We start from the raw sequence: 56212 nt of genomic DNA on the forward strand, positions 1-56212 counted from the left end.
GTGCGGGAGCTGGAGTTCGAGCGGTTGGCGCTGCCGGTGCCGGATTGGCAGCTCTATCTGAATGTGCCGACCGGCCTTGCCGCGGAAAGGGCGGCGCGCCGGGAAGCTCAGGATGTGACGCGAACCCGCGACGCCTACGAGCGCGACGGTGGCCTGCAGGGCCGGACCGCAGCGGTGTACACCGCGCTCGCGGCCGAAAACTGGGTCGGCCGTTGGGCTTTGGTCGCTCCGGACGTCGACCCGGGGGAGTTGGCCGGCCGGCTGCTGGGGTGATTCGGCCGCCGCCCCTACCAGTAAGTTGTCAGGTTGGAGGCAAAACACCCATCGGAGATCACAGCTTTATCGCGATGTGGTGACACCATGGACGCCATGAGGCAACGCATTCTGGTCGTCGACGACGACCCATCTCTGGCCGAGATGCTCACCATCGTGCTGCGGGGCGAAGGCTTCGACACCGCCGTCATCGGTGACGGCAGCCAGGCGCTGACCGCGGTCCGCGAGCTGCGCCCGGATCTGGTGCTGTTGGACCTCATGCTGCCCGGAATGAACGGCATCGACGTGTGCCGTGTGCTGCGCGCCGACTCGGGCGTGCCGATCGTCATGCTGACCGCCAAGACCGACACGGTCGACGTGGTGCTGGGCCTGGAGTCCGGCGCCGACGACTACGTGATGAAGCCCTTCAAGCCGAAGGAGCTGGTGGCGCGGGTGCGCGCGCGGTTGCGCCGCAACGACGACGAGCCGGCGGAGATGCTGTCCATCGCCGACGTCGACATCGACGTGCCGGCCCACAAGGTGACCCGGCAGGGTGAGCAGATTTCGCTGACTCCGCTGGAGTTCGACCTGCTCGTGGCCCTCGCCCGGAAGCCGCGCCAGGTCTTCACTCGTGACGTGCTGCTCGAACAGGTGTGGGGCTACCGCCATCCGGCAGACACCCGCCTGGTGAACGTCCACGTGCAGCGACTGCGGGCCAAGGTCGAGAAGGACCCGGAGAACCCGCAGGTGGTGCTCACCGTTCGAGGAGTGGGATACAAGGCCGGACCGCCGTGATCGGACGGCTCGTCAAGCCCGAGCCTGAGACCGTAGGGCGCCGGTGATCTGGGGATCCCGACGGCGTATCCGTGGCGGTTTCGGCTCGGGCGCTTTCGTGCGCGGGCTGGGTGCTGTCGGCCGGGTGGTCGGCTATGCCTGGCGTCGCTCACTGCAACTGCGTGTGGTGTCCCTGACGCTGGGGTTGTCCCTTGCCGTCATCCTCGTGCTGGGTTTCGTGCTGACCAGCCAGATCACCGACCGCATTCTCGAAGCCAAGGTCCGGGCCGGCACCGAAGAGGTCGAGCATGCCCGCACGACGGTGAGCGGCATCGTCGGCGGCGAAGAGACGCGCTCGCTCAACAGCAGCCTGCAGCTGGCACGCAACACCCTCATCGACCGCAAGGTCGACTCGGGCTCGCGGCTGGCCGGGGCGTTCGACGCGGTGCTGGTGGTGCCGGGTGACGGCCCGCGCGCGGCCACGTCGGCAGGGCCGGTGGGGGAGATTCCGAACTCCTTGCGCGACTTCGTCAAAGCCGGCCAGGTCAGCTACCAGTACGCGACCGTGCACACCGACGGGTTCTCCGGTCCCGCACTGATCGTCGGCAGCCCGACGTCGTCGCAGGTCACCAATCTCGAGCTGTACCTGATCTTTCCGCTGAGCAACGAAGAGAGCACCATCGCGCTGGTGCGCGGCACCATGGCCACCGGTGGCATCGTGCTGCTGGGCCTGCTCGCGGCCATCGCCCTGCTGGTGGCCCGGCAGATCGTGCTGCCGGTGCGGTCGGCGTCGCGCATCGCCGAGCGGTTCGCCGAGGGGCACCTCACCGAGCGCATGCCCGTGCGCGGTGAGGACGACATGGCGCGCCTGGCGGTGTCGTTCAACGACATGGCCGAGAGCCTGCACAAGCAGATCACCCAGCTCGAAGAGTTCGGAAACCTGCAGCGCCGCTTCACCTCTGACGTCAGCCACGAGCTGCGGACGCCGCTGACGACGGTCCGCATGGCGGCTGATCTGATCTACGACCACAGCGAGGAGCTCGACCCGGCGCTGCGGCGTTCGACCGAGTTGATGGTCAACGAGCTCGACCGCTTCGAGACGCTTCTGGCCGATCTGCTGGAAATCTCCCGGCACGACGCCGGTGTGGCCGAGCTGTCGGTGGAGTCGGTCGACCTGCGTGACACCGTGCAGAGCGCGCTCGACAACGTCGGCCACCTCGCCGACGACGCGAACATCAAACTCGCCGTGCATCTTCCGGACGAAGCCGTCATCGCCGAGGTGGATCCGCGCCGCGTCGAACGCATCCTGCGCAACCTCATCGCCAACGCGATCGACCACGCGGAGAAGAAGCCCGTTCAGATCAAGATGGCCGCCGATGTGGATACCGTGGCAGTGACGGTCCGCGATTTCGGCGTGGGTCTGCGACCGGGCGAGGAGAAAATGGTGTTCAGCCGGTTCTGGCGGTCCGACCCCTCGCGGGTGCGGCGCTCCGGCGGCACCGGCCTCGGCCTGGCCATCAGCATCGAGGACGCGCGCCTGCACCAGGGCCGGCTGGAGGCCTGGGGCGAACCCGGCCACGGCGCCTGCTTCCGTCTCACGCTGCCGCTGGTGCGCGGCCACAAGGTGACCACCAGCCCCCTGCCACTCAAACCCACTGGACCCAAATCGGTTACGGCTCTCTCGTCCGGGGAACTGCCCGCGGGGGACGCATCGTGAGAGGGGCACTGGCGCTCTGCGCGGTGCTGATGCTGGTCCTGACGGGGTGCGCCGGCGTACCCAGTTCGTCGGCACCACAGGCCGTGGGCACCGTCGACCGGCCGGCCCCGCGCAACCTGCCGACGCCGTCGCCCGGTATGGACCCGGATCTGCTGCTGCGCGAATTCCTCAAAGCCACCGCCGATCCCGCGAACCGGCACCTGGCGGCGCGCCAGTTCCTCACCGAATCGGCATCCCGGTCGTGGGACGACGCCGGTAGCGCCCTGCTGATCGACCGCGTCGTGTTCGTGGAAACCCGTGGCACGGACAAGGTTTCGGTGACCATGCACGCCGATATCCTGGGTTCGCTGTCGGACGTCGGGGTGTTCGAGACGGGGGAGGGTGCGCTGCCCGACCCGGGACCCATCGACCTGGTGAAGACGCCGCGGGGCTGGCGCATCGACAAGCTGCCCAACGGCGTGTTCCTGGACTGGCAGCAGTTCCAGTCCACCTACAAGCGGGACACGCTGTACTTCGTCGACCCCACCGGCAAGACCGTCGTGCCCGACCCGCGCTACGTCGCGGTGTCCGACCCGGACCAACTCGCCACCGAACTCGTCACCAAGCTGCTGTCCGGGCCGCGACCCGAGATGGCAAGCAGCGTACGGAATCTGATGGCCGCACCGCTGCGGCTGCGCGGCCCGGTGACCCGGGCCGACGGCGGCAAGACCGGTGTCGGACGCGGTTATGGTGGCGCCCGCATCGACCTCGAGAGCCTGTCGACCACCGACCCGCACAGCCGGCAACTGCTTGCGGCACAGATCATCTGGACGCTGTTCCGGGCCGGGGTGAATGGCCCGTACGTGATCAACGCCGACGGCGCCGCCCTCGACGACCGCTTCGCCGAAGGCTGGAACACCTCCGACGTCGCGGCCACCGATCCGGGTGCCGACCCCGGCGCCGCGGCCGGCTTGCATGCCCTGGCCGGGGGATCGCTGGTGTCGCTGGAGGGTGACAACGCGCCGCGGGTTGCCGGCGCGTTCGGCCAACTGCCGGGCCAGACCTCGGCGGCGTTGTCGCGCAGTGGGCAGGAAGTCGCCTCGGTGGTGACACTGCGGCCGGGCGCCCCGGACATGGCGCAGTCCCTGTGGGTGGGTCCGGTCAACGGCGACGCCGCACAGGCGCTCGACGCGCACACCCTGTCACGCCCCAGTTGGTCGCTCGACGACGCCATCTGGATCGTGGTCGACGGCACCAACGTCGTGCGCGCCATCCAGGAGGCGGCGTCGGGCCAACCCGCCCGCATCCCCGTCGACTCGTCGGCGGTGGCCACCAAGTTCCCCGGGCCGATCAGTGGACTGCAGCTGTCGCGCGACGCCACCCGCGCCGCGATGGTGATCAACGGTCAGGTGATCCTGGCGAGCGTCGAGCAGCGTGAGGGCGGCCAGCTCGCGCTCACCTATCCACGCCGGCTCGGTTTCGGCCTGGGCAACACCGCGCAGTCGCTGTCCTGGCGCACTGGCGACGACATCGTGGTGACTCGTACCGACGGCGCGCACCCCGTGTCGTACGTCAACCTCGACGGCGTGAACTCCGACGGACCCACCCGGAACCTGGTCGTCCCGGTGTCCACCGTGGCGGCGAACACCTCGACGGTGTACCTCGCCGACCAACGCGGCGTTCTCCAGCTGTCGGGTTCGGCAGCGGACAACAACCTCATGTGGACCGATGTCCGGCCGCTGATGGTCGCGGGCGCACTGCCCGTGCTCCCTGGCTGAAAAGTCGCTTTGAACCTTCTGTGACTCGGCTCCGTTGTTCCGGTTGAGTCGGCCAATCGTTAACTGAAATTGGCCCGATATCTCACCGAATCTGATGAGCGCGTGTCCGCGCGGGTGGATCATTGTTGCCATCGGGTTCACAGCCGACGAGGAGTGAACATGAAGGTAGCGGGTCCGCTCGTTACCCTGGGCGCGGTCGCCGCCCTGGGCATCGGGATCTATGCCGTGAATGTGTCCAAGGAGTCGCAACCAGCGGCACCGGTGACATCGACCAGCCAGGCCGCGCCGCCCACGAGTCAAGCCGCACCGACCACCCCGACCACCCCAGCTGCGGTGCCCTTCCCGGCCGCCGCCGACTACCAGGGCAAGGTCGAGACCAAGGTCGGCGTCATCACGCTGGACATCTCGGTCAAGGGCGCGGCCGCCCGTGCCTACGCGTGCGACGGCAAGGCCGTCGAAACCTGGCTGAGCGGGCCGGCCGAAGCGGGTGTCGTCAACCTGACGAGCAAGGACAAGACCAGCCATCTCGAGGGCCGCCATGACGGCAAGAGCGTGGCGGGCACCTTGACGATCGGCGAAAAGAGTTGGCCTTTCACCGCTTTCGCGGTGCAGCCACCGGCCGGCCTGTACGTGAGCCAGAACAACGGCGTGCGAAACAGCTGGATCGTCGGTGCGGACAAGGCGGTGACGGGTGTGCAGCGTTCGGCCGACGGTGCGACGGCACCGGCCCCCGCTCTGACCCCGGATGCCAAGCGCGTGGAGGGAGACAGTGATGGCATCTGACCCAGCGGGGGACGCGCCGACGCAGCGCGCCCAAATCCCTTCGCGCGGAGCCGGATTCGTCGTCGCGCTGTTGATCGGGGCCGTCGTGGCGGTCGGGCTGGGCGTGTTCGGATCGGTCCATGAACCGAAGTTCTTCTCGGTCAACTTCGCCGGCTTCTCGAGTGGGCTGTACGCGAAGGCGTGGCTGGCCACGCTGGCCGCGGCTCTCGGCCTGTTCCAGGTGTTCTCGGCCCTGGTGATGTACGGCAGGCTGCCGGTGAAGGCACCGACGTGGATAGGTGCCGCACATGTGTGGTCGGGCCGGCTGGCCGTGCTGGCGACCGTCCCGGTCGCGGTGCACTGCCTGTATGCCGTGGGTTTCCAGACGACCGATGTCCGGGTGCTCACGCATTCGCTGCTGGGTTGCTTCTTCTACGGCGCGTTCGTCGCGAAGATGCTGTTGCTGACGCGCAAAGGTGTTCCGGGCTGGGCGATCCCAGTGCTCGGCGGTGCGGTGTTCACCAGCCTGGTGTACCTCTGGCTGACCTCGGCGCTGTGGCTTTTCGTCGGAGAGGGGTTGAAGTTCTGATGGCTGCTGACAAGCTGGGTCGCCGCGAGGTGCTGGCTGGTACGGGAATCGCCTTGGGCGCCACGGTGATAGCGGGCTGCCAGACCTACGGCAAGCCGCCCGCCGCCGCCAGCCAGACTCCGGCCACGACGCCCGGCGGTGGGACGACGCCGACCGCTGACAGCGGGTTGGTCAAGACCTCGGCGGTGCCGGTGGGCTCGGGCGTGATTGTCGGCGAGGTGGTGGTGACGCAGCCGACGGCCGGCGAGTTCAAGGGCATGTCGGCCATCTGCACTCATCAGGGGTGCACCGTCAGCGAGGTCGTCGACGGAACCATCAAGTGCCCCTGCCATGGCAGCAAGTTCAACCTCGATGGGACGGTGGCGCAGGGGCCGGCCAAGAAGCCGCTCGAGGCCAAGGCCGTCAAGGTCCAGGGGGACTCGATCGTCCTGGGCTGACTTGGCTCAGTCGAAGATGTCGGTGCCGGTGTCGTGCGCTGGTGGTGGGTTCACGATGGGGTGGCGGCTGCGGAATTCGGCGGACAGTTGGCTGTCGATGTGGGTGGTTGGTGCGGTGGCGGGTGCGGTGATGATGTGTTTGTCGTCGGCGATGTAGTAGATCGTCGGTACGTCGGTGGTGGGGTTGAGGCGCCATCCGTCGCGTAGTCGTTGGGGTGTGATTCCGGTGGTGGGGTAGTTGGGGTCGTGGGCGGCGAGGTAGGCGGTGATGGTGGTGATGGCGTCGTTGGCGGGGAGGTAGGGGCTGTCTTGCGGCGAGGGGAAGTAGAAGATTTCGTCGGCTTTCGGTACCGCGTAGCGGCCTCTGGTGGGGTTGTGGACCGGTAGGAGGTAATCGCCATCCACGCGATAGGGCACGATCGCCATAGTGAGTCGGGCTGCTTCGATGATGTCGATCTGCGCAGATATTTCCCCCATACCGAGGACCTCTGCATTGGGGAATTGAGCCCACTCGTTCATGGTGGGATGAGGTGGCTCTGGACGCACGAGTTTTTCGCGGCGCCCGCCGCCGATGCTCAGGTAAAACCGTGTACCGATAATCGTCCCGACCGAGAACGGGTCGCCTTTGTACCAGCAGGTGGTGATTGCGCGGTAGAAGGCGGTGATATCAGCGACGGGGACGGTTTTGTAGGCGATTGCCGGCGGTCCGGCATTGCGGTCATCTTTCGGTTCGAATCCATCGGGTATCGATTCTCCGGGATCTACCGATAAGCGGACTTGTTGGCGGTACTGGTCGCAGTGGAACGCGCGGCCCTGATAAATGCAGTAGTAACCGCATGGTAGTAGTTGCGTGCCGTCGAGGGCGAGTAGCGGTTGTGGCGGTTGGGTCGGGTTGCCGAAGAGTTCGTCGATGACGGCGCTGACTTGTTCGGGGCTGACGGTGGGTGGGGTGAAGTTGCGTTGGTGTAGGTAGTTGAGGAATTCGGCGCCGGGGGAGAGCCCGTAGTTGCGGACGTAGTAACTGACTTCGTCGTCCCAGCGCCAGACGCCGTCGGTGCGCTTGGTCAATGGCACCTGGGCGGCCGGCGGGTTCAACCAGGGGTCGATGGCCCGTGCGGTGGTGCGTGCCACGACCGCACCGGCGTCGAGATAGTCGGCGACCCGTGCGGCGTCCTCGCGTGAGAGCCGGGGGAGCGAAGCGTCGGGCGAAACTCCCTCTGGGGCAGCGGGATCGGGCCGAGAGACCGATAAGGCTTTTGTCACCTAGATGTCTCCTTCGGTCGGTCCGTTGGCGGATGATTCACGGCGTTGGCGGCTTTGTCTGATGAATTGTGATTCGGTTGCGCGGCTGCCGAGTATGAGGTGCTTCGGTAGGTACGGCGTTTCGACGGTAATTGCCATGCCCATGTCGTGGGCAATACACGCCATCGCCAGTGGACCCCACGCGATGAACCCCTCGACGTCTCGGCGTCTGTCGGCGGTTTTTGACCAGAACTTCTTGTGGTCTTCGATTGCCCGAGCCAGCCGGGTGTTGAATTCTTCGGCGTTGCCCTGGGTGACGCAATACAGTAATTCGATCGGGGGATACAACAGCAGCAACAGTAGTTCTGGTTTGGCAATTTTCACGCGTTCCGGGTCTGCGCCCTCCATTGCGGTGATGATCGCCCGAACAACGTCGTCGTCGCGGCGGAAGAACTTCTGGAATGCGGTCACCCAGTCGTAGATGTACTCGTCGTACGCCGCACCGGCGGCTCGCAGCGTCTCGACGGGAGTTGCGCAGAGGGATGTTATGCGGTCGTCTCGGCGGCAGGCGATCGCGAAGTACATTGCAGCGAGCCATTTTCCGGCTGTCGCGCTGGAGTTCGGACCGGTGCCGGTGGTGGCGACCTTGTCATCGAAGCCGAGCGTGAACTCGATGTCGCGGTCCTTGTTGTTTGCGTTGAGGAACATCGCTGAGCCGGCTTGCATCGCCATCCACGTCGCATCCCAGATGCGTAGGAGTGCTGCGTCCGGATCTTCGACCGATGAATAATCCGCGATCCAGCTGGAGTAGGTAAAGAGCCGCTCCGTCAATTGAGGTTTCGCTTCGATCAGACCTCGGGTGAAATCGATGTCTTCAAACAGTTCCTGGATTCTTTGTTCAATGTCATCCAGATCGATCTGGTGCCGATTAATCACTAGCATCGCAATTTCACTCGCCCCGTTCTAGTCCAACGCGAATCGGTCCATGCGGAATCCGCCGTACTCGGCGCCACCTGGGGTGATATCCACCCGTGCTCTTACCAAATAGTAATCGAGCGCATCGGTCTGCAATGCTGCGTCCAGGCGACGCGCCAATTGTCGTCCTTCCGGCCCATGGTTCCTCATTGCATCGATGACACTCGCGGCATACTGGCGATGTCCTTGCTGGTAGCTGACCCCGTCGAAGCCTAGGCGGGTGCCAAGGTGTCCGCTGGGTCCTTTGGCCTCCACGACGACCACGCGTGTCTCGCCGCTCTCGCGGTCCCGAACTTCGTAGACGTGGTCGAAAGTGGCTGGGCCCCGTTGCCCTTCCTGCAGTGGTGTCACGTCGAACTGGCTGCCAGGGAATCTGTTCTCCATGGCATGGGTGGCCGCGTGCTCGCCCAACGCCTCACCGGCGGCGGTCTGCTCAGTGAATGCGGCCTGACGTTCACTGATCGTCTCGGGGGACGCCTCGACACCGCTGATTCGCTCTGCCTGGTACGCGGCATCCGCTGCGACAACGTGTTCGCGGGCAGCTTCGCGGCGGTCGATCAATCCTTGAGCGTCATGGCGTTCTTGTGGAGTGGCTTCATGAAGAAGCGTCTCGCCGTCTGCCAAGATTGCGCGCTCGTAGCCGTCTGGCACCGCTACCGGAGCGCCGCCTTCGTCGCGGCGGATCAGCGGTACCTGGTCTCCGTCGAAGTCGAGTTGGTTCTCGTTTCTGCGCCGGTATTCCGGCTCGGTGGATGCGCTGTCGTCACGCAGCGAATCGCGAGTGCGCACCTCGTCGTAATACTTCTCCCGATACCGGGAATCGTCGACCTTTTCCTGGAGGCTGGCTGGTGGGTGCCGCCCCTCCAGGCCATCAATCGGATCGTCGGAGATCTCGCGCCCGGCGCGGCTCTGTGGGTCTGAGCCGTCGGGACTTTCGTCGGCGTGATGACCGTCCGCCTCGACGTGCTGCGGTTCTGGCGAGTCGAGTACCTGCCGTGTGGTGCCGTCGGGCTCGAATTGGTGCCAACTGCCATCGGGTGGGATTCGCGGCACGCGTTCGCCGTCGGGGCCGCGATCGAAACCGGTGACCACTGGTGGGCGCCCGTCGGGATAACTCCATACCGGCCGGTCCGGTGCCGTGACGCGCACACCGAGCTCACGGGCCAGGTCAGCGGCGAACGAGTGATTTCCCATGCCGGTGTCGCAGGACATCAGTCGGATGGGCGTCTGCCCATCCCATCCGCTGTTACGTATCGCATCGGCGAAATCGTGTGGCGAGAGTCGATGCTGATTACCGGCGCTGTCGTACACCGACACGCTGTGGTGATCGCCGTGTACGTCGACGGTGAACTCACCGGGGAATCTCGGAACATCGCCGGCCGCCGAGCGCATGTGTGAATCCGCCGGGTCGAAGAATGCGGCGCCCGCGGGGGTCTCGAAAGCGGAGTGTCGGAACGCATCTGGGGCCCCCGTGCTGGAATGTCGATCAGGAGGTGGCCCAGTGTCGCCCAGTTCGGGACTGCGGTGCGTCGCATCGGGCGGTTCTGGGTGTGGCCCGTGCTGCGTGGAATCCGGGAAGACCCAGTCGCCGCCCTTGTGCTGTGGCCAACCATCGACGACGTGATCACCGGGTTCCTTGGTAGATACCCAGTTTTTGCCGGATTCGTCGAGCGCCGCGACCGGATGGCGCGATCCGTCTGGGTCGATGCGGACGAGCGTCGCTCCGGGCTCCCACTTGCCGCGTGTGAGTTGGTATTCGGGGTTGAGGCCATGTTCTGCGCCGGTATACCCGGTGCCAGTGTGCGGTGGCATTCCGCTACTCAAGTCGCGGGTGAGTTCGTCGGATATGCCGAGATGGGCGGTGACGTGACCATTTGGAACTGAGAACTCACCCGCTCGGGTGCGGCCTTCAATGACGTAAGCATGATCGGTGGTAGTGAATACCTCATAGGGCGACCATTCCCCATAGTCCAGACGCAGGCCGTGTAGCAGGTCAGACGGGGTTCGTAGCCCATCGGCATCTGACCGCACGGAGACGCACCCGCCAACGTCATTGGCGTGGTAGTTGGGGTTCGTGCTGTAAGGCGCACCGGGGTTCCGGACCTGATTCAAGATCGAGTCCACCACGCTGTCGCCGACGACCTTCTGAATGGCGTCGTTGGGGCCAGGGTGCGGATGGGCCATCCGTGCCTCGTACATCACCTGCAATTGCTCACGACTGAAGTGCTCGGCCAGGTGTTCGCGACCCACTACCGCGGCCGTGCGTTGCCAGTCGATGAACTCGTTCAGGGTCACACCGTGCCGATCGAGCACTGGTGTCACCGCATCGACCGGGTCCGGCCGTGGCGCGTCGGATCGGTCGCCGGCGTGGCTCGGTGTTCCGCTCGGAGCGTGATCCTCAGTGTGTGGACCGCTTGGCGTGGGTTGCGGGTGCTCAGCGGTGGGCCGCGGGTTCTGCGCGCCCTGATCGGTGCGCGGGCTTGAATCGTGATGAGGCTCTGACGGAGCCGGCGGTCGCTGAGGTTGCTCGGTGCTGGGCTGTTTGTGCTCGGGGGCGTGTGGTTCTCCCTGCGCGGCAGAGGGTTTCACCGGCGGGCTGGGATTGGTGTCGCGTGCTGGACCGGCGGCGGCGGTTCGTTCTGGTGGCCGCTGCGGCGGCGAGTTTTTCGCTGGGGTATCGCGTGGAGTGGGGGACCCCGCGGGTCGCTCCGCGTTGGGGGTGGAAGTGTGACTGCTGGTCGGGCTCGAGCTGTGGCCACCGGGGGAATGGTGGCCCATGGGTCCGATGGGGCCGCCCATGTTCATCGCGTTGGCCAGTGAGTTGGTCGAGGCGTTGGTGCCCGTATCGCGGTGGACGGGAGCGTCAGTAAGGTGCGACGGCGCGGTGTGATCGGTGCGGTGCGCACCATCGGTGGTGGGCGAGTCGTGGGTGCGGGAATGATCTGTGGGGGAATGATTTTCGCCGCTAGCGGGATGCTCACCGCCGCCCGAGTGGCGTTCCGCACCGGAGGTGTGATCGCTGGGGCGGCTATCGGCGTCGCTGCGGTGTCCGGTGTCGTTTGGCGTGTGGCCGCCGGTGTCGTGGGAGCCGGCCGTGTCGTGGCCGCCCCGCTGATCGTGGGCCGGCGAATTGTTGCTCTGGTCGTGTGCGCTTGTGTCCGTGGAGGTTTGCGGGGAATGCTGCGATTGCGACGGCCCCGACGACGCATCCGATGGGGTGTGGCCGGCGGCGGGTGGTTCACTCGATCGCGGACCGTCAAAGCTGGGGCCGTGGGAGCCTTGGCCGTTGGTGCCAGGGCCACTGTTCGACTGCGGACCGTCTCCGGAATGTGATGGCCCACCAGATGATTGGGGACCTTCGTTGCGGGACGGCCCCGCATCGGCGGTCCCCGATGTGTGTTCCTGCGGGCCCGAATGCTGGCCGGGTCCGTCCCCGCCGGGCCGTACCGGGGTGTGATCGGGACCGGGTGGGTCTGGTGGCCCACCCAGCCCACGCGGTGTACCCGCAGGTGAGTCACCGATCGAGGGTGGCCGCGGGGCGTCTCCGATCTCAGGCATCGCCCCGGCGTCAAAGCGCGGGGCCTGGGTGCGGCTGCCGAGATCGCTAAGGCCTTCCAGGCCAGGGGAGTCCCCCGCGTCGACCGAGCCGCGGCCGCGGGATCCGAACTTGGCGAGGTCGGACAGCTTCCGTTCCCCGCTGGCCAGATCTTTGGCGAGCTTTGCGCCCTTGGCCACCGACCCGGTCTTGCTGAGAGCGCCGCCGGGAACGAACAACGATCCGATGTTGAAGCCCGCTTCACCCAACGCCCGCCCGGGGTGGTCGCCCGACCATTTGTCCCACGCGACAAACTGTTTCCCCATGGCGATGAGCACGTCGTCGGTCTTGGACGGATCTTTGGCGATCATCGTGGCGACTTCGTACATCCCTTTCCAGGTGTCGAAATCGGCCAGCGACACAAGCCCTGAGACGGTCCCGACCAGCCCTGATATCAGGCCGACCTGCACATCGGTGTAGAACTTGATCCCTTCGGCCAACGCGCCGCCGATGTCCTCGCCGAACGCAGCGATCAACACCGGGCGGATCAGTTTCTGGAACTCTTCGACTTTTTCACCGAGCAGTGTGAGCGCTTCACCCAGCAGTCCGGTGATCGCTTTGACGATGGTTTGAAAGTTGTGCCACAACGCCTTGATGTCGTTGGCGACCTCCCGCACGAGTTTCATGCCGTCACCGGTGAGGATGTCTTTCGCGGCGTCGTACAGACCGCTCAGGGACATCCGATTCAGAATTCTGCGGATCGCGTTCTGGGTTTCCTGGACCTCGTTGGCGTAATCCTCGACCGCCTTGGCGACGTTGTCGGAAATTTCCGTCAAGGCGGTGATGTTGGTGCCGAGTTTGTTGAGCGCCTCCGTCATCTTTCCGGACTCGTCTAAGTGCTGGGCGCCGACCACTGTCTTCGGTGCAGCCAGCATGGACTCGAAGACTTTGAACCCGTTGGCGAAGTTGCGCCACTGCGCAGCAGTGACTTTCATCAATCCGGCATGACCGTTGGGCCACATATTCAGCGGCAGGAACATCGTGATCAGGTTCCATTTGGGCGGCGGTGGAACCAGCAAGTTCTGCGGCACTCGCGCGGCCTGCCCCGGGTGGGATTCCTGCGGCGCAGGGCCCAGCCCTCCAGAAGGCCCCGGCCCGCCGATCGTGGATGCCTCATCAGCATTGCGGTAGTTGTAGCCCGATGCCATCAGCCGGTAGCCGACACTCTTGAACGCGTTCGCCGCGGTGGCCAACGTGTTGGTGAACTCCTGGCTTTGCCGCCCGTACTGCACGCCCATGTTGAACCCAGCGAGGTCGAAACCCGAGGCCAAACCCTCGGCGACCATGGGCTTTACCGCTTCCGACAGCGCACCCAACTGCTCGCCCGCTGCTAGCACAATCTGACCCGCGGCGATCAGCGCATCGGGCTCAACCTCAATGCGGCCGGGCACCGCATCCCCCGTCGACCGCGACTAATCCCACATCTCTCCGTTTCGGGAGGCGGCGTCGGTGTAGTTCTTCTTCGCCCCGGCCAGAACGCCCTTCAACTTCGTCAGCTGCTCGTTCATCAGGCGAGCGCCGTCCTCCCACTGCTGCTGAAACTGGGCCTGGGCGTCCGAGGCCTCGCCATGCCAGGTCGCGTGCAACACCGCCATCGCCTGGTCGACGTCCTCCAAGACTTCTTGGACGGTTTTCCCGAACTGCTCCAGATGGGTGATCGCGCCCTCCATGGCCGCGAAATCGACGACAAGCACGCTCACACTTCCCGGCCGTCAGCGGGTCGCGTCTGCGGCCGGACTGGATGTGACTCACCGGGCGTTGTGACATCGGGCGGGCCGTCGACGACGGGAGCTTTCAATCCAGGCTGCTCATCCGAAGGCCCTGCAGCGCCCTCGGATTCGCCGTCGCGATCGTGCTCGGCCTTGTCCTTCTCGTCCTTGTCCCTGTCGTTTTCGTCTTCACCGGCCTTGCCTTCGTCGGCAGCATCCTTGCCGGCGGACTCCGCGCCACCTTGCTGGCCCTGCGCCGCGGCTTGGGTCGCGGCCTGCACGATCCCGGTGGCCAACTGAGCGGCCTGGCCGGCGGCCCCGGACAACCCGCCGGCCGCCTGACCGACCTGTCCCAGCGCGCCAACCATCTGCTGGGCCAGACTCGCCAACTGCTCGGCTCCACCAGCGCCGCCAGACGAACTACCAGACGCGGCGGCACCTGCACCCGAACCGGAACCAGCACTGGGGCCCGAACCACTGCCGGAACCACCGCCGCCGGCAGCACCACCGCCGCCTCCCATCGCCGATCGCAACGCTCCCGCGCTGTCGGAGTCGGTCTTGGCGTATTCCTTGCCGGCCAGCGACAGCATGTCGCCCATCGACTGCAACCCGCGCACGACCTGGCCCGCGCCGTTGTGCCAGCCGTCCCATGCCGTCCCGAAAGCTGTTGCCGCGCCACCTTTCCAGCCCGACCCCAACAACTGGGTGGTTTCCAGATCCACGCTGGACAGTGCGTCCTGCAGTTGCTGCGCCGCGTCTTTGAACCGTTGCGAGGCAGCCGTCAACGCCGACACCTCAACTTCGAGCCGCCCCATCTGCCCCCCATTCAGTTGATTCCCAGGATATGGCCAGAATCGGGGACGCACCGACACCAACTGGTGTCGTACCCCCGAGTCATGCTGACCCCATGCTCGACCTGGTCCTGCCCGTCGAATGCGGTGGCTGCGGTGCGCCGTCGACCCGCTGGTGTCCGGCCTGCGCGGCGGAACTGACCGTCCGCCCCGACGAGCCGCACGTCGTCTCGCCGCGGGAGGACCCCGGGGTTCCGGTCTTGGCGCTCGGGCGCTACGCCGGGGCCAGACGACGGGCCATCGTGGGCCTCAAGGAACACGGCCGAACAGACCTCGTCGTGCCGCTGGCCGACGCGGTCGCCGCGGCGCTGCGGACCCTGATGGTCTGGGGCCTGATCGTGCCGCCGCTGACGGTGGTGCCCGCGCCGACCCGGAGCCTGGCCGCCCGACGCCGCGGCGGCGACCCCGTCGCGAAGATCGTCCGCGCCGCGGCCGCGGGTCTACCGGGCGTGACGGTGGAACCGGCGTTGGCGATGCGGGCCTTCACCAGAGACTCCGTCGGACTCTCCAGCGCACAAAGACAGCGCAACATCCGGGGCCGGGTGCGGCTGCGTTCTCCGGTGCGCGGGGAGGCGGTGGTGTTCGACGACGTGGTGACGACGGGTACCACGGCAGCCGAGGCGGTTCGGGTCCTGCAAACATCCGGAACGCAGGTGGCGGCGGTGCTCGCAATAGCACACGCGTGAGCCTCTGGGCGGTGCGACACGGCCGGAGCAGTACCTACATCAACTCGATATGAAGTTCTCAAAACCGGTATGCGAAATCGGTGGCACGACTAGGTGAACTCGGACTACCGTCGGCTGCAACCACCCGTGAAGCCTCACGGCGGTACCGACATATTCACTCGGTACCAAATCGCTGACAGCGGTAGGAGGTGAGTACTCAACACCTTGCGCCGGGCTGCGGCGACTTGCAGACCCGCTCGGCGCGTAGTTCAGACCGTGTGCAAGAAGAGACACACGTGCACTGCGAGAGAGAAGCGAGTTGCTAAGCATGACAACCCAATCCGTGGATTCTGCCCGCTCGACCATGTTTGCCGACGATGCCGAGCCTGCGCCCGAACCGCACGCCGACGTCGTCGTCAAGGGCCGCAACGTCGAGGTCCCCGAACACTTCCGCATCTACGTTTCCGAGAAGCTCGCTCGATTGGAGCGCTTCGATCGCACCATCTACCTTTTCGACGTCGAACTCGACCACGAGAAGAACCGGCGCCAGCGCAAGAACTGCCAGCATGTCGAGATCACGGCACGCGGGCGCGGGCCGGTCGTTCGCGGCGAAGGCTGCGCGGACAGCTTCTACGCCGCCCTCGAATCGGCCGTCGGCAAACTCGAGAATCGGCTCAGGCGCAGCAAGGACCGTCGCAAGATTCACTACGGCGACAAGACCCCGGTGGGTCTGGCCGAAGCGACGTCCATCGTCCCGCCCGAGGATCTGCCCGAGGTGCCGAACCAGGCGGCCACCGCCGAGGTCGATGACCACGTTCCGGGCCAGGTGGTCCGCGTGAAGGAGCACCCGGCCAACCCGATGACGGTCGACGACGCGCTGTACGAGATGGAGCTGGTCGGACACGACTTCTTCCTGTTCCATGACAAGGAGAGCGACCGGCCGACGGTGGTCTACCGCAGACACGCCTACGACTACGGATTGATCCGCCTGTCCTGAGTTTCCAGTGCTGCGCCCCCGGCCGAACCGCCGGGGGCGCACTCTTATCTGCCGATTCCCCCGGTCACCTACGATGGTCACGTCTAACCCGCTGACGTATATCCGTTCCAGACCCACAGGGGAAAAGCGTGCTGTCGAAGTTGCTCCGCATCGGTGAAGGCCGCATGGTCAAGCGCCTGCAAAAGGTCGCCGACTATGTCAACACCTTGTCCGATGACGTCGAGAAGCTGTCTGACGACGAGCTGCGCGGCAAGACCGAAGAGTTCAAGAAGCGCATCGCCGACGGCGAGTCGCTCGACGACCTGCTGCCCGAGGCCTTCGCCGTCGCCCGCGAGGCGGCCTGGCGCGTGCTGGACCAGCGTCACTTCGATGTTCAGGTGATGGGTGGTGCCGCGCTGCACTACGGCAACGTCGCCGAGATGAAGACCGGTGAGGGCAAGACCCTGACCTGTGTGCTCCCGGCCTACCTGAACGCCCTCTCGGGCAAGGGCGTGCACGTCGTCACCGTCAACGACTACCTGGCCAAGCGCGACAGCGAGTGGATGGGCCGCGTGCACCGCTTCCTCGGCCTGGAGGTCGGGGTGATCCTGTCGCAGCTGACGCCGGAAGAGCGTCGTGCCGCGTACAACGCCGACATCACCTACGGCACCAACAACGAGTTCGGCTTCGACTACCTGCGCGACAACATGGCGCACTCGGTCGACGACATGGTGCAGCGCGGCCACAACTTCGCCATCGTCGACGAGGTCGACTCGATCCTCATCGACGAGGCCCGTACCCCGTTGATCATCTCGGGCCCGGCCGACGGCGCGTCCAACTGGTACACCGAGTTCGCGCGCATCGCGCCGCTCATGGAGAAGGACGTCCACTACGAGGTCGATATCCGCAAGCGCACCATCGGTGTGCACGAGGCGGGCGTGGAGTTCGTCGAGAACCAGCTCGGCATCGACAACCTCTACGAGGCCGCCAACTCGCCGCTGGTCAGCTACCTGAACAACGCCATCAAGGCCAAGGAACTGTTCCAGCGCGACAAGGACTACATCGTCCGCGACGGTGAGGTCGTCATCGTCGACGAGTTCACCGGCCGCGTGCTGGTCGGCCGCCGCTACAACGAGGGCATGCACCAGGCCATCGAGGCCAAGGAGCACGTCGAGATCAAGGCCGAGAACCAGACCCTGGCCACCATCACGCTGCAGAACTACTTCCGCCTCTACGACAAGCTGTCCGGTATGACGGGTACCGCCGAGACCGAGGCCGCCGAGCTGCACGAGATCTACAAGCTGGGCGTGGTGCAGATCCCCACCAACCGGGCCATGATCCGCCAGGACCAGTCCGACCTGATCTACAAGACCGAAGAGGCGAAGTACATCGCCGTCGTCGACGACGTGCAGGAGCGCTACGAGAAGGGCCAGCCGGTCCTGATCGGTACCACCAGCGTCGAGCGCTCGGAGTACCTGTCCAAGCAGTTCACCAAGCGCCGCATCCCGCACAACGTGCTCAACGCCAAGTACCACGAGCAGGAGGCGAGCATCATCGCCGAGGCCGGCCGGCTGAAGGCCGTCACGGTCGCCACCAACATGGCCGGTCGTGGTACCGACATCGTGCTGGGCGGCAACGTCGACTTCATCGCCGACGCGCGCCTGCGCAAGCGCGGCCTGGATCCGGTCGAGACGCCCGAAGAGTACGAAGCGGCCTGGCACCAGGAGCTGCCCAAGGTCAAGGAGCTGGTCGAGGAAGAGGCCAAGAAGGTTCGCGAGGTCGGTGGCCTGTACGTGCTGGGCACCGAGCGGCACGAGTCCCGCCGTATCGACAACCAGCTGCGCGGCCGCTCCGGCCGTCAGGGCGACCCGGGCGAGTCCCGGTTCTTCCTGTCGCTGTCCGACGAGCTGATGCGCCGCTTCAACGGCGCCACCCTCGAGGCGCTGCTGACCCGGCTGAACCTGCCGGACGACGTGCCGATCGAGGCCAAGATGGTGACCCGCGCGATCAAGAGCGCGCAGACCCAGGTCGAGCAGCAGAACTTCGAGGTCCGCAAGAACGTCCTCAAGTACGACGAGGTGATGAACCAGCAGCGCAAGGTCATCTACCGCGAGCGCAAGGCGATCCTCGAGGGTGAGGACGTGCAGGACACGGCCCACAAGATGCTGGTCGACGTCGTCACCGCGTACGTCGACGGCGCCACCGCCGAGGGCTACGCCGAGGACTGGGACCTGGGCAAGCTGTGGGACGCGCTCAAGACGCTGTACCCGGTGGGCCTGGACTACCACAACCTGATCGACTCCGACGCGGTCGGCGAGCCCGGCGAGCTGACCCAGGACGAGCTGCGCGACGCGCTGATCGCCGACGCCGAAAAGGCCTACGCGAAGCGCGAAGCCGACCTGGAGGCCATCGCCGGTCCCGGTGCCATGCGGCAGCTGGAACGCAGCGTCCTGCTGAACGTCATCGACCGCAAGTGGCGCGAGCACCTCTACGAGATGGACTACCTCAAGGAAGGCATCGGTCTGCGGGCCATGGCGCAGCGCGACCCGCTGGTCGAGTACCAGCGCGAGGGCTTCGACATGTTCACGGGCATGCTCGAAGGGCTGAAGGAGGAGTCGGTCGGCTTCCTGTTCAACGTGCAGGTCGAGGCTCAGCAAGCGCCGCAGGTGGCCCCGGTCGCCGCGCCGCAGGGGCTCGCGCAGTTCGCCGCGGAGGCCGAACAGAACGCCGCGCAAGAGCAGGCCGCGCCGGCCGCGTTGCGCGCCAAGGGAATTGAGGACAGGGCTCCGGCCATGACCTACAGCGGTCCGGCCGAGGACGGGTCCGCGGAGGTTCGTCGCGAAGGTGGCCGGCACGCGGTCGGCCCGGGCTCGCGCCGGGAACGTCGCGAGGCCGCGCGCAAGCAGAAGCGGCGGTAACCCGCTCAACCCAGCTGCAGGGCCACGAATTGCCAACGCCCACCCAGCATTTCGATGCGTCCGGCGGCGGCGTGCAGGCGTGGCCCGCGGCTGAAGGTGGCGAACACCTCGACAGCCGTGGGCAGCCCGTCCTGTTCGCGGGCGGTGCGTAGCCGCACGCGGCGCAGCGCTGCCGTGCCGTCGGTCCGGGTGTGGCGGGGCCACGACGACATGGCGTCGAACAGCGTGGCGGTGACCAGTGGCCGCAGCTGCGCCATCGGCCGGCGACGGTCGCTGACCTCCAGGACCCGGCGCAGTGCGGCGTCGGCGAACATCAGCGCGGCGCTGGGCGGCGTGACCTCGAGCCGAGATTCGACGGGGGATGCGGTGACGCGGCCGGGTTCGGGATCGGCCACCACCTGCAGCCGGTTTGGCGCCCGGACCGTCGCGCCCGTCTCGATCGGCGTGGGCTCGTAGTCGACGATCGGCGCGGTCAGGTCGACGTCGATGCGGGTCGATGCGGTCATGAAATCTCTCCAGCGGTCGGTCAGGTGCATGAGACGCATCTGCTGGAGAGTCGCAGACGGGTAAATCATCGCACCGGTTTCACCAGGTGCTCGACGCCAATTCGCCGATCCGGTGCTGCGGGGGACCGGTCCCGGGGATACCGTGACGGGGTCGTTCAGGAGGTGAAGGGGGAGCGGCTGCATGGTGACCCGGTTGTCGGCGTCGGACGCGTCGTTCTACGGGCTGGAAGACTCATCGACACCCATGTACGTCGGGACGCTGTCCATCTTGCGGCGACCGCGAGCCGGCCTGAGCTACGAGACGCTGCTGGCGACCGTCGAGGCCCGGCTCCCGCAGATCCCGCGCTACCGGCAGAAGGTCCGCGAGGTCACCCTTGGCCTGGCCCGGCCGGTCTGGGTCGACGACCGCGACTTCGACATCACGTATCACATCCGGCGCTCGGCGCTGCCGTCTCCGGGCAGTGATGCCCAGCTGCATGATCTGGTGGCCCGGCTGGGCTCGCGGCCGCTGGACAAGACGCGGCCACTGTGGGAGATGTGCCTTGTCGAAGGGCTTTCCGACAATCGCCTGGCGATCTACACCAAGACCCACCAGGCGCTCGTCAACGGCATGACGGCGCTGGAGATCGGGCACGTCATCGCCGACCGGACCCAGAAGCCGCCCGAGTTCGGCGAGGACATCTGGATCCCGGGCCGCGAGCCCAGCGACGCCTCGCTGCTGCTGGGCGCAATCGGGGAGTGGATCACCCGCCCGACGGCGCAGTTGGCCGCCGTGCAGTCGGCGGCGGCGGACATGATCTCGAGCACCGAACAGTTCGTCGAGGCCGGCCGGCGGGTCATCGACATGGCGCGCACGCTGGTGCGGGGTACCGCACCGAGCAGCCCGCTGAACGCGACGGTGTCGCGCAACCGGCGGTTCACCGTCGCCAAGCACGAGCTGGAGGAGTACCGCCAGCTGCGGACGCGCTTCGAGTGCGACGTCAACGACGTCGTGCTGTCGGTGGTGACCGGCGCGCTGCGGAACTGGCTGATGTCCCGCGGTCAGTCGGTGTCGACGGGCCTGACGGTGCGGGCCATGGCGCCGATGTCGGTGTACCCCGAAACCGACCACCTCGAGACCGCCGGCCCTGGGCAGGCGATCAGCGAGGTGACGCCGTTCCTGGTCGACCTGCCGGTGGGTGAGAACAACGCGCTCGTGCGGCTGTCCCAGATCGCGCACGCCACCGAGACGCAGGCCACCACGACCACCCCGGTCGACGCGCGCACCATCGTCACGCTGTCGGGCTTCGCGCCGCCGACGCTGCACGCCATGGGCACCCGCGTCGCGACGAGCTTCCCGGCGCGGCAGTTCAACCTGTTGATCACCAACGTGCCGGGCGCGCAGAAGCAGATGTACGTCGCGGGCACCAAGTTGCTGGACACCTACGCGGTGCCGCCGCTGCTGAACAATCAGGTGCTGGCGCTCGGCATCACGTCGTACAACGGCAGCCTCTACTACGGCATCAACGCCGACCGTGAGGCCATGAGTGACGTCGACGTGTTTCCCAGCCTGCTGCGCGAAGCGCTCGACGAGCTGCGGGAGGCGGCACGCTGATGACGTCGAAAAAGCGGACCCGCAAGATCCCCAACGATGTCTACGAGGCCGAGATCTTCCGGCTGCAGACCGAGCTGGTGAAGCTGCAGGAGTGGGTACGTGCCACCGGCGCCCGCATCGTCATCGTCTTCGAGGGCCGCGACGCCGCGGGCAAGGGCGGCACCATCAAGCGCATCACCGAATACCTGAGCCCGCGCATCGCCCGGGTCGCGGCGCTGCCCGCGCCGAGTGACCGGGAACGGGGCGAGTGGTACTACCAGCGCTACATCGCGCACCTGCCGGCCAAAGGCGAGATCGTGCTGTTCGACCGGTCCTGGTACAACCGGGCCGGCGTGGAGACGGTGATGGGGTTCTGCACCCCGCAGGAACATGCACTGTTCCTGCGGCAGACCCCGATCTTCGAACAGATGCTGATCGACGACGGCATCATCCTGCGCAAGTACTGGTTCTCGGTGTCCGACGCGGAACAGCTCAAGCGGTTCCGGTCGCGCCTGAACGACCCCGTCCGGCAGTGGAAGCTCTCGCCCATGGATCTCGAGTCGGTGTACCGCTGGGAGGACTACTCCCGGGCCAAGGACCAGATGATGGTCCACTGCGACACCCCGCAGAGCCCGTGGTTCGTCGTCGAATCGGACGTGAAGAAGCACGCGCGGCTGAACATGATCGCGCACCTGCTGTCGACGATCCCGTACACCGCGGTCGACCACGCGAAGGTCGAGCTGCCGGAGCGTCCGGTGGTGACGGGGACGTACGTCCGGCCGTCGCGCGAACTCACCACCTATGTGCCAGATCACGTGGCCGAGCTGATGGGCGATCCCGAGAAATCCCTCTAGAGTGCCCTGGTGCGCGTCTACATTCCGGCGACCCTGGCCATGCTCACGCAACTCGTGGCAGACGGGGTGATGCCGGCCCGCAGCGGTACCGCGTTCGCGGTGACGCCGACCCTGCGTGAGGCGTACGCGCACGGCGACGAGGACGAGCTGGGCGAGATCGCGCTGCAGGAAGCGGCGCTGGCGTCGCTGCGGCTGCTGGCCGGCGAGGAAGCCGGATTGCCGCCGCGGCGCGCGGTACTGGAGGCCGAGGCCGACGACGTGACGGTGCGCCCCGATCTGGACGACGCGGTGGTGCGCCTGGCCGGGCCCATCAAGCTGGCCGACGTGATCGCGGCGTACGTCGACAACTCGGCGGCTGAGCCGGCGGTGCTTGCTGCGGTGGCCGTCGTGGACGCCGCCGACCTCGGTGACGAGGACGCCGAGCTCACTGTCGGAGATGCTCAGGATCATGATCTGGCGTGGTACGCCGCTCAGGAGTTACCGTTTTTGTTGGAGCTGCTGTAGCCCTTGCGCCTGGCCTGCAGGGGTAGCTACTTGCGCGTAGGTTACGGTACCGTAGGTTAGGACGACCAACCGAGCGGGAGTGAACGTGGCCAAGAACACCATCAAGGTCTCGGCCAATGTGGTCGACACGGTGCGGCCCAAGGTTGCCGGCGCCAAGGAGCGGCCGGGCTGGCACGCGCTGCGCACCCTCGTCGGGCGCATCACCACGCCGCTGCTGCCGGACGACTACCTCAAACTGGTCAATCCGCTGTGGTCGGCGCGCGAACTGCGCGGCAAGGTCGTCGACGTCCGACGGGAAACCGAGGACTCGGCAACCCTGGTGATCAAGCCGGGCTGGGGCTTCTCGTTCGATTACCACCCAGGCCAGTACATCGGCATCGGCCTGCTGGTCGACGGCCGCTGGCGGTGGCGTTCGTACTCGCTGACCTCGAGCCCTGTGGAATCGCGCGGTGACCACACCATCACCATCACGGTCAAGGCCATGCCCGAGGGCTTCCTGTCCACCCACCTGGTCGGTGGCGTGGCGCCCGGCACCATCGTGCGGCTGGCCGCGCCGCAGGGCGAGTTCGTCATGTCGGACCCCGCGCCGGGCAAGGTGCTGTTCCTGACCGCAGGGTCGGGCATCACCCCGGTGATGTCGATGCTGCGCACCCTGGCGCGCCGGGACCAGATCACCGACATCGTCCACCTGCACTCGGCCCCGACGGCGGCCGATGTCATCTTCGCCGACGAGTTGGCGAAGCTGGCCAAGGATCACCCGAGCTACCAGTTGCGCGTGCGGGCCACCCGGACCGAGGGACGCCTGGACCTGTCCAAGCTGGACGAGGAAGTCGCCGACTGGCGGACGCGCGAAGCGTGGGCGTGTGGCCCGGAGGCCATGCTCCACGACGCCGAGCGTGAGTACGAGGCAGCGGGACTCGGGGTGCGGCTGCACCTGGAGCGCTTCGCGGCATCGCGGGCTGCAGTCGAGGGCACCGGTGGTTCGGTGACGTTCGAGCGCAGCGGAAAGACCGTCGTCGCCGACGCGGCGACATCGCTGATGGAGGCCGGCGAACAGGCCGGTGTGCAGATGCCGTTCGGCTGCCGGATGGGTATCTGCCAGTCCTGCGTGGTGGGTTTGCTGGAGGGCCACGCGCGGGATCTGCGGACCGGAGAGGAACGGGAACCCGGAAGCCGGGTGCAGACGTGCGTTTCGGCTGCGGCCGGCGACTGCGTGCTGGATATTTAACAAAACCGCAGATCTGGGAAATATAGAATTTGCTGTCTAGCAACCTACGGTTGAGTAGGTTACGCTAGCGTAGGTAACTGGAAGGAGGTCGATATGGCAGTCACTGACGTACCTGAGTTCGCGCACCTGACCGAAGCCGATATCGAGGCTCTGGGCGTTGAGCTGGACGCGATCCGGCAAGACATCGAAGAATCCCGCGGCGTCCGCGACGCCCGGTACATTCGCCGCACCATCGCGGCACAACGTGCTCTCGAAGTGGCCGGCCGCCTGCTGCTGTTGCGCAGCTCGAAGCGGGCGTACTGGTGGGCCGGGGCAAGCACCCTGGGCGTGGCCAAGATCGTCGAGAACATGGAGATCGGCCACAACGTCATGCACGGCCAGTGGGACTGGATGAACGATCCCGAGATTCACTCCTCGACGTGGGAGTGGGACATGAACGGGGTCTCCAAGCACTGGCGGTTCACCCACAACTTCATGCACCACAAGTACACGAACATCCTCGGGATGGACGACGATGTGGGCTACGGCCTGCTGCGCGTCACGCGTGACATCAGGTGGAAGCCGCACCACCTCTTCAACCTCGGGTTCAACACCGTCCTGGCGTTGTTGTTCGAGTGGGGCGTCGGTCTGCAGCACCTGGAGCTCGGCAAGATCTTCAAGGGCCGTGACGACCGCAAGGCGACCATGATTCGCGTGCGTGAGTTCAGCACCAAGGCCGTGCACCAGCTGACCAAGGACTACGTCGCGTACCCCGCGCTCACGTCCCTGTCCCCGGGTGCCACGTTCAAGTCGACGATGAAGGCCAACTTCCTGGCCAACGTCATCCGCAACGTGTGGGCCAACGCGGTGATCTTCTGCGGCCATTTCCCCGATGGCGCCGAGAAGTTCACCAAGACCGACATGGTCGGCGAATCCAAGGGCGAGTGGTACCTGCGCCAGATGCTGGGCAGTGCCAACTTCAACTCGGGTCCGGTGCTGCGCTTCATGAGCGGCAACCTGAGCCACCAGATCGAGCACCACCTGTACCCGGACCTGCCCAGCAACCGGCTGTACGAGATCTCGATCCGCGTTCGGGCGCTGTGCGAGAAGTACGACCTGCCCTACACCACCGGGAACTTCCTGGTGCAGTACGGCAAGACGTGGCGCACCATCGCCAAGCTGTCGGTGCCGGACAAGTATCTGATCGACACCGTCGACGATGCCCCGGAGACCCGGAGCGAGCGGATGTTCGTCGAGCTCGACGAGAGCTTCGGCGCCGTCGACCCGGCGACCGGCAACAAGCGCGGTCTGAAGACGGCCATCGCCACCGTGCGTGGTCGCCGTCGGGCCAAGCGCGCCGCCGCCTAGCAAGTTCGGTGAAAACCCCCAGAACCAATCGGTTTTGGGGGTTTTCGCGTTTCCTGGTTGTGCCGGGGGTGGCGATCGCCGTCGCCTGCTCGCCCGGGCAGGCTCGGCCCGACACCACCACCGCGCAACTCGGCCACGAGTTCGTCCTGGCCGGTGGGCAGGACGCGGTGGTCGACGGCGCGGGGCTGCGGCTGAAATTCGATCGGGTACTTGATGATTCGCGCTGCCCGACGCGTGTGTCATGCGTCTGGACGGGTGCGGCCCGGATCGCGGTCATCGTCACGCCCGACGGCGGGCAGCCGACGACGTTGGAGTTCAACACCAATCCTGCACCGGGACAGACTCACCTGACCGAGACGGTCGGCGGGTACACCGTCGAATTGCGGTCGCTGGACCCGTATCCCGAGACGCCGGGCACCATTGCGCTGCCGGACTACCGCGCGACGATGCTGGTGGCCCGCTAGTACGTCGGCTCGTTCAGTACCGCGAGAAGACGACGGGCCGCTTCGACGCGGTCGACGGCCGGGCCGGTGAGCGTGTCGAGCGCGCATTCCGGGTCGGCCGGTGGCCCCATGTGCCCGCAGCCGCGGGGGCAGTCCTCGATGGCCTCGGCGAGGTCCGAGAACGCCATCAGCACGTCGTCGGGCTGGATGTGTGCGAGGCCGAAGGACCGGATGCCCGGGGTGTCGACGACCCAGCCGTCGTCGAGCGGCAACGCCACCGACTGCGTCGAGGTGTGCTTGCCCTTCCCGACGCCCGACACCTCGCCGGTGGCCCGGTCTGCCTCGGGCACAAGGCGATTCACCAACGTCGACTTGCCGACGCCGGAATGGCCGAGCAGCACGGTGACCTTGCCTTCGAGCAGCGGCGCGACGGCGTCGAGCGGATCATCGCGGCCGGCGGTGATGATCGTCAGGTCCAGACCGGCGAACTCGGCGGCGAAGGGTTCGGCCGGTGCCAGATCGTTCTTGGTCAGGCACAGGATCGGCTGTAGCCCGCCGACGTACGCGGCGATCAGGGCGCGCTGGACCAGCCCGGCGCGCGGTGGGGGATCGGCCAGGGCGACGACCATCAACAACTGGTCGGCGTTGGCGACCACCACCCGTTCGGTGGGGTCGGTGTCATCGGCGGTGCGGCGCAACACGGTTCGGCGTTCGTCGCGGCGGACGATGCGGGCCAGGGTGTCGGGCTTGCCCGACAGGTCGCCGACGATGCCCACCGAGTCGCCGACGACGATCGGGGTGCGGCCCAGTTCGCGGGCCCGCATCGCGGTGACGATGTGGTCCGGATTGCCGTCCAGCGCACAGCCCCAGCGGCCGCGGTCGACGGTGACGACCATGGCCGCTTCGGCGTCGGCGTGGGTCGGCCGGTTCTTGGTGCGGGGACGCGAACCCTTGCCCGAGCGCACTCGGACATCTGATTCGTCGTACTCCCGCAAGCTATTTCCCGGCCAGCAGGTCTGCCCACATACCGGGGAAGTCGGGCAGCGTCTTGGCCGTGGTGGCGATGTCCTCCACCTGGACACCGGGCACCCGCAGGCCGATGATCGCGCCGGCGGTGGCCATCCGGTGGTCGGCGTAGGACCGCCATTTGCCTTCGTGCAGCGGCACGGCCGTGATGACCAGACCGTCGTCGGTCTCGCGGCACTGGCCGCCCAGCCCGTTGATCTCGTTGGTCAGCGCGGCCAGGCGGTCGGTCTCGTGGCCACGCAGGTGGGCGATGCCCGACAGCGTCGACACCGAACCCGGGCTGGCCAGCGCGGCGAGCGCGGCCATGGATGGCGCGAGCTCGCCGACGGCCTTCAGGTCGGCCTCGAAGCCCGGGTAGCTCTGCGCGCCCCGGACCTCCAGATGCGAATCAACAACGCGGACATCGGTATTCAGCTTGCCCAGCAGCTCGAGGATGTCACCGGACGGCTGGACGCTCTGCTGCGGCCAGTGGGCCAGCCGCACCGTGCCGCCCGTCACCGCGGCCGCAGCCAGGAACGGCACCGAGTTCGACAGGTCGGGTTCGATGGCCCAGTGCCGCGCCGCGATCGGGCCGGGCGCCACGTGCCAGCGGTTGGGCTCGCTGTCGTCGACCTCGACGTCCGCCTCGCGCAGCATCGTGATGGTCATCTCGATGTGCGGCTGCGACGGCACCGTCGCACCGGTGTGGATGACCGTCAGGCCGTCACGGAAAGTGGCTCCCGACAACAACAGGCCGGACACGAACTGCGACGACGACGACGCGTCGATCCGGACCTCGCCGCCGGCCACCGACCCGGTGCCCGACACGGTGAACGGCATGCCGTCGCCGTCGATGTCGACACCGAGGCCGCGCATCGCGTCGAGCAGCGGCGTGATGGGGCGGGTCTTGGCCTGCTCGTCGCCATCGAAGACGACGGCCTCGGTACCCAAGGCCGCCATCGGCGGGACGAACCGCAGCACGGTGCCGGCCAGCCCGCAGTCGATACGCACGTCGCCGGCAGGGGAGACGGCGCCGCCCACGGTCAGCTCGGTGTCCTCGCCGGTGATGGTCACGCCGAGGGCCTGCAGCGCGCCGATCATCAGGTTGGTATCGCGGCTGCGCAGTGCGCCGCTGACGGTGGAGGTGCCCTGGGAGGTGGCGAGGGCCGCCAAGATCAGCGCCCGATTGGTCTGCGACTTCGATCCCGGCACGGTGACAGTGGCCTGCACCGGACCGGTCACCGACGGTGCGGGCCAGAGTTCCATGCCCCTATCCTGCCTGGTATGTGCGGGCGATTTGCAGTCACCACCGACCCGGCGCTGCTGGCCGAGAAAATCCAGGCGCTCGACGAGACCGCCGCCAAGGCCTCGGAGGCCGCGAAAGACGGCGGTGACCAGGCCAACTACAACGTGGCGCCGACCACGACCATCAGCGCCGTGGTGCGGCGGCATACCGAACCCGACGACGAGGCCACCCGCCGGATCCGGTCGATGCGCTGGGGCCTGATCCCGCCGTGGGTGAAGACCACGGCCGACGGCGCGCCCGACACCAAGGGGCCGCTGCTGATCAACGCACGCGCCGAGACACTGACCACGTCACCGGCGTTCCGGGGTTCGGCGAAATCGAAGCGCTGCCTCATCCCGATGGACGGCTGGTACGAGTGGCGGCCCAACCCGGCCGCCGACGGCAAGAAGGCGACCAAAACCCCGTTCTACATGCATGCCGCCGACGACGAGCTGTTGTTCATGGGCGGCCTGTGGACGACGTGGCGGCCCGCCGGCGCGCCCAAAGACAGTCTTCCCCTCGTCAGCTGCACCATCATCACGACGGAGTCGGTCGGGCCACTGGCCGACATCCACGACCGCATGCCACTGACCATCAGCGCCGCCGATTGGGACCGCTGGCTGGATCCCGACGCGCCCATCGACGAAGGGCTGTTGCGCGGGCACGGCGACCTGGACCGCATCGTCACCCGCGAGGTGTCCAAGTTGGTCAACAGCATTCGCAACAATGGCCCCGAACTGATCGAGCCCGCGAAGAACGAACCCGAAGGAACCCTGTTTTGACCGCACTGGACCCGTTGTTGGTGGAAGCCCTCGGCGCTGATCTGCGCTCGGCCGGATACACCACCGACGGGGTGGCCGAACTGCTCGGCGACGACGCGAACGCCGCGATGGGCCGCGGCGTGTGGTGGCCGGCGCTGCGGGCGACGGCAGACGGCGGCCGACTGGCCACGTTGGTGCGCCTGTTCCTGCTCGGCACCGACGAACCGGTGGACGCGGTGCAGGCGGCGTTCCCGTCGGCCGGCCTCGACGAGCTGGCGGCGGCCGGCGTGCTCGAGGTGAACGACGCGGTCCGGGCGGCCCTCGACATCCGCCCGCATTCGGACGGGATTCGCGATTATTTCGTCGTCTCCGACCAGGATGCCGCCCTGCGCGGCGGGCCGGTCGAGCGCGAGCATGTGCTCGGCATCGGCGGCGCGTCGATGTCGTTGGCCCGGGCCGTGATTCGCACCCCGGTGCAACGCGCGCTCGATCTGGGCACCGGCTGCGGCATCCAGGCACTGCACCTGAACCGGCACTGCGCCGACATCGTGGCCACCGACACCAACCCGCGGGCACTGACGCTGGCGCGGGCCACCGCGGGCCTCAACGGGATGTCCTGGGATCTGCGGGCCGGCAGCCTGTTCGAGCCGGTGGCGGGGGAGCGGTTCGACCTGATCGTGTCCAACCCGCCGTTCGTGGTGGGCGCGGGTGCCCAGGACTACATCTACCGTGATTCGGGCGTGGCCGGAGATGGGCTGTGCCGCACCATCATCGAGAACGTCGGCAACTACCTGACGCCCGGTGGCACCGCCCAGATCATGGCCAATTGGATTGTCCGGGATGACGATTGGCGGGCCCGGGTGCAGGACTGGCTGGCCGGCACCGGGCTGCACGCCTGGGTGGTGCAACGGGAACTGGCCGACCCGGTCAGCTATGCGTCGCTGTGGCTGGCCGACGCGGGCGAGTCCGCGGAACAGATCGCACAGCGCGGCGCGGACTGGCTGGACTGGTTCGACGCCGAGGGCATCACCGGGATCGGCATGGGGCTGATCTCGCTGCGCGTGCCGCGTCCGGGTGAAGCGCCTGAACAGATGCTCGAGGAGATCACCGACGAACCCATCACGGGTGTCGAGGTGGAGGCGTTCTTCGCCCGTCGGGCCTACCTGCGCGACACTTCGGACGAGGCGTTGCTGGCCGCCCGGCTCTCGACCGCTCCGGTACTGCTGGAACAGCATTCACTGCCGGGTCCGGACGGCTGGCAGGAGATCGGCTGCGCCGTCCGTCGTCCCGGCGGGCCGGGCGCGGTCCTCGGGGTGGACGAGGTCTTCACCGCCCTGCTGGCCGGCTGCCGGGGCGAGGTGCCGTTGGGCACGCTCATCGGGCTGCTCGCCGCGCATCACGGTGTCGACGCCGACGCGCTCGCCGAGGCGGCGCTGCCCGAGATTCGCGAGGCCATCGCCCGCGGAATCCTGTATCAGGCCAACTGAATTCAGCCCCGGCGACGTCCCGTGATCACCGCGTACGGCGCGTCGAAGGCGACGGTGCCGTCGGCGGCTTCGTGCGCGTTGAACGCCGCGGTGAAAGCCGCGATGAGTCGGCTCCGGGTCTCGTCGTCCAGGTAGGTCAACGTGGTGACATGCATGGGGGACTCGTCGGTGACGAAGCGTACGGCGTCCGCCACCGAGCCGAATTGCCAGACGAGCACGCTGTTTTCGATGGCGACGTCGGCGAAATCGGCATCCAGCCGCTCGTGGATGAGCTCGGGTACACCCCACTGATCGGGCGAGTACGGGCCGGGCTCCGGTTGGCCCAGCACCTCGACGACCGGGGTGAAGAACGGATTGTCACCGGCCTTGACCCATGTCGAAAATCCGAGGGCAGCACCGGGTTTGAGCAGCCTCGCCAGCTCGGCGACCATCGCGGTCGGTTCGACGAAGATGACGCCCATGTTGGACACCGCGGCGTCGAAGGAGGCGTCGGGCAGTCCGGTCGCCGACGCGTCGGCACTGACCCAGTTGACCGCGTCGCCGCCGGGTTTGGCGGCGGCGATGGCGAGCAGCTCCGGCGTGATGTCGACACCGGTGACCTGTGCGCCGAGGCCGGCCGCATGCAGCGACGCGTTACCGGTCCCGCAGGCCAGATCGACCAGTGCGGTGCCGGGCCCATGCGGCACCGCGTCGACCACCTCGACGGCGATGGGTGCGATGAACTCGGCGACGGCCTCATACCGTCCGACTGACCACGTCGACATGCGGCCACTGTATGCCTACGTTGAAACCACCATGACCGACGACGAAGAACGTGCACCGGGCATATTCGGTTTCGAGATGACGATCGCGGAGTGGCTGGGCACCGCCGCCATGCTCGCCGCGCCGTATCTGGTGCTCGGCGTGCTGTGGGCCGTGACCCACACCAGCGCGTTCGAGGCGGCGCACGGCCTCGAGCGGGTGCTGGTCTTCGCTCGGACCGTGGTGTTCTGGCCGATGCTGCTGCTGACGAACATGTGCCTGCCATGACGGGCGATTCACCTGCGTTGACCCTCGCGGACTGCCGCATCCAGATTCGGCGGCGCACGTCGCGCTGGGACGAGTACCCGGTGACCATCGCCGACGCCGCCGACTTCTGGGGCGCGGCCGCCAGCGCCGCCAACGTCATCATGCAGCTGTCGTGGCCGGGCGTCGGGTACGGCGTGGTGGAGAGCAAGGTCGATTCGGGGAACCTGCTCAAACATCCGTGGAAGCGCGCCCGCACCACGTTCCAGTACCTCGCGGTGGCCATCCTCGGGAATGACGAGGACCGGGCGGCGATGCGCAAGGCGGTCGACACCGCGCACCGCCAGGTGCAGTCCGGCCCCGACAGCCCGGTGCGCTACAACGCTTTTGACCGCGACCTGCAGATGTGGGTCGCCGCGTGCCTGTTCGTCGGCATGGAGGACGTCTACCAACTGCTGCGCGGCGAGCTGACACCCGAACTGGCCGAACAGTTCTACCGGTCGGCCGCCCCGCTCGGCACCACGCTGCAGGTCACCGACGACCAGTGGCCCGCCACCCGGGCCGAGTTCGACGACTACTGGACCGCGGCCTGCGCCAAGGTCACCATGGACGACGCCGTCCGCGCCTATCTGACCGATCTGGTGCGGCTCAAGATGATCAATCCGGTTCTGGCCCTGCCGTTTCGGCCACTGCTGGCGTTCCTCACGGGCGGCTTCCTGGCGCCGGTGTTCCGCGATGCGATGCGGATGTCGTGGGGCAGTGGCCGCCAGTATCTGTTCGAGACGCTGTTCCGGCTCGTCGCATTCGTCAACCGATTCCTGCCGCTGTTCGTCCGGCAGGCCGGTAGCTACGTGCTGCTGGCCTACGTACGCAGGCAGATTCGCCGGGATGGGGCGTTGATCTGATGCGGCGCTTGCTCAGCCGGCGGGTCAGCGTCGGCGCGATGGCCGAATTCCTGCTGTGGATGGCGCTGCCGTACCTGCTTATCGGGATGGCCTGGACGTTTCTGCACCCGCATGCGGTGCAGCAGGTGCAGAAACAGTGGGACCGGGCATTTCCCGCGATCGCGCCGCTGGCCGCTCTCGTGGAGGTGACGGTGGCGTGGCCGCCCATGGTCACCGGTGTCGAGATCTGCCCGGCCACCGATTAGGGGCCGGTGTATCCGGGCGGGTTGGGGGTGTCCACCCACAGGTCGACGCCGAGTTCGGCATTCGGCGTGCAGTTGTACACCGACAGGTCGGTGACGCCGGAGTCCAGCAGTACGTCCTCGCACAGCAGGCTCTGCCCGGTGTATTCACGGGCCGGCTTGTTGAAGATGGCGTAGGCGGCGTCGGAGTACACCTCGGGCCTGCGGGCCTTGGCCATCGCCTCGTCGCCGCCGAGCAGGTTCTGCACCGCGGCGGTGGCGACCAGGGTGCGGGGCCACAGCGTGTTCGAGGCGATGCCGGCCTCGCGCATCTCTTCGGCGATACCCAACGCGCACAACGTCATTCCGTACTTCGCCATCATGTACGCGGTCGGCTTCAGCCACTCCGATTCCATCCGGATCGGCGGCGACAGCGTCAGGATGTGCGGGTTCTCGCGGCCCTTCATGTGGGGGATACACGCCTGCGAGACGGCGTAGGTGCCGCGGATCTGAATGCCGTTCATCAGGTCGAAGCGCTTCATCGGGACTTCCTCGATGGAGCCGAGGTTGATGGCCGAGGCGTTGTTGACGCAGACGTCGATGGCGCCGAACTGCGCGACCGCCTGGGCCACGGCGGCGGTCACCGAGTCGGGATCGCGGACGTCGCCGACGATCGGCAGCGCCTGGCCGCCGACCTCCTCGATCTCCTTGGCCGCGGTGTAGACGGTGCCGTCGAGCTTGGGATGGGGCTCGGCGGTCTTGGCGAGCAACGCGACGTTCGCGCCGTCGGCCGCGAACTTCTTGGCAATGGCCAAGCCGATGCCACGGCTGGCACCGGAGATGAACATGGTCTTCCCGGACAGTGTCATGCGCACACCCTATGCCGCCGGACTTACCGCGGAGTACATATCTCGGCAGTGACCGCCGAGGTGGCCGTGACCAGGTCGGCAGGGGCCAGCACGAGGTCCAATCCGCGTTTGCCCGCGCTGCACAGCACCCGGTCCCAGCTCAGCGCCGACTCGTCGACGACGGTCGGCAGTGCCTTGCGCTGCCCCAATGGGGAAATGCCGCCGACGACATAGCCCGTGGCGCGTTGCGCGGCGGCCTGCTCGGCCATCTCGGCCTTGGGCACGCCGAGCGCTGCCGCCGCGGCCTTGAACGACAGCTTGTCGGGCACGGGCAGTACCGCGACGGCCAGGCCACCGGGGATCGCCAGCACCAGCGTCTTGAAGATCTGCGCCGCGACGAAACCGTCCGCGGCGAGTTCGGTGACGGCTTCGTCGCCGAACGACGTGGCCCGCGGGTCGTGCCGGAACTGCCGAATCTCGTAGCTGATTCCCGCGGCCTGCAGGGCCTTGATCGCCGGGGTTGCCGCGCTCGCCATGGCTGGCAAGCGTAGAGGCCGGGAACAACTGTGTGGTGCGGTGCTGTTACTCCCGTCAGCATGGTCAATTAATGGCTCGCGAACTTGTCGGTCGCAGCCTCTAGGATCGGACGGAAGGGGACACAGGTGCCAACGGCATGTCTGGAACGTCCGGTCGAGTTACCGGACCTGTTGCGTGGCGCCGCGACAGAAGGGACGGTCTCGATCACGATGACCGACATCGACGGGCTGGGTTCCGCGGTCGAGAGCGACGCGGAGCTGACGGCGCGGTTCGAGCGCGATGCGATTCCGCTGCTCGATCAGCTCTACGGCGGCGCGCTGCGCATGACACGCAATCCTGCGGACGCCGAGGACCTGGTCCAGGAGACCATGGTGAAGGCCTATTCGGCCTTCCACTCGTTCCGTGAGGGCACGAACCTCAAGGCGTGGCTGTACCGGATCATGACCAACACGTACATCAACGGCTACCGCAAGAAGCAGCGGCAGCCGGCGGAATACCCGACTGACGAGATCACCGACTGGCAGCTGGCGTCCAACGCCGAGCACTCGTCGACCGGTCTGCGGTCAGCTGAGGTTGAAGCGCTGGAGTCGCTGCCGGACACTGAAATCAAGGCGGCGTTGCAAGCGTTGCCAGAAGAGTTCCGGATGGCGGTGTACTACGCCGACGTCGAGGGCTTCCCGTACAAGGAGATCGCCGAAATCATGGATACCCCGATCGGGACGGTGATGTCCCGGCTTCACCGTGGCCGCAAGCAGCTGCGTGAACTGTTGACGGGCGTCGCCCGGGACAGGGGCTTCCTCCGTGGAGAGAGCCTCGACACCCAGGAGGTGTCCTGATGGGCGACGAGTTCACCCGCCCCGACGGGCACGACTTCCAGCCGCCGATCGGCCCGGTCGACCCGGAGCATCCCGAATGCGCCGCGGTGATCGCCGAGGTATGGACGCTGCTCGACGGGGAATGCACCACGGAGACGCGCGACAAGCTGCGGTTCCACTTGGAGGAATGCCCCACCTGCCTGCGCCAGTACGGCATCGAGGAGCGGGTGAAGGCGCTGATCGCCACCAAGTGCAGCGGCGAGAAGGCCCCTGAGGGCCTGCGAGCGCGCCTCAAGCTCGAGATCAGCCGCACGACCATCGTCAGAGGCTGACAACGAAAAACCGCCCGGTTCCGTCAGGAGCCGGGCGGTTTTTGAAGGCGTAGGTCAGGCGTTGGGACGCCGGCCGTGGTTGGCCTTCGAGTGCTTACGGTCACGCTTCTTGCGGCCACGCTTGGCCATGATGGTCCTCCAAAGGTTCGGTTGCTCGCCCTACAGTGTCGCACGGCCACGCCACCCAATTGCAAACCGTGGTGCTGTGGTGCAATAGAGGCCGCAGGCACCGCCTGTGTGCAGATACATAGACGAGTGGGGTGAAGATGGCCGAGGACGTTCGCGCTGAAATCGTGGCCAGTGTGCTCGAGGTCGTGGTTCGCGAGGGCGACCAGATCGGCGAGGGTGACACGGTGGTGCTCCTCGAGTCGATGAAGATGGAGATTCCGGTGCTGGCCGAGGTCGCCGGCACGGTGACGTCCGTCAACGTGGCTGTCGGCGACGTGATCCAGGCCGGCGATCTCATCGCCGTCATCGGCTAGGCAAGCCCCAGAACGGGATAACGCGACGTGTCCACACTCGGTGATCTGCTCGCCGAGCACACTGTCCTGCCCGGCAATGCGGTCGACCACCTGCATGCCGTGGTCGGTGAATGGCAGCTGCTTTCCGACCTGTCGTTCGCCGATTACCTCATGTGGGTCCGGCGCGACGACGGGGCACTGGTGTGCGTGGCCCAGATTCGGCCCAACACCGCGCTGACGGTGCTGTTCGCCGACGCCGTCGGGACCATCAACTCTGCCGCGGACATGCCCGCCGTCACGGCGGCCTTCGAGACCGGGCTCATCGGCCGGGGAGCTGAAAGCGCTGCGGTACAAGGTGATTCGCGTCTGAACCTGGAAGCCGTCCCGGTCCGCTACGGCAATGACGTGGTTGCGGTGCTCACGCACCAGACCGCGCTCGCCGACCGCCGCAAGGTGGCGCCACTCGAGCGGGCCTATCTGGACTGCGCCCGCGATCTGCTGCGCATGCTGGCCGAGGGGACGTTCCCGAACGTCGGTGACGTGCCGATGTCGCGGTCCAGCCCTCGCGTCGGTGACGGACTGATCCGGCTGGATGTCGATGGCGTCGTGACCTTCGCCAGCCCCAACGCCATCTCGGCCTATCACCGCATGGGGCTGGCCACCGAGCTGGACGGGCAGAACCTGATCAGCGTCACGCGTCCGCTGATCTCCGATCCCTTCGACGCGCAGGAACTGGCGAACCACGTCCGGGATCTGCTGGCGGGCGGCTCCAGCATGCGCATGGAGATCGATGCCGGCGGCGCCGCGGTGCTGCTGCGCACCATCCCGTTGTCCGTGGGCGGGCAGGCCGTGGGTGCGGCGGTGCTGGTTCGCGACGTCACCGAGATCAAGCGGCGTGACCGCGCGCTGCTGTCCAAGGACGCCACGATCCGTGAGATTCACCACCGGGTGAAGAACAACCTGCAGACGGTGGCGGCATTGCTGCGGCTGCAGTCCCGGCGCATGAACAACGCCGAGGCGCGCGAGGCGCTACTGGATTCGGTGCGCCGGGTGTCGTCGATCGCGCTGGTGCACGACGCCCTGTCGCTGTCGGTGGACGAGGAAGTGAACCTCGATGAGGTCATCGACCGCATCCTGCCGATGATGAACGACCTGGCGTCGCTGGGCGCGCCCATCCGGGTGCGGCGGGAGGGTGATCTGGGTGTCCTGGATGCCGACCGCGCGCACGCGCTGATCATGGTCATCACCGAGCTGGTGCAGAACGCCATCGAGCACGCTTTTGATCCGACCACCGAGCAGGGCAGCGTGACCATCAAGTCGGACCGGTCGGCGCGCTGGCTCGATGTGGTGATCCACGACGACGGGCACGGGTTGCCCGAAGGCTTCACCCTCGAGAACTCGGACCGGCTGGGGCTGCAGATCGTGCAGACGCAGGTGTCGTCGGTTCTCGACGGCACACTGGCGATGAATGCGGCGCCGGGTGGTGGCACGGATGTGGTGCTGCGGGTCCCGATCGGTCGCCGCGGCCGGGCCGCGCAGTAGGCACAGCGGCCGGGCCGCGCAGTAGGCACAGCGCAATAACCCGGCAGCACAAGCTATTTCGCGTCTGGGTCACCTACCGTGAGCGTGCACACAGATCGCGATCTTCGGCGGATCCGCGATCTGACGGCACGCTCGCGGCACCGTGTGGCACAAAAAATGACCCCGGCTCGTCGCCGGGGTCATTTTTCGAATGCCGTGGCTAGACGCTGGTGCGGGCCTTGGTGCGGGCGTTGCGACGCTTCAGCGCGCGACGCTCGTCTTCGCTCATGCCGCCCCAGACACCCGCGTCCTGGCCGGACTCGAGTGCCCAGCTCAGGCACTCGGTGGTCACCGGGCAGCGGTTGCACACGAGCTTCGCGTCAGCGATCTGAGCGATGGCCGGGCCGCTGTTTCCCACGGGGAAGAACAGTTCCGGATCCTCGTCGCGACAGACCGCCTTGTGGCGCCAATCCATGGTCAACACTCCTCACTGGGCGCGCAGCAAAGCGCGCAATGTTTTTTCACTTCGGCTGTTAACGGGTGCACACGAAATGTTTCTGCACTGTTGCATCTGATGTTTTCACAGGCTGGACAGATGTCAATAGCGGCGCGTTAACTCGTGGGCAATGTCACTGCGGACCCGCGTTGGCAGGCCCCTGAACCAGTTGTACTACACTTGGCCCACCTGCGCCCTAAATTTTGCAAAGTGTTATCAAGATCGCTGGTCACTGGGCTTTTGCTGGGGGCGCGACCACATTCAGAGCCGCGGGAACCGACGTGAACGTCATGCTTTCGCGCAGGCCAACGAAATCTCCGTCAATTTGGCACGCGATAGGTGTGTCACTTGTCACGCGCAGCCACGGCAGGTCGTCATCGCGGATCAGGTGCGGACCCTCGATCTGTGGCGTACGCGACAGCATCCGTCGTAGCAATCGAAGGTTCGCCCAGATGCCCATGCTCGTGGTTGCGAACACACCCAGCCCCGTTTCGAACGTCGTCGTGGGGTTGGTCCAGACCGGTCGGCTGTTGGCGTAGGTCCACGGGCTGGCGTTCGACACGAACGCGAAGTGCACCCCGGTAACCGGCTCGCGGTCCGGCAGGTGCAGCGTCAGCCGCGGGGGCTTGCGGGCACTGCCCACGGCCTCGCGGATCGCCACCCGGATGTACCGCGACGCCGTCACCTTGCGGCCCTTGGCCCGCTGCGCCTCGACGGCCGCCACGACCTCGCCGTCGACGCCCATGCCGGCGGTGAACACCGACCAGCGGTCACCGCAGTCCATCAACCCGATGCGCCGCCAGGGCACGCCGCGGCGGTAGTCGCTGAGCAGGTCGACGAGCTGGTTCGTCGCCTCCAGCGGGTCGGGGCTGATGCCGAGGGCCCGGGCGAAGACGTTCGCCGAGCCGCCGGGAACCACACCGACGGCTGTGTTCGAGGCGCCCGGCACGCCGTTCGCGTGCCCGAGGATGCCGTTGACCACCTCGTTCACCGTGCCGTCGCCGCCGTGCACGATCACCACGTCGGTGCCGTCAGCGGCGGCCTGGTGCCCGATCTCGATGGCGTGGCCGCGGTGGTCGGTATGCGCGACGGTCAGGTCGACGCGGCTCTCCAGCGCATGGGCAAGGAGGTCCCGGCCTGCCGGGGTCGTCGAGGTTGCGTTCGGATTCACGATCAGCACGGCACGCACGGGTGACGAGCCTATCCGCGGCGCGACCGTCGGCAACTCGGTCGCCCGGCGGCTAGTCCACGAAGTCGCCGTCGACGTACAGCCAGTCGCCGTCGTCGCCGCGGGTGAATCGGCTGCGCTCGTGCAGGATGTGCCGGCTGCCGTCGCGCACGTACTGCGCGCGGAACTGCACGACGCCGGTCGGATCGTCCGCACCGCCGGCCTCGGTGTCGACGATCTGCAGCCGGCGCCAGACAACGGCGTCATCGAGATCGAGGTCTGCCGGTCGGGTGTCCGGATGCCAGGTCGCCAGCAGGTAGCCGACCTCACCGAGGGCGAACGCGGTGAACCGCGAACGCATCAGTGCCACCGCGGTGGCAGCGGAACGCTCGCCGCGGTGCAGCGGGCCGCAGCAGGCGGCGTACTCGCCCCCGGTATCGCAGCGACACGGTGGATTGTTGGTCGGCACCGGACAATTCTGCCTGTTCGCAGCCGGTACCGTGAGTGGGTGACCGATCGCCGCCTGCTCCTCGTCAACGGGCCCAACCTGAACCTGTTGGGCACTCGCCAGCCGGAAATCTACGGCTCGACCACGTTGGCGCAGATCGAGCAGGCCGTCATCGATCTCGCGGCACAACTGGGCTTCTCCGTGCGCGCGGTGCAGAGCAACCACGAAGGTGAACTGGTCGACGCGATTCAGGCGGCGCGCACCGACTGCGTCGGCATCGTGATCAACCCCGCCGCGTACAGCCACACCTCGGTGGCCATCGCCGACGCTCTCACCGCAGCCGAATTGCCGGTCGCCGAAGTGCATTTGAGCAACATCCACAAGCGCGAGGCCTTCCGGCACCATTCCTACGTGTCGGCGGTGGCCGAGACGGTGATCGCCGGCGCCGGTCCCATCGGTTACGAGCTGGCGGTGCGGTACCTGGCAGATCGGTTGTCGCAGTGAGTGATCCGACGATCCATCCGCCGGCCGTGCGCCGGGCCGGGTTCCTGGTGGCTGCCGAAGGTGCGCTCGGCCTGATCGGCGCCGCGGTGTACGTGGTGCGCGGGTTGGCCGGCGCCGACCAGCACATCGTCAACGGTTACGGCAATGCGATCTGGCTGGTGTGCATCGGCGGGGCGGTGCTCGCCGGCGGCTGGGCACTGATCACCGGGCGCCGGTGGGGCCGTGGCATCGGGGTGTTCGCCAACCTCCTGCTGCTCGGCGTCGCCTGGTACGTCTTCCAATCCGGCCAGCTGCAGTACGCCATCGTCGTCGGGCTCGTCGCCATCGTCACGCTGGGGTTGTTGTTCAGCCCGTCCACGGTGGAGTGGATCTCGAAGCGGGAGTGACGGTTTCAGTCGGCACTCAGCAGGCGCCGGGCGTGGGCCCGGCGGTCTTCGATGATCCGGCCGAATTCCTGTAGCAGCACCGGATTCCGCTGTACCACCGTCTCGATGTGGTCGCGTTCGACGTGCACCACGGTGACTTCGTCGAGGGCGTGGGCATTGCCGATGACCGGCTGCCGGGTCAATGTGCTCTGGCCGAGATAGCTGCCGTTCTCGAGGATTCCGATCAAGGTCTCCGAGCCGTCGTCACCGCCGGCGGTCAGCTGAACACGTCCGGACAGGATGAACGTCATGCGTTCGGGTACCTCGCCGACCCGCTGGACCAGTTCGCCGATGCCGTAGCGTTCCAGGTTCGCCGCGCCCAGCAGTTCGCGTTGCTGGTCGGCGCTGAGCCGCAGGGTCGGTGCGACGACTTCGGCGACGGCCGCGGCCAGCCGTTCGGTCGTCGAGAAGACGTCCTCGGCCTCGTCGAGGTGCAGGCCTGCCCGCCGGGATGCATACCAGACCCATTGCAGGAAAAGCTTTTTCGTCTCTCCGTCGTCGGCGGGGGAGTGTAGGGGAATGGTGGTCTGATATTCGAGCCCGCCTGCGGGGGTCGACGAGACGGTGCCGTCAGGGCGCCGCATCGGCAGGTCTGCGGCCAGGCGTGTGAGCAACGCGCACACCTGGTTCGGCGGATCGTCGAGCGAGAAGATGGTTGTCACGGTGATCGAATGCGCGTCGGCCGGCCGGCTCAGGTTGGTGAACGACGCCCCGGCCAGCACCGAGTTCGGGGTGATCTGGGTTCCGGCGCCGGTCTCCAGATGCACTGCACGCCAATTGACTTCGACCACCCGGCCGCGTGCGGCGGCGGTGTCCAGCCAGTCGCCGATCTGGAACGGCTGCTCGAACAACATCAACAGGCCCGAGATGATCTGACCCACCGAATTCTGCAGTGTCAGGCCGATGACGATCGAGGTGATGCCCAGCGCCGTGAACAGGCCGCGGACGTTCGCTCCCCAGATGTAGGAGAAGATGACCGCCAGACCGACCGCGATGAGGACGAACCGGGCGACGTCGACGAAGATCGTCGGGACACGCTTGCGCCAGGTCCCCGCGGGTGCCCCCTGGAACAGCGTGGCGTTCACGCCGGACAGCAGCAGGATCAGCACGACGAACGCGAAAAGTGTTGCGACGGTGCGGACCGAGGTCGCTCCGGCCGGTATCTGCCGGGCCTCGGTCAACAGCAGCAGCAGCGCACCCAGCGGCAGCAGGTAGTTGCGCAGCACGGTCACCGGCCGCACCAGGAAGCTGTGCCTGCGGCGCAGCGCGTGCTGCCATTCGGTGAGCACGACCAGCCCGATCGGCAACCCGACCGCGATGCCCACGGCCCAGTAGAACCAGGCCGAGGTGAACACGTCGGCGATCATTCCGGCACCACCAGTCGCCAGATCGGCTCGTCCTGCCCGTCGACGGACATGGTGCCGGCAGACGTGAAGGTCATGGTGGCCTGCAGCGCCTGATAAACCCGGTCGGTGACATCGATTCCGGGTTGCGGTGAACCGCTCTTTACCTGGTACGCGACGTTGACCGCGGCGCCCCACATGTCGTAGACGACGGAGTACTCGCCGCCGAGACCACTGCTGACGGTGCCGGTGTCGATGCCGGCACGCAGGCCCAGATGGTTACCGGTCTCGCTGTTGAACCGGTCGATGATGCGTTGGCATTCCAGGGCGAAGTCGACGGTCCGCCGGACGTTGTCGAGCCTCGGGGTGTTGAGGCCGCAGCTGCCCAGGTAGCCGTTCCGGATCGCGCGGACGCGTTCGATGCCGAGGCTGTCTGCGGCCGCGTCGAATTGGCGCTCGAGCTCGGTGACCACAGCGAGTGACCCCTGTGACGTCAACTGCGCCTGCAGCCGGTCCAGTCCGATGACCTCGGTGAAGATCACCGTGACGTTCTGGTGCTCCTCCGGGGCGATCTCCTCGCCCTGCTGGTAGCGCTCGACGACCGGTTCGGGCATCAACAGCGTCAACAGCTTGGCGTTCTCCTTGCGCTGCTCGACGAGCAGCTCCTCCTTGACCGTCAGGCTCCGGCTCATCTCGTTGAAAGCCTCTGTCAGCTCGCCGATCTCGTCGCGCGTCTCGACGGGCACGTTGATGTTGTAGTCGCCGGCGCTGATCCGTTGCGCGCCCGCCTCCAGCCGCCGGATGGGCCGAACGAAGAGCTGAGCCAGGAACATCGCGGCGATGCACACCGCGAAGATGATGCCGACCGTCGTCAACACGATGGTCCTCGTGAACGCGGTCTCCCGCTGGAAAGCCTCCGACGTGTCGATCTTGCCGATGATGGTCCAGTGCAGTTCGGCGTCGGGAATTGTGATGGGGGCGTAGGCCAGCAGCACCTCGTGGCCGAGATAGTCGGTGGCCAGCCGGGTTCCGGACTCGCCTCGCAGGGCCTGCTTGTTGGTGGTCGAGGGCACCGGTTGCACCAGGGTGGTGCCGCCCAACTGGATGGCGCGGTCGGCGACGTCGGCCGGGGTGCCGGCCGCGACGACATCGTTCTTGTAGGCCTGCCGATCCTGCAGGAACATCCGGGAATCCGAGCGCATCAGGTCGTCGGGGCCGACCAGGAAGACTTCGCCGGTGTTGCCCAGGCCGGATTCCTTCCAGCGTTGGTCGAAAGTCATGAGCCGGTTGATCTTCGTGACCGGGAATTGCAGGGCGAGCGCACCCATCGCGCGCCCGGCGGTGACGATCGGGGTGATCATCCAGGCGGTGGGCACATTCTCCGCCGGCTGGTACACCTCGAAATCGGTGATGCCGACGTAGTCGACGGCGTTGGCGGACATCGCTTTCTCGTATGCGCCACGGAGTTTGGAGCCGCTGTACGGCCCGGTCAGGATGTTGGTGCCCAGGTCGACGTCCTTGTACGCGGTGTAGACCACGTTGCCGCGGCTGTCGAGCAGCAGCGCGTCCTGGAATTCGAACCGGGTGACGATCTGGCGGAAGAAGTCCTGATAGCGGGCGTTCGCCGCGGACCAGATGCTGCCGTCGTGGGCGTCGTCGACCTTGACCGCGGTGTCGTCGTCCTTCCGCACGGCGGTGTAGTTGGCCTGCAGGTACCGCTGGGCGTTGTCCCTCGGCAGCAGTTGATCGACGTTCAGCTTGGCGCCGCTGGACTGCTGCACCTCCTTGAGGAAGGTGTTGGTGTAGTAGTCGGTGATCGACTGCGACTGCGCCGGACTGATGGGCTTGTCCGCCAACGCGTCGAATCCCGCGGTGAATTCCGCCAGCGCGCCCTGGGTGTGGGCGCCGCGCGCGTAGATGATCATCGAGTTCTTCAGATCGGACAGCTGGTCCTTGAGTTCACGGGACTGCGACTGCCGAAGTTCGGTGAGCCGGTTCAGGACCGAGTCCCGAAGCGAGGCGCGACCGGCGCGGAACCCGATGACGCCGACGACGGTCGCCGCGATGATGGTGCACAGCACCAGCATCACCACGAGCTTCGACTGGATACTCACCCTGGACAGCAGTTGGCGACGCTGGAATCGCATTGCCGTCCCTTCGCCGGCCCGGCCTCATCGGTCGGGCCGCGGATCAACACCGATGGTGGCAGCCGAGGCCCACGTGCAGAAGGGAATTGGGGAAGAAATTTGCGCGGGACGTCAACGGCGGCCGGATCAGCCCTGGGCCAGGGCCGTCAGTTCGGGTCCGGACACCCGGTAGGTCGTCCACTCGGACTGCGGTTTGCCGCCGACCTCGTCGTACAGGGCGATGGCATTGACGTTCCAGTTCAGCACCGCCCACTGCAACCGCGTGTACCCGCGCTCAACGCATTCCTGCGCCAGCGTCGACAGGAGCTTGCGGGCCAGGCCGCGGCGCCGGAAGTCGGGGCGCACGAACAGGTCCTCGAGGTAGATGCCGGACACGCCGTCCCACGTCGAGAAGTTCAGGAACCACAGCGCGAACGCGGCGGGCCGGCCGTCGACCTCGACGAAATGACCCGAAACCGCGGCCTGGCCCGATTCCGCGCCGCCGAACAGCGCGGTCCGAATCTGGGCTTCGGTCACGGTGCACTGGTCGGCCGCCTTCTCGAACGCGGCCAGTTCGTGGATCATCGCGGTGATCTCGACTTCGTCGCCGGGCCGCACCGGGCGGATGATCGTCGTCATTTGTGGTGTCCCATCATTGCGCTACCCCCAGTGCGGTCAGCATCGTCCTGAATTTTGTTGTGGTCTCGGTGACTTCGTCATCGGGGTCCGATTCGGCGACGATACCGCCGCCGGCGCGGGCGTCGATGGACAGCCGGTCGGCGGACAGTTGTCCGCACCGGATCGACACCACCCACCGGCCGTCGCCGGCGCTGTCGCACCAGCCGACGGCGCCGGCATAGAACCCGCGGTCGCCTTCGAGTTCGTTGATCAGCCGCGCCGCCGCCGCGGTGGGAACCCCGCCGACGGCCGGCGTCGGATGCAGTGCGATGGCCAAATCCAGTGCGGTGGTGGATGTCTCGCGCAGCCGACCGGTGATCGGCGTGCTCAGATGCCAGACGGCCGTGGTGGCGCTCACCTGCGGCTCGGCGGCGATGTCGAGCTCGCTGCACAGCGGTTCGAGCGCCTCGCGCATGATGTCGACCACCAGCTGGTGCTCGTGCCGGTTCTTGGCCGACGCCGCCAGCGCGGCGCCGTTGGCGGCGTCCGTCTCGGGGTCGGCGGACCGCGGCGCCGAGCCGGCGAACGGTTTGCACGTCACCACATCGCCGCGGCGGGCCACCAGTAGTTCGGGGCTCGCGCCGAGCAGCGCGGTGCCGGAGTACGGCGCACCGGCGGCGCTGAGATCGGTGAAAAACGCTGTGGCGCTGTGGTCGTCGGCCAGACGGCTGAGCACCACGTAGGGGTCGAGGGCGTCGTCGGCGACGAGCTCGAGCGCCCGGGCCAGCACCACCTTGTGCAGGCCCGCCGCCGGGTCCCGCAGGGCCTGTACCGCGGCGGCGACCCGGGCCCGGTGTTCGTCGGGTGACGGCAGGCTGGCCGCGATCCGCACCGCCGGCAGCCGATCATCGGTGAACGGCAGCGCGTCGGCGTATGTGACGGTGGCCGGCGCCATCAACGCGGCGGGGGCGTCGAGGTCAAAAGGTAAGGCGCCCACCAGGATCGGTACGTCGTCGTCGGCCAGTGCCCGCCGGGCGTCGTCCAGATTCGGGAAGGCCTGCGCCGGCCCGTCCGCCAGCATCACCCCATCGGGACCTGCCAGCACGAAAATCGGGGTCACTCGGGCAGGCACGGGTTGGGGTGGCCGGTGAGACCGAGCGCGACCAACTGGCGCACGCGGTGCTCGAACCCGCACACCGAGATCGAGGCCGCCGCCATGGAGATCCGGATGCCGTCGGTCACCGGGAGCTCCATCCACCGCGTCATCACGGCCCGCGAGAAGTGGCCGTGCCCGACGAACACCGCGTCGCGCGTCGCCATGTGGTCCAGGGCCAGCGCCACGGCGCGGTCGGCGCGGGCGCTGACGTCGGCCAGACTCTCGCCGCCGGGGCAGCCGTGCGTCCACACCAGCCAGTCGGGCACCTGCTCGCGAATCTGCGGCGTGGTCAGGCCTTCGTAGTCGCCGTAGTCCCACTCGGCCAGCAGTTCGGTGGTCTCGGCGACGTCCAGTCCGGCGAGTTCGGCGGTGACCACGGCCCGCTGCCGCGGGCTGCTGATCACCAAGGGGTTGTCGAGCTTGAGTTCGGCCAGCGCCGAGGCGGCGCTGCGGGCCTGCTGCCGGCCTTCCTCGGTCAGCTCGAGGTCGGTGCGTCCGGTGTGCCGGCCGCTGCGGGACCATTCGGTCTGGCCGTGCCGGAGCAGGATGAGCCGGTGTGTCAGCAGTTCGCCTGCCGGGTCGACGCCAATACTCACGACCGAGATTCTGCCCCACGGTGAGCGGCGCCACTTGGCCGCGTGTCAGGATGGGCACCGTGACACGGGTACTTGCGGTCGCCAACCAAAAAGGTGGGGTCGCAAAAACGACGACAGTGGCGTCGCTGGGTGCAGCGCTGACCGAAGAGGGGCAGCGCGTACTGCTCGTCGATCTCGATCCGCAGGGCTGTCTGACCTTCTCTCTGGGCCAGGACCCCGACAAGCTGCCGGTCTCGGTGCACGAGGTGCTGCTCGGCGACGTGGAACCCGACGTCGCGCTGGTCTCGACCGCTGAGGGCATGACGCTGCTGCCGGCCAACATCGACCTGGCCGGTGCCGAAGCGATGCTGCTGATGCGGGCCGGCCGCGAGTACGCGCTCAAGCGCGCGCTGGCGAAGATCGCCGACCAGTTCGACGTCGTCATCATCGACTGCCCGCCGTCACTGGGCGTGCTGACCCTCAACGGCCTGACCGCCGCAGGCGACGTCGTCGTGCCCCTGCAGTGCGAGACGCTGGCCCACCGCGGTGTCGGCCAGTTCCTGCGGACCGTCACCGACGTGCAGCAGATCACCAACCCTGACCTGCGACTGCTGGGCGCGCTGCCGACGCTGTACGACGCCCGCACCACGCACAGCCGCGACGTCCTGCTCGACGTGGCCGACCGCTACAGCCTCGTGGTGCTCGCCCCGCCGATCCCGCGGACGGTGCGGTTCGCCGAGGCCAGCGCGTCGGGTTCGTCCGTCCTCGCGGGCCGGAAGAACAAGGGCGCCATCGCCTATCGCGAACTGGCGCAGTCACTGCTCAAGCACTGGAAGAAGAACAAGGCGCTGCCCGTCTTCACCCCTGAGGTCTGATCCCTCGGGTCACTGACCCAGCGCCACCAACTGGCTGCCCCGCTGCTCCAGCAGCACCGAACCGGCCAGGGCCGGGATGACCGCGGAGTTGACCGGTTGCCGGGCGAGCGCGATGTGCGTCTGGCCGGCGCCGCTTTGCGCGTCGAACGTGTCGTAGCCGCTGGTCACCGGAACCAGCAGATGCCCGGCCAGCATGGTGGCCGGACCGATCGGTGCCTGCCCGCCCTGCGCGCTGACGGTGTACTTGTAGCGCAGCCCGTTGCTGTCGAAGACCAGCACCGAGTCGCCCGTGTACCAGGTGACGACGTCGCCGACGCGGGTCGTGGCCGTCACCGGCGTCGCGGCATGAGGCAGCAGCGTGCTGGCGATGGTGTTGCCGGTTTCGTCGATGATGTTCACGCACGGCTGCGGCGTCGGCAGGTAGACCGCGACCTTGGTCTCCGACACCGCGATGACCTGTGCGTCCGAGTCCACGCTGACGCCGGGCAGCGATACCCGCTTGACGTCCGGCTGGTCCTCTTCCTTGGCGGCCTTGAGCAGCGTCAGTCGCAGGTCGTTCTGCTTGGGACACGCCTCCATGACGGCCACCGAAGCCGAGCTGGCCGCGGCGGATACCAAGCGGCACAGGGGAGAGGCCGGGACGCCGGGTTTGACCACCGCGTCGAGGTAGCCGTAGCTGATCATCCGCACCAGGTCCGAACGCCACTGCTCCAGGCGGCTGTCGCCGTACGACAGGATCGTCGTCCCGTCGGTGGACAGCTTCACCTCGGCGTCGGCAAGGCTGCTGCGGGCGGGTCCGCGGCGTCCGGTGCTCGCGTCGATGGCGCTGGCCTGCCCGCAGCCGCGGCCGTCGGGGTACACCGCCACCGCGTACTGGTACACGGTGGTGACGCCGCACAGCTCGCGGGCGCGCGAGTAGCTCCACAAGGCGTTGCCGGTGGCCGGGTCGCGGCCCTGCATCTCATCGCCGTCGCCGGTCACCACGACACCGCCGACAACCGACGGCTGGGTGGTCTTGCCGCTGGCCGCGGTCCACAGTTCGCGCAGCGTCGAGGGCACCGTCTTGGCGGCGTGCAACGCCGGTGCGGGACGGTCGGCGGGCCGGCTGACGGTGGCCCGCGCATCGCTGTTCCACCAGATCAGCGCTGCGCCGACCGCGACCACCACGACGATGGCCGCGGCGGCGATCAGATCAGCTTTGGTACGTCGTTCCGGTTTGACCATAGGGCTCGGGCGGCCTGCGGCTATTCGGCGGCAGGTGCTGCCACGGCCGCGGCCTCGGGAGCCGCGGCCTTGCTCGGACGACGCCGCCGGCGGCGGCGACCCGAGTGGCTCGACTCGGCGGGGCTGTCGCCGGCCGGCGCACCGGCTTCGGCGGTGTCGCCCTCGGCTGCACCCGACGCCTCGACATGACCCGTGGCCGATTCACCGGCGCGGGTGCGGCGGCGGGACCGGCTGCGGCTGCGGGCCGGGCGGTCCTTGTCGGCGCTCGACTCGCGCTTGACCTCGGGATCAGACGACTTCTTGGCGGGCTTGGCCCGAGAGGCCCCGATCGAACCGGTGACGTCGGTCGGGATGTCCAGCTCTTCGTACAGGTGCGGCGAGCGGGAGTAGGTCTCGGCAGGATCCGGGCAATCCAGATTCAGGGCCTTGTCGATGAGCGCCCAGCGGGTCAGCTCGTCCCAGTCGACCAGCGTGACGGCGATACCGGTCTTGCCGGCGCGGCCGGTACGGCCGATGCGGTGCACGTAGGACATTTCGTCCTCGGGGATCTGGTAGTTGATGACGTGCGTGATGTCGTCGATGTCGATGCCGCGGGCCGCGACGTCGGTCGCGACCAGGACGTCGATATCCCCGTTGCGGAACGACTTGAGGGCCTTCTCGCGGGCGATCTGGCCCAGGTCACCGTGGACAGCACCGACCTTGAAGCCGCGTTCGGCGAGCTCGTCGGACACCTTCTGGGCGGTGCGCTTGGTGCGGGTGAAGATCATGGTCGCGCCGCGGCCGGTGGCCTGCAGGATGCGGCTGACCATCTCCACCTTGTCCAGCGCGTGGGCGCGGTAGACGTACTGCTTGGTGGAGTCGTGCGTGGCCGCCGAATGCGGGGCCTCGGCGCGGATATGCGTCGGCTGGTTCATGAAGGTGCGGGCCAGCGTGATGATCGGGTCCGGCATGGTGGCCGAGAACAGCATGGCCTGGCGCGAATCCGGGGTCAGCCGCAGGATGCGCTCGATGTCGGGCAGGAAGCCCAGGTCCAGCATCTCGTCGGCCTCGTCGAGGACCAGGACGCTGAGGCCGCCGAGCTGCAGGTGACCCTGCTGGGCCAGGTCCAGGAGCCGGCCCGGGGTACCGACGATGACATCTACGCCCTGCTGCAGGGCTTCGATCTGCGGCTCGTAGGGGCGGCCGCCGTAGATGGCTTCGACGCGGAGTTTGCGTTCCCCGTTCTCGCCGGCCTTGAGGTGTTTGCCGGCCATCGTCAGGTCGCCGTACACCTGGATGCAGAGCTCGCGGGTGGGGACCACGACGAGCGCGCGGGGGGTGCCGGTCAGCGGCAGCGAGGCGTCGGAGGCGACGCGGTGCAGCAGCGGCACACCGAACGCCAGGGTCTTGCCCATACCGGTGCGGGCCTGGCCGATCAGGTCGTCGCCGGCGAGCGCCAACGGGAGCGTCAGCTCCTGGATCGCGAACGGGTGGGCCTTGCCGTCTTCGGCGAGCGCCTGGACGATTTCGTCCCGAACGCCGAGGTCAGCGAATGTTTTTTCTTCGGTTGTCTTTGCAGTCAATGCGGTCATGAGGTGGCGTGGATGCCTTCCAGTGTCATCGGAGTCAGTGCTCGCTGTTTGTCCACGCGCGCACGAGTCTGACGATCAACACTTGGGCCCTCGGGGCGGTTCTGCCGAAATCAGCCGGGTGTTCCGGCGAGCTGGAGAACCGTCTACCGCGTCGGTCGCGGATGGAGGTGGGCCAACACGTGCACGCACATTTCCTTGGTCGCAGCCGGTCGCGCGTTGCCCGCGCCGGACCTTTTCCCGATCCGGAACTTGCCCGGAACTGGCTACAGCCGAGACCATTGTAGCTGGTCGCATCGCCGGTCGGCTGTGACGCGAGTCGCGGTCTACAGTTGGGGCCATGCCTTCCCCGTCGCCTTCGAGGTCCCAGGCGCTGCCCGAGCAGACGGCAACTCCGGAGCAGCCGGCGGTGTCCGGCGATCATCCCGGTATCAACGAGCTGTTCGCCCTGTTGGCGTACGGCGAGGTCGCCGCGTTCTACCGGCTGACCGAGGAGGCGCGGATGGCGCCGAACCTGGCAGGCCGCATCAACCTGGCGCGCATGGCCGCCGCCGAGATGGGGCACTTCGACGTGCTGCGCGAGGCGCTGCTGCGCCGTGGTGTCGACGTCGTCCCGGCGATGACGAAATACGCTCCGGCGCTGGAGAACTACCACCGGCTGACCACGCCGAGCACCTGGCTCGAAGCGCTCGTCAAGACCTATGTCGGCGACGCCCTGGCGGCCGATTTCTACCTGGAGATCGCCGGTTCGCTGCCCGCCGAGGCCGCCGACGTGGTGCGCGCGGTGCTGTCGGAAACCGGGCACTCCCAGTTCGTGGTGGCCGAGGTGCGGGCCGCGGTCAGCGCCAGCGACCGGCAGCGGCACCGGCTGGCGTTGTGGTCGCGGCGGCTGCTGGGGGAGGCCATCACACAGGCGCAGTTCGTGATGGCCGAGCACGACGAACTCGTCGACCTGGTGCTGTCCAGCGGCGAGGGTCTGACCCAGATGACCGAGTTCTTCGAGCGCCTGCAGGAGACACACAAGAACCGGGTGCGCGAACTCGGCCTCGGCTGAGCTCACACACCCGGTTCCGCGGTGCTGTGGTGATTACTTCGTGCAGGTGGTGATCATCGTGTTGTTGCTCTGCACGGCGATCGCCTGGCCCGAACCGTCGCTGATCGAGCAGTTCAGCTGACCGGTGACGCTGGTGGCGGTCACCGAACTCAGCGTGACACCCGGATTCAGCGTGACGGTCTTGGCCCACGGCAGCGCCACGTTGACGTCCGTCTGCAGCGCACCCTGCCCGTCGGTGTAGATCACCGTCACGAGGTCCAGCAGTGACTTGTTGCCGGTGATCCGGTAGGTGACCGTGTTCGGCAGCGGTGCCGCGGGCACGGCCGCGGGGTCGACCGGCGGGACGGCCTCGGCCGGCGTGGGAGCCGGTGCGGTCGGGGTGACGGTCGTGACGGTCTCGGGCGCCAGCGACGCGGTCGGCGGCGCCGCCGTCACGCGGGGACGCGGCGCGGCCGACGGCGCCGCGGAGGCGGTCGGCGTTGCCGACTGGCTCGTGCTGGGCGGCGTGATCGGCGCGGTGACGGGCCCGCTGTCGCCGCCGCCGAGGATCACGACGGTGCAGATGACCGCGACCAGCAGGATGGCGCCGGCGACGCCGGCCACCCACACCCAGCGCCGGTCGATGCCCTCGTCGTACTCGTAGATCTCGTCGTCGTCGTAGTCGTCGTACGCCGCGTCGGCGTCACCACCGGCGTAGTCCGCGTCGGCCGCGGTGAACCGATCGGTGTCGCCGTAGGTGCTGGTGTACTCGCGCGTGGGTCGGTCGGCCAGGTCGGTGGCCGAGCCGTACGAGCCGTACGAGCTGTACGAGCCGTACGAGTGGCTGCGGTCACCGGCGTAGTCGGTGCTGCCGTATCCACTGCCATAGGTGGTGGAGCCGTAGCTGTAGCCGCGGTCGTAGCCCTGGTGGTCAGGGGTGTCCCCGTAGCTGCCGGTGGACGCCCCCGACGGTGTTGAATATCGCGAATATGTCCTGCTCATGGCGACTTTCCCCGGTCGAGTATCACTTACCTCGTCGATGCTAATGGTGCGGAAGTTACGGATGAGGTCGGCTCGCTGGCCGTCGGATAACGGTCGGGACTCGGTTCGGTCGAGCGCGCCGAGACGACCTGTCGCGACCTCGAAGAGCGGTGCCGCCGGGCGGTGTTTCCGGGCCGACAACTGTGACGACGTCGTGACCTCCGGGCGTGGTTCGCGTACGGCGAACGTGCCCGCGGCCACCGGGGGCGCCGTCGTCCACTAGCCTCCTGAGGAGAGTTCGATAGCAGCTCGACTGAAGTCTTGAAAACGAATGAAAGGGGTCAGCGTGGAGGTCAAGATCGGTGTCACCGACAGCCCGCGCGAACTGTTCCTCAACAGCGCGCAGACTCCCGAGGAAGTGGAGAAGTTGGTGACCGACGCGCTCGGTAAGGAGGGCGTGCTCGCGCTGACCGACGAGAAGGGCCGCCGGTTCCTGGTGCAGACCGCCAAGATCGCCTACGTCGAGATCGGCGCGGCTGACGTCCGCCGGGTCGGCTTCGGCGTCACCGGCAAGGACTGACTCCGCCCGCACGCAAAAAACTGCCCCTTTCCACAACGGAAAGGGGCAGTTTTCTTGTTCGCGCCGCGTCAGCGGGTGAGTGGAACGTGTGACAGTCCGCCCCAGGCGAACTGCACCGTGCCGTCGACGGCTGCGTCCTTCGAGATCGGCCGGTCGTTGTTGATCCAGTAGCGGGCACAGTCGACGCTGATCGCGACGAGGCCGACGGCGATCATCCGGGCGCGATGGGGCTCCAACCCGGAATCGCTGCTCACCAGGTCGAACACGGCGTCGGTGCACGAATCGGTCGCGACCTTCACCTGGGCCGACACCTGCGGCTCAGTGACGTAGTCGTTCTCGAAGATCAGCCGGTAGCCCTGGCTGTCGTGCTCGATGAAGTCGAAGAAGGCCTCGACGGCCGCACGCAGGCGCAGCCGGTTGTCGGTGGTGGCGCTGAGCGCCCCTCGGACGCCCTGCAGCAGGTTGTCGACGTGCCGCTGCAGCACCGCCAGGTACAGCTCCAGCTTCGACGAAAAGTGTTGGTACAGGACGGGTTTGCTCACGCCGGCGCGTTCGGCGATCTCATCCATGCCGGCGGCGTGGTAGCCGCGGTCCACGAAGACGTCGCTCGCCGCGATCAGCAGCTGGCCGCGTCGTTCGTCCCGAGGCAGTCGGTTGCCCCGTCGATTCGTGGTCGGGCCGCCCTGCGTGCCGTCGGTTCCGGCTTGCGTGCCTCTGGCGTCTGAGGTGTTGGCAACCTCGCTCATTACGTCCTCAATCTGGCATTGTCCGGCACACATGTCCGTGACCAACTGTTCAGGGACCGGTCTGGACCCCTGTTGTTCATGGCCGCCCAACGTGTTGTTCAGGTTGACCGACCCGGCAGTTTATCGCCACGACACTACTACCGTTAGTTCGCGCCATCCGCGTGCTACCAGCGGTTCGGCGATTGTGTCCGGTCCCACTTGAACACCCGGTGGCGTGCCATTACCGGTGTACGCCCAGCTCTGTGCCATCCTGGTTCGGTGACCTACGACCCGGGCCGAGGCACCGGTCGCGTCCCTGTGGTGCGCAATGAGTGGCGTGAGCCCTTGCGTGCGCAGCGGGATCCGGTGGCCGAGGACTCCGGACGGCTGCGGTCCAACCGGGACGACCGGCAGCAGTGGCGCAAGCAGTCCTGGCTGGGTCGCTTCGTATCCACCTACGGGTGGCGCGCGTACGCCTTGCCCGCGCTGGCCGTCGTCACCGGAATCGTGGTCTACCAGGGCATCTCCGGTCCGAAACCGATCACGCCGGCGCATCCGCACGTGCCGATGGTCGGCCAGCCCACCATCAACTCGGCGAGCACCGCGATCGTCGGCGCGCCGCCCAAGGGCCTGACGCAGTTCGACGTCAATCTGCCCACCGGCATCCTCCCGGACGGCGGGCCGTTCACCGAGGCCGGCGCCAAGGCCTGGCACATCGTGCCGGGCACCACCGGCAAGATCGGTCAGGGCACCACCAAGTCGGTGACCTACACCGTCGAGGTGGAGGACGGCGTCGACACCACCAGTTTCGGCGGCGACGAGGCGTTTGCCCGGATGGTCGCCGAAACCCTCGCCAACCCGAAGAGCTGGACGCACGACGGGAAGTTCGCCTTCACCCGGCTCGACGCGTCGTCGCCGGAGACACCCGACTTCCGGGTGTCCCTGACCTCGCCGATGACGGTGCGCGAGGGCTGCGGCTACGACATCCAGCTGGAATCGTCGTGCTTCAACCCGGCGTACTTCCCGGCCGACGGCGGCAAGGCGCAGTCCCGCGTGTTCATCAACGAGGCGCGCTGGGTGCGCGGCGCGGTGCCGTTCCAGGGCGACATCGGCTCGTACCGCCAGTACCTGATCAACCATGAGGTCGGGCACGCCCTCGGCTTCCGGATGCACGAGCCCTGCGGTGACAACGGCGGGCTGGCGCCGATCATGATGCAGCAGACCTTCTCGACCAACAACAACGACGACGCCAAGTTCGACCCGGAGTCGGTCAAGCCCGACGGCAAGACCTGCCACGTCAACTCCTGGCCGTACCCCATTCCCTAGTCGTCTCTCCCGCGCGAGCCCCCTTTCCCGCGAGCGGCCGTGTTTGTACGCCAACACGCCGCTACTGGCGTACACGGAGCGCACCCTCGTCGCCGCCGAGCGGCCCCGAAATGTCATGTGAAGCCGCTGATTACTGTTGAGGGCATGGCATCCCCGTTGCCGCCGCTGGTGCAGCCGGCGGCCGAACTGACCCGCGACGAGGTGGCGCGGTACAGCCGCCACCTGATCATTCCGGACCTGGGCGTCGACGGGCAGAAACGGCTGAAGAACGCGCGCGTGCTCGTCATCGGCGCCGGGGGACTGGGTTCCCCGACACTGCTCTATCTGGCAGCGGCCGGCGTCGGCACCATCGGCATCGTCGAGTTCGACGTCGTCGACGAATCGAACCTGCAGCGGCAGATCATCCACGGTCAGTCCGACATCGGACGGCCCAAGGCGCAGAGCGCCCGCGAGTCGATCCTGGAGATCAACCCGCTGGTCACCGTCAATCTGCACGAGTTCCGGCTCGACGCCGACAACGCGGTGCCGCTGTTCGAGCAGTACGACCTGATCCTCGACGGCACCGACAACTTCGCCACCCGCTACCTCGTCAACGACGCCGCGGTGCTGGCCCACAAGCCGTACGTCTGGGGCTCGATCTACCGGTTCTCCGGCCAGGTGTCGGTGTTCTGGGAGGACGCCCCCGACGGGCGCGGGCTCAACTACCGCGACCTCTACCCGGAGCCGCCGGCCCCGGGCACGGTGCCGTCATGCGCCGAAGGCGGCGTGCTCGGGATCCTGTGCGCGTCCGTCGCCGCCGTGATGGGCACCGAGGCCATCAAGCTGATCACCGGCATCGGTGAGTCGCTGCTGGGCCGCCTGATGATCTACGACGCCCTCGACATGACCTACCGCACCATCGCGATTCGCAAGGACCCCGCGACCCCGAAGATCACCGAACTCATCGACTACGACGCGTTCTGCGGCGTGGTCTCCGACGCTGCGGCCGACGCGGCGGCCGACTCGACGGTGACGCCGCTCGAGCTGCGGGAGATGCTTGACGCCGGCAAGCCCGTCGCCCTGATCGACGTACGCGAACCCGCCGAGTGGGCCATCAACCACATCGCGGGCGCCGAACTGATCCCCAAGTCGACGCTCGACTCCGGCGCCGGCCTGTCCCGCGTGCCGCAGGACCGGATCGCGGTGCTGTACTGCAAGACCGGGATCCGCTCGGCCGAGGCCCTGCTCGCCCTCAAACAGGCCGGATTCGCCGACGCGCTGCATCTGCAGGGCGGAATCGTGGCCTGGGCCCGGCAACTCGAGCCCGACATGGTCATGTACTGACGTCAGGGATGGGCGGGCACACCTTAGTCTGATCGGGTGACCGTCGACCGTCCTCCCGAACATGTGCTCACGGCGTTCGGCCTGACCGGTCTCCGGCCGGTGCCGCTCGGCTCGAGCTGGGAGGGCGGCTGGCGCTGTGGCGAGGTGGTGCTGTCCATGGTCGCCGACAACGCGCGGGCGTCCTGGTCGGCCAAGGTGCGCGAGACGCTGTTCGTGGACGGCGTCCGGCTGGCCCGCCCGGTGCGTGCCACCGACGGCCGCTACGTCGTCGCCGGCTGGCGTGCCGACACGTTCGTCACCGGTACCCCGGAACCGCGGCACGACGAGATCGTCTCGGCGGCGGTGCGTCTGCACGAGGCGACGGCCAAGCTCGAGCGTCCGCGCTTCCTGACGCAGCCGCCCGCGGTGCCGTGGAGCGACGTCGACGTTTTCATCGCCGCCGACCGCGCCGCGTGGGAGGACCGGCCACTGCAGTCGTTGCCGCCCGGCTCACGGGTGGCGCCCGGCACCACCGATGGCCGTCGTTCGGTCGAACTGATCAATCAGCTTGCGTCGCTGCGCAAGCCGACCCGCAACCCGAGCCAGCTGGTGCACGGTGACCTCTACGGCACCGTGCTGTTCGCCGGCACCGCCGCGCCGGGCATCACCGACATCACGCCGTACTGGCGCCCGGCGTCGTGGGCCGCGGGTGTGGTCGTCGTCGACGCGCTGTCGTGGGGCGAGGCCGACGACGGTCTCATCGAACGCTGGGCATCGCTGCCGGAGTGGCCGCAGATGTTGTTGCGCGCCTTGATCTTCCGGCTCGCCGTGCACGCGCTGCACCCGCGGTCGACGGCGGCGGCCTTCCCGGGTCTGGCCCGC

At 67.4% G+C, this 56212-nt stretch carries 57 protein-coding genes (2 of these 57 cut by a window edge); 33 read left to right on the forward strand and 24 right to left on the reverse strand.

What is annotated here, in order from left to right; all coding sequences use genetic code 11:
- The 7 genes from BR47_RS0116775 to BR47_RS0116805 all read left to right on the forward strand — a co-directional run.
- Nucleotides 1-273 carry the end of a dTMP kinase gene (locus BR47_RS0116775; RefSeq protein ID WP_029120215.1) on the forward strand. Its footprint begins 357 nt before the window's first position, so the window shows 273 of its 630 coding nt (coding positions 358-630); its start codon lies off the left edge, out of view; the stop codon is at nt 271-273.
- 87 nt (nt 274-360) lie between these two features.
- Nucleotides 361-1047 (forward strand): two-component system response regulator MtrA, encoded by a 687-nt coding sequence (gene mtrA / locus BR47_RS0116780; protein ID WP_020102929.1) that lies wholly within the window; start codon nt 361-363, stop codon nt 1045-1047.
- A 43-nt stretch (nt 1048-1090) separates the two neighbouring features.
- Nucleotides 1091-2743 (forward strand): MtrAB system histidine kinase MtrB, encoded by a 1653-nt coding sequence (mtrB, locus tag BR47_RS0116785; protein ID WP_029105562.1) that lies wholly within the window; start codon nt 1091-1093, stop codon nt 2741-2743.
- A gap of 8 nt (nt 2744-2751) precedes the next feature.
- Nucleotides 2752-4500 carry an MtrAB system accessory lipoprotein LpqB gene (lpqB, locus tag BR47_RS0116790; protein WP_177127326.1) on the forward strand — a complete coding sequence of 583 codons (1749 nt, stop codon included), beginning with the start codon at nt 2752-2754 and terminating at the stop codon, nt 4498-4500.
- A gap of 159 nt (nt 4501-4659) precedes the next feature.
- Nucleotides 4660-5283 (forward strand): hypothetical protein, encoded by a 624-nt coding sequence (locus BR47_RS30770; protein WP_036427524.1) that lies wholly within the window; start codon nt 4660-4662, stop codon nt 5281-5283.
- Nucleotides 5273-5851: a DUF6529 family protein gene (locus tag BR47_RS0116800; protein ID WP_036427495.1), complete on the forward strand. Its 579-nt coding sequence runs from the start codon at nt 5273-5275 to the stop codon at nt 5849-5851. Before BR47_RS30770 ends, BR47_RS0116800 begins: the two co-directional genes overlap by 11 nt.
- Complete coding sequence (locus tag BR47_RS0116805; RefSeq protein WP_029120218.1) at nt 5851-6288, forward strand: QcrA and Rieske domain-containing protein; 438 nt, start codon at nt 5851-5853, stop codon at nt 6286-6288. Before BR47_RS0116800 ends, BR47_RS0116805 begins: the two co-directional genes overlap by 1 nt.
- A gap of 6 nt (nt 6289-6294) precedes the next feature.
- Here the strand turns inward: BR47_RS0116805 and BR47_RS0116810 are convergent, their stop codons facing one another.
- The 5 genes from BR47_RS0116810 to BR47_RS34035 all read right to left on the reverse strand — a co-directional run bounded on the left by BR47_RS0116810 (nt 6295) and on the right by BR47_RS34035 (nt 14624).
- Nucleotides 6295-7419 (reverse strand): hypothetical protein, encoded by a 1125-nt coding sequence (locus BR47_RS0116810; RefSeq protein WP_029120219.1) that lies wholly within the window; start codon nt 7417-7419, stop codon nt 6295-6297.
- Between the two features lie 132 nt (nt 7420-7551).
- Nucleotides 7552-8472 (reverse strand): immunity 49 family protein, encoded by a 921-nt coding sequence (locus BR47_RS30775; RefSeq protein ID WP_081831322.1) that lies wholly within the window; start codon nt 8470-8472, stop codon nt 7552-7554.
- A 21-nt stretch (nt 8473-8493) separates the two neighbouring features.
- Nucleotides 8494-13491, reverse strand: a complete 4998-nt coding sequence (locus tag BR47_RS0116820) for a DUF8616 domain-containing protein (RefSeq protein WP_029120220.1) — start codon at nt 13489-13491, stop codon at nt 8494-8496.
- Nucleotides 13492-13512: 21 nt separating this feature from the next.
- Nucleotides 13513-13794, reverse strand: a complete 282-nt coding sequence (locus BR47_RS0116825) for a WXG100 family type VII secretion target (protein ID WP_231388095.1) — start codon at nt 13792-13794, stop codon at nt 13513-13515.
- A 2-nt stretch (nt 13795-13796) separates the two neighbouring features.
- A complete protein-coding gene (locus BR47_RS34035) occupies nt 13797-14624 on the reverse strand; it encodes a WXG100 family type VII secretion target (protein WP_051634855.1) in 828 nt (275 codons plus the stop codon).
- Between the two features lie 92 nt (nt 14625-14716).
- On the opposite strand from BR47_RS34035, the gene BR47_RS0116835 reads away from it, so the two are divergent.
- The 3 genes from BR47_RS0116835 to secA all read left to right on the forward strand — a co-directional run bounded on the left by BR47_RS0116835 (nt 14717) and on the right by secA (nt 19219).
- The gene (locus BR47_RS0116835) at nt 14717-15346 is read left to right on the forward strand and encodes a ComF family protein (RefSeq protein WP_029120221.1); all 630 of its coding nucleotides are present in this window, start codon (nt 14717-14719) and stop codon (nt 15344-15346) included.
- 343 nt (nt 15347-15689) lie between these two features.
- Complete coding sequence (gene hpf / locus BR47_RS0116840; RefSeq protein ID WP_020102940.1) at nt 15690-16322, forward strand: ribosome hibernation-promoting factor, HPF/YfiA family; 633 nt, start codon at nt 15690-15692, stop codon at nt 16320-16322.
- 128 nt (nt 16323-16450) lie between these two features.
- Complete coding sequence (gene secA, locus BR47_RS0116845) at nt 16451-19219, forward strand: preprotein translocase subunit SecA (protein WP_029120222.1); 2769 nt, start codon at nt 16451-16453, stop codon at nt 19217-19219.
- Between the two features lie 5 nt (nt 19220-19224).
- Here the strand turns inward: secA and BR47_RS0116850 are convergent, their stop codons facing one another.
- Complete coding sequence (locus BR47_RS0116850) at nt 19225-19725, reverse strand: Rv3235 family protein (protein ID WP_036427525.1); 501 nt, start codon at nt 19723-19725, stop codon at nt 19225-19227.
- Between the two features lie 181 nt (nt 19726-19906).
- Here BR47_RS0116850 and BR47_RS0116855 point away from each other — a divergent pair, with 181 nt between their 5' ends.
- The 6 genes from BR47_RS0116855 to BR47_RS0116880 all read left to right on the forward strand — a co-directional run bounded on the left by BR47_RS0116855 (nt 19907) and on the right by BR47_RS0116880 (nt 25695).
- Nucleotides 19907-21319 carry a WS/DGAT/MGAT family O-acyltransferase gene (locus BR47_RS0116855; RefSeq protein WP_029120224.1) on the forward strand — a complete coding sequence of 471 codons (1413 nt, stop codon included), beginning with the start codon at nt 19907-19909 and terminating at the stop codon, nt 21317-21319.
- Complete coding sequence (gene ppk2, locus BR47_RS0116860; protein WP_020102944.1) at nt 21319-22152, forward strand: polyphosphate kinase 2; 834 nt, start codon at nt 21319-21321, stop codon at nt 22150-22152. The genes BR47_RS0116855 and ppk2 overlap by 1 nt, the downstream gene beginning before the upstream one ends.
- Before the next feature lie 6 nt (nt 22153-22158).
- Nucleotides 22159-22656, forward strand: a complete 498-nt coding sequence (locus BR47_RS0116865; protein ID WP_090562365.1) for a DUF6912 family protein — start codon at nt 22159-22161, stop codon at nt 22654-22656.
- Between the two features lie 85 nt (nt 22657-22741).
- Nucleotides 22742-23884 carry a ferredoxin reductase gene (locus BR47_RS0116870; protein WP_029120226.1) on the forward strand — a complete coding sequence of 381 codons (1143 nt, stop codon included), beginning with the start codon at nt 22742-22744 and terminating at the stop codon, nt 23882-23884.
- A 93-nt stretch (nt 23885-23977) separates the two neighbouring features.
- On the forward strand, nt 23978-25231 hold the full coding sequence (locus tag BR47_RS0116875; protein WP_020102947.1) for a fatty acid desaturase family protein: 1254 nt from the start codon (nt 23978-23980) through the stop codon (nt 25229-25231).
- A 68-nt stretch (nt 25232-25299) separates the two neighbouring features.
- Nucleotides 25300-25695 carry a hypothetical protein gene (locus tag BR47_RS0116880; RefSeq protein ID WP_029120227.1) on the forward strand — a complete coding sequence of 132 codons (396 nt, stop codon included), beginning with the start codon at nt 25300-25302 and terminating at the stop codon, nt 25693-25695.
- On the opposite strand, the gene rsgA is transcribed toward BR47_RS0116880, so the two are convergent.
- Both rsgA and aroA read right to left on the reverse strand, forming a co-directional pair.
- Nucleotides 25692-26669: a ribosome small subunit-dependent GTPase A gene (gene rsgA, locus BR47_RS0116885; protein WP_029120228.1), complete on the reverse strand. Its 978-nt coding sequence runs from the start codon at nt 26667-26669 to the stop codon at nt 25692-25694. The genes BR47_RS0116880 and rsgA overlap by 4 nt on opposite strands.
- A 1-nt stretch (nt 26670) precedes the next feature.
- Nucleotides 26671-27945, reverse strand: coding sequence for a 3-phosphoshikimate 1-carboxyvinyltransferase (aroA, locus tag BR47_RS0116890; protein WP_029120229.1), 1275 nt, complete (start codon nt 27943-27945; stop codon nt 26671-26673).
- Nucleotides 27946-27963: 18 nt separating this feature from the next.
- Here aroA and BR47_RS0116895 point away from each other — a divergent pair, with 18 nt between their 5' ends.
- The gene (locus BR47_RS0116895) at nt 27964-28746 is read left to right on the forward strand and encodes an SOS response-associated peptidase (protein ID WP_029120230.1); all 783 of its coding nucleotides are present in this window, start codon (nt 27964-27966) and stop codon (nt 28744-28746) included.
- A complete protein-coding gene (locus BR47_RS0116900) occupies nt 28743-30212 on the forward strand; it encodes a DUF7059 domain-containing protein (RefSeq protein WP_029120231.1) in 1470 nt (489 codons plus the stop codon). The genes BR47_RS0116895 and BR47_RS0116900 overlap by 4 nt, the downstream gene beginning before the upstream one ends.
- 2 nt (nt 30213-30214) lie before the next feature.
- On the opposite strand, the gene BR47_RS0116905 is transcribed toward BR47_RS0116900, so the two are convergent.
- On the reverse strand, nt 30215-30976 hold the full coding sequence (locus tag BR47_RS0116905) for a class I SAM-dependent methyltransferase (protein ID WP_029120232.1): 762 nt from the start codon (nt 30974-30976) through the stop codon (nt 30215-30217).
- Between the two features lie 31 nt (nt 30977-31007).
- Here BR47_RS0116905 and BR47_RS0116910 point away from each other — a divergent pair, with 31 nt between their 5' ends.
- The 3 genes from BR47_RS0116910 to BR47_RS0116920 are packed head-to-tail and all read left to right on the forward strand — an operon-like array spanning nt 31008 to nt 32367.
- Nucleotides 31008-31241: a hypothetical protein gene (locus tag BR47_RS0116910; RefSeq protein ID WP_020102954.1), complete on the forward strand. Its 234-nt coding sequence runs from the start codon at nt 31008-31010 to the stop codon at nt 31239-31241.
- Nucleotides 31238-32122 (forward strand): oxygenase MpaB family protein, encoded by an 885-nt coding sequence (locus tag BR47_RS0116915; protein WP_036427497.1) that lies wholly within the window; start codon nt 31238-31240, stop codon nt 32120-32122. The genes BR47_RS0116910 and BR47_RS0116915 overlap by 4 nt, the downstream gene beginning before the upstream one ends.
- Entirely contained in the window at nt 32122-32367 is a 246-nt protein-coding gene (locus BR47_RS0116920; RefSeq protein WP_036427499.1) for a hypothetical protein, read from the forward strand. Before BR47_RS0116915 ends, BR47_RS0116920 begins: the two co-directional genes overlap by 1 nt.
- Here BR47_RS0116920 and BR47_RS0116925 read toward each other — a convergent pair.
- Together BR47_RS0116925 and BR47_RS0116930 are read right to left on the reverse strand one after the other, a co-directional pair.
- Nucleotides 32364-33212 (reverse strand): SDR family oxidoreductase, encoded by an 849-nt coding sequence (locus BR47_RS0116925; protein WP_029120235.1) that lies wholly within the window; start codon nt 33210-33212, stop codon nt 32364-32366. The two genes, BR47_RS0116920 and BR47_RS0116925, sit on opposite strands and share 4 nt — an antisense overlap.
- 23 nt (nt 33213-33235) lie before the next feature.
- A complete protein-coding gene (locus BR47_RS0116930; RefSeq protein WP_020102958.1) occupies nt 33236-33727 on the reverse strand; it encodes an aminoacyl-tRNA deacylase in 492 nt (163 codons plus the stop codon).
- Between the two features lie 210 nt (nt 33728-33937).
- Between BR47_RS0116930 and BR47_RS0116935 the strand changes: the two genes are divergently transcribed.
- Nucleotides 33938-34564 carry a sigma-70 family RNA polymerase sigma factor gene (locus BR47_RS0116935; RefSeq protein WP_029120236.1) on the forward strand — a complete coding sequence of 209 codons (627 nt, stop codon included), beginning with the start codon at nt 33938-33940 and terminating at the stop codon, nt 34562-34564.
- Nucleotides 34564-34875 (forward strand): mycothiol system anti-sigma-R factor, encoded by a 312-nt coding sequence (gene rsrA, locus BR47_RS0116940; protein ID WP_029120237.1) that lies wholly within the window; start codon nt 34564-34566, stop codon nt 34873-34875. Before BR47_RS0116935 ends, rsrA begins: the two co-directional genes overlap by 1 nt.
- A gap of 54 nt (nt 34876-34929) precedes the next feature.
- Here the strand turns inward: rsrA and BR47_RS34210 are convergent, their stop codons facing one another.
- A complete protein-coding gene (locus BR47_RS34210) occupies nt 34930-35004 on the reverse strand; it encodes a 50S ribosomal protein bL37 (RefSeq protein ID WP_085976028.1) in 75 nt (24 codons plus the stop codon).
- Between the two features lie 137 nt (nt 35005-35141).
- Between BR47_RS34210 and BR47_RS0116945 the strand changes: the two genes are divergently transcribed.
- Both BR47_RS0116945 and BR47_RS0116950 read left to right on the forward strand, forming a co-directional pair.
- Nucleotides 35142-35357 carry a biotin/lipoyl-binding carrier protein gene (locus tag BR47_RS0116945; protein ID WP_036421130.1) on the forward strand — a complete coding sequence of 72 codons (216 nt, stop codon included), beginning with the start codon at nt 35142-35144 and terminating at the stop codon, nt 35355-35357.
- Nucleotides 35358-35384: 27 nt separating this feature from the next.
- On the forward strand, nt 35385-36878 hold the full coding sequence (locus tag BR47_RS0116950; RefSeq protein WP_029120238.1) for a sensor histidine kinase: 1494 nt from the start codon (nt 35385-35387) through the stop codon (nt 36876-36878).
- Between the two features lie 199 nt (nt 36879-37077).
- Here the strand turns inward: BR47_RS0116950 and whiB1 are convergent, their stop codons facing one another.
- The 3 genes from whiB1 to BR47_RS0116965 all read right to left on the reverse strand — a co-directional run bounded on the left by whiB1 (nt 37078) and on the right by BR47_RS0116965 (nt 38990).
- Nucleotides 37078-37332: a transcriptional regulator WhiB1 gene (gene whiB1 / locus BR47_RS0116955; protein WP_020102963.1), complete on the reverse strand. Its 255-nt coding sequence runs from the start codon at nt 37330-37332 to the stop codon at nt 37078-37080.
- 250 nt (nt 37333-37582) lie between these two features.
- Complete coding sequence (locus tag BR47_RS0116960) at nt 37583-38542, reverse strand: diacylglycerol/lipid kinase family protein (RefSeq protein WP_020102964.1); 960 nt, start codon at nt 38540-38542, stop codon at nt 37583-37585.
- Between the two features lie 52 nt (nt 38543-38594).
- Nucleotides 38595-38990, reverse strand: a complete 396-nt coding sequence (locus BR47_RS0116965; protein ID WP_029120239.1) for a YchJ family protein — start codon at nt 38988-38990, stop codon at nt 38595-38597.
- Between the two features lie 39 nt (nt 38991-39029).
- On the opposite strand from BR47_RS0116965, the gene aroQ reads away from it, so the two are divergent.
- Both aroQ and BR47_RS0116975 read left to right on the forward strand, forming a co-directional pair.
- Nucleotides 39030-39473 carry a type II 3-dehydroquinate dehydratase gene (gene aroQ, locus BR47_RS0116970; RefSeq protein WP_029120240.1) on the forward strand — a complete coding sequence of 148 codons (444 nt, stop codon included), beginning with the start codon at nt 39030-39032 and terminating at the stop codon, nt 39471-39473.
- Nucleotides 39470-39859, forward strand: coding sequence for a hypothetical protein (locus BR47_RS0116975; RefSeq protein WP_020102967.1), 390 nt, complete (start codon nt 39470-39472; stop codon nt 39857-39859). Before aroQ ends, BR47_RS0116975 begins: the two co-directional genes overlap by 4 nt.
- A 5-nt stretch (nt 39860-39864) precedes the next feature.
- Here the strand turns inward: BR47_RS0116975 and BR47_RS0116980 are convergent, their stop codons facing one another.
- The 5 genes from BR47_RS0116980 to BR47_RS0117000 form a co-directional block, all read right to left on the reverse strand.
- Nucleotides 39865-41262 (reverse strand): mechanosensitive ion channel family protein, encoded by a 1398-nt coding sequence (locus tag BR47_RS0116980; protein ID WP_029120241.1) that lies wholly within the window; start codon nt 41260-41262, stop codon nt 39865-39867.
- Complete coding sequence (locus BR47_RS0116985) at nt 41262-43388, reverse strand: adenylate/guanylate cyclase domain-containing protein (RefSeq protein ID WP_029120242.1); 2127 nt, start codon at nt 43386-43388, stop codon at nt 41262-41264. The genes BR47_RS0116980 and BR47_RS0116985 overlap by 1 nt, the downstream gene beginning before the upstream one ends.
- Nucleotides 43389-43514: 126 nt before the next feature.
- Entirely contained in the window at nt 43515-44006 is a 492-nt protein-coding gene (locus tag BR47_RS0116990; RefSeq protein ID WP_020102970.1) for a GNAT family N-acetyltransferase, read from the reverse strand.
- Nucleotides 44007-44019: 13 nt separating this feature from the next.
- Nucleotides 44020-45066, reverse strand: coding sequence for an isochorismate synthase (locus BR47_RS0116995; RefSeq protein WP_051634868.1), 1047 nt, complete (start codon nt 45064-45066; stop codon nt 44020-44022).
- A gap of 35 nt (nt 45067-45101) precedes the next feature.
- Complete coding sequence (locus BR47_RS0117000; protein ID WP_177127314.1) at nt 45102-45737, reverse strand: acid phosphatase; 636 nt, start codon at nt 45735-45737, stop codon at nt 45102-45104.
- 50 nt (nt 45738-45787) lie between these two features.
- Between BR47_RS0117000 and BR47_RS0117005 the strand changes: the two genes are divergently transcribed.
- Entirely contained in the window at nt 45788-46591 is an 804-nt protein-coding gene (locus BR47_RS0117005) for a ParA family protein (RefSeq protein WP_036421040.1), read from the forward strand.
- A 9-nt stretch (nt 46592-46600) separates the two neighbouring features.
- On the opposite strand, the gene BR47_RS0117010 is transcribed toward BR47_RS0117005, so the two are convergent.
- Nucleotides 46601-47815 (reverse strand): Rv3212 family protein, encoded by a 1215-nt coding sequence (locus tag BR47_RS0117010; RefSeq protein WP_020102974.1) that lies wholly within the window; start codon nt 47813-47815, stop codon nt 46601-46603.
- A gap of 20 nt (nt 47816-47835) precedes the next feature.
- Nucleotides 47836-49386: a DEAD/DEAH box helicase gene (locus BR47_RS0117015; protein ID WP_029120245.1), complete on the reverse strand. Its 1551-nt coding sequence runs from the start codon at nt 49384-49386 to the stop codon at nt 47836-47838.
- A 337-nt stretch (nt 49387-49723) separates the two neighbouring features.
- Here BR47_RS0117015 and BR47_RS0117020 point away from each other — a divergent pair, with 337 nt between their 5' ends.
- Nucleotides 49724-50437, forward strand: coding sequence for a ferritin-like fold-containing protein (locus tag BR47_RS0117020; protein WP_029105575.1), 714 nt, complete (start codon nt 49724-49726; stop codon nt 50435-50437).
- Nucleotides 50438-50470: 33 nt separating this feature from the next.
- Here the strand turns inward: BR47_RS0117020 and BR47_RS30785 are convergent, their stop codons facing one another.
- The gene (locus BR47_RS30785; RefSeq protein ID WP_177127315.1) at nt 50471-51418 is read right to left on the reverse strand and encodes a hypothetical protein; all 948 of its coding nucleotides are present in this window, start codon (nt 51416-51418) and stop codon (nt 50471-50473) included.
- Nucleotides 51419-51743: 325 nt separating this feature from the next.
- On the opposite strand from BR47_RS30785, the gene BR47_RS0117030 reads away from it, so the two are divergent.
- Nucleotides 51744-51977 carry a DUF3107 domain-containing protein gene (locus tag BR47_RS0117030; RefSeq protein ID WP_029105576.1) on the forward strand — a complete coding sequence of 78 codons (234 nt, stop codon included), beginning with the start codon at nt 51744-51746 and terminating at the stop codon, nt 51975-51977.
- 68 nt (nt 51978-52045) lie between these two features.
- Here the strand turns inward: BR47_RS0117030 and fasR are convergent, their stop codons facing one another.
- Nucleotides 52046-52723, reverse strand: a complete 678-nt coding sequence (fasR, locus tag BR47_RS0117035) for an HTH-type transcriptional activator FasR (protein ID WP_029120246.1) — start codon at nt 52721-52723, stop codon at nt 52046-52048.
- 258 nt (nt 52724-52981) lie between these two features.
- Between fasR and BR47_RS0117040 the strand changes: the two genes are divergently transcribed.
- The 3 genes from BR47_RS0117040 to BR47_RS0117050 all read left to right on the forward strand — a co-directional run.
- Nucleotides 52982-54028, forward strand: a complete 1047-nt coding sequence (locus tag BR47_RS0117040; RefSeq protein ID WP_029105577.1) for a DUF3152 domain-containing protein — start codon at nt 52982-52984, stop codon at nt 54026-54028.
- 144 nt (nt 54029-54172) lie between these two features.
- A complete protein-coding gene (moeZ, locus tag BR47_RS0117045; RefSeq protein ID WP_020102981.1) occupies nt 54173-55351 on the forward strand; it encodes an adenylyltransferase/sulfurtransferase MoeZ in 1179 nt (392 codons plus the stop codon).
- Between the two features lie 36 nt (nt 55352-55387).
- Nucleotides 55388-56212: the 5' portion of a TIGR02569 family protein gene (locus tag BR47_RS0117050; RefSeq protein WP_020102982.1), read on the forward strand. It continues 30 nt past the right edge of the window; only the first 825 of its 855 coding nucleotides appear in the window; it begins with the start codon at nt 55388-55390; its stop codon lies beyond the right edge, outside the window.

The sequence above is a fragment of the Mycobacterium sp. UNC410CL29Cvi84 genome (assembly GCF_000686745.1).
In the GTDB taxonomy this organism is placed as follows: Bacteria; Actinomycetota; Actinomycetes; order Mycobacteriales; family Mycobacteriaceae; genus Mycobacterium; species Mycobacterium mucogenicum_B.

Excerpts from the sequence above, each read along its gene's own strand:
- mtrA (WP_020102929.1), top strand. The coding sequence starts at position 361 with ATGGACGCCATGAGGCAACGCATTCTGGTCGTCGACGACGACCCATCT.
- BR47_RS30770 (WP_036427524.1), top strand. The coding sequence starts at position 4,660 with ATGAAGGTAGCGGGTCCGCTCGTTACCCTGGGCGCGGTCGCCGCCCTG.
- BR47_RS0116800 (WP_036427495.1), top strand. The coding sequence starts at position 5,273 with ATGGCATCTGACCCAGCGGGGGACGCGCCGACGCAGCGCGCCCAAATC.
- BR47_RS0116805 (WP_029120218.1), top strand. The coding sequence starts at position 5,851 with ATGGCTGCTGACAAGCTGGGTCGCCGCGAGGTGCTGGCTGGTACGGGA.
- BR47_RS30775 (WP_081831322.1), bottom strand. The coding sequence starts at position 8,472 with ATGCTAGTGATTAATCGGCACCAGATCGATCTGGATGACATTGAACAA.
- BR47_RS34035 (WP_051634855.1), bottom strand. The coding sequence starts at position 14,624 with ATGGGGCGGCTCGAAGTTGAGGTGTCGGCGTTGACGGCTGCCTCGCAA.
- BR47_RS0116835 (WP_029120221.1), top strand. The coding sequence starts at position 14,717 with ATGCTCGACCTGGTCCTGCCCGTCGAATGCGGTGGCTGCGGTGCGCCG.
- hpf (WP_020102940.1), top strand. The coding sequence starts at position 15,690 with ATGTTTGCCGACGATGCCGAGCCTGCGCCCGAACCGCACGCCGACGTC.
- BR47_RS0116850 (WP_036427525.1), bottom strand. The coding sequence starts at position 19,725 with ATGACCGCATCGACCCGCATCGACGTCGACCTGACCGCGCCGATCGTC.
- BR47_RS0116855 (WP_029120224.1), top strand. The coding sequence starts at position 19,907 with ATGGTGACCCGGTTGTCGGCGTCGGACGCGTCGTTCTACGGGCTGGAA.
- ppk2 (WP_020102944.1), top strand. The coding sequence starts at position 21,319 with ATGACGTCGAAAAAGCGGACCCGCAAGATCCCCAACGATGTCTACGAG.
- BR47_RS0116875 (WP_020102947.1), top strand. The coding sequence starts at position 23,978 with ATGGCAGTCACTGACGTACCTGAGTTCGCGCACCTGACCGAAGCCGAT.
- aroA (WP_029120229.1), bottom strand. The coding sequence starts at position 27,945 with ATGGAACTCTGGCCCGCACCGTCGGTGACCGGTCCGGTGCAGGCCACT.
- BR47_RS0116895 (WP_029120230.1), top strand. The coding sequence starts at position 27,964 with ATGTGCGGGCGATTTGCAGTCACCACCGACCCGGCGCTGCTGGCCGAG.
- BR47_RS0116905 (WP_029120232.1), bottom strand. The coding sequence starts at position 30,976 with ATGTCGACGTGGTCAGTCGGACGGTATGAGGCCGTCGCCGAGTTCATC.
- BR47_RS0116910 (WP_020102954.1), top strand. The coding sequence starts at position 31,008 with ATGACCGACGACGAAGAACGTGCACCGGGCATATTCGGTTTCGAGATG.
- BR47_RS0116915 (WP_036427497.1), top strand. The coding sequence starts at position 31,238 with ATGACGGGCGATTCACCTGCGTTGACCCTCGCGGACTGCCGCATCCAG.
- BR47_RS0116920 (WP_036427499.1), top strand. The coding sequence starts at position 32,122 with ATGCGGCGCTTGCTCAGCCGGCGGGTCAGCGTCGGCGCGATGGCCGAA.
- BR47_RS0116925 (WP_029120235.1), bottom strand. The coding sequence starts at position 33,212 with ATGACACTGTCCGGGAAGACCATGTTCATCTCCGGTGCCAGCCGTGGC.
- BR47_RS0116930 (WP_020102958.1), bottom strand. The coding sequence starts at position 33,727 with ATGGCGAGCGCGGCAACCCCGGCGATCAAGGCCCTGCAGGCCGCGGGA.
- BR47_RS0116935 (WP_029120236.1), top strand. The coding sequence starts at position 33,938 with ATGACCGACATCGACGGGCTGGGTTCCGCGGTCGAGAGCGACGCGGAG.
- rsrA (WP_029120237.1), top strand. The coding sequence starts at position 34,564 with ATGGGCGACGAGTTCACCCGCCCCGACGGGCACGACTTCCAGCCGCCG.
- BR47_RS0116945 (WP_036421130.1), top strand. The coding sequence starts at position 35,142 with ATGGCCGAGGACGTTCGCGCTGAAATCGTGGCCAGTGTGCTCGAGGTC.
- whiB1 (WP_020102963.1), bottom strand. The coding sequence starts at position 37,332 with ATGGATTGGCGCCACAAGGCGGTCTGTCGCGACGAGGATCCGGAACTG.
- BR47_RS0116985 (WP_029120242.1), bottom strand. The coding sequence starts at position 43,388 with ATGCGATTCCAGCGTCGCCAACTGCTGTCCAGGGTGAGTATCCAGTCG.
- BR47_RS0116990 (WP_020102970.1), bottom strand. The coding sequence starts at position 44,006 with ATGACGACGATCATCCGCCCGGTGCGGCCCGGCGACGAAGTCGAGATC.
- BR47_RS0116995 (WP_051634868.1), bottom strand. The coding sequence starts at position 45,066 with ATGCTGGCGGACGGGCCGGCGCAGGCCTTCCCGAATCTGGACGACGCC.
- BR47_RS0117005 (WP_036421040.1), top strand. The coding sequence starts at position 45,788 with ATGGGCACCGTGACACGGGTACTTGCGGTCGCCAACCAAAAAGGTGGG.
- BR47_RS0117010 (WP_020102974.1), bottom strand. The coding sequence starts at position 47,815 with ATGGTCAAACCGGAACGACGTACCAAAGCTGATCTGATCGCCGCCGCG.
- BR47_RS0117015 (WP_029120245.1), bottom strand. The coding sequence starts at position 49,386 with ATGACCGCATTGACTGCAAAGACAACCGAAGAAAAAACATTCGCTGAC.
- BR47_RS0117020 (WP_029105575.1), top strand. The coding sequence starts at position 49,724 with ATGCCTTCCCCGTCGCCTTCGAGGTCCCAGGCGCTGCCCGAGCAGACG.
- BR47_RS30785 (WP_177127315.1), bottom strand. The coding sequence starts at position 51,418 with ATGAGCAGGACATATTCGCGATATTCAACACCGTCGGGGGCGTCCACC.
- fasR (WP_029120246.1), bottom strand. The coding sequence starts at position 52,723 with ATGAGCGAGGTTGCCAACACCTCAGACGCCAGAGGCACGCAAGCCGGA.
- moeZ (WP_020102981.1), top strand. The coding sequence starts at position 54,173 with ATGGCATCCCCGTTGCCGCCGCTGGTGCAGCCGGCGGCCGAACTGACC.